At 45.4% G+C, this 57,671-nt stretch carries 47 protein-coding genes (2 of these 47 running past the window's edge); 20 read left to right on the top strand and 27 right to left on the bottom strand.

The window, feature by feature from the left end; translation table 11 throughout:
• Both lpdA and IEW69_RS11710 read right to left on the bottom strand, forming a co-directional pair.
• Nucleotides 1-260: the beginning of a dihydrolipoyl dehydrogenase gene (gene lpdA, locus IEW69_RS11715; protein WP_188627042.1), read on the bottom strand. It extends 1,147 nt beyond the left edge of the window; only the first 260 of its 1,407 coding nucleotides appear in the window; the start codon lies at nt 258-260; the stop codon falls past the left edge of the window.
• A 134-nt stretch (nt 261-394) separates the two neighbouring features.
• On the bottom strand, nt 395-829 hold the full coding sequence (locus tag IEW69_RS11710; protein ID WP_188627041.1) for a GtrA family protein: 435 nt from the start codon (nt 827-829) through the stop codon (nt 395-397).
• A gap of 145 nt (nt 830-974) precedes the next feature.
• Here IEW69_RS11710 and IEW69_RS11705 point away from each other — a divergent pair, with 145 nt between their 5' ends.
• Together IEW69_RS11705 and IEW69_RS11700 are read left to right on the top strand one after the other, a co-directional pair.
• Nucleotides 975-2,840, top strand: coding sequence for a CocE/NonD family hydrolase (locus tag IEW69_RS11705; RefSeq protein WP_188627040.1), 1,866 nt, complete (start codon nt 975-977; stop codon nt 2,838-2,840).
• Between the two features lie 136 nt (nt 2,841-2,976).
• Nucleotides 2,977-4,656, top strand: a complete 1,680-nt coding sequence (locus IEW69_RS11700) for a M1 family metallopeptidase (RefSeq protein WP_229663605.1) — start codon at nt 2,977-2,979, stop codon at nt 4,654-4,656.
• 71 nt (nt 4,657-4,727) lie between these two features.
• On the opposite strand, the gene odhB is transcribed toward IEW69_RS11700, so the two are convergent.
• From odhB to IEW69_RS11680, 4 genes are all read right to left on the bottom strand, one after another.
• Complete coding sequence (gene odhB / locus IEW69_RS11695) at nt 4,728-5,957, bottom strand: 2-oxoglutarate dehydrogenase complex dihydrolipoyllysine-residue succinyltransferase (RefSeq protein ID WP_188627039.1); 1,230 nt, start codon at nt 5,955-5,957, stop codon at nt 4,728-4,730.
• A gap of 17 nt (nt 5,958-5,974) precedes the next feature.
• A complete protein-coding gene (locus IEW69_RS11690) occupies nt 5,975-8,770 on the bottom strand; it encodes a 2-oxoglutarate dehydrogenase E1 component (protein ID WP_188627038.1) in 2,796 nt (931 codons plus the stop codon).
• Nucleotides 8,771-8,833: 63 nt separating this feature from the next.
• Nucleotides 8,834-9,712, bottom strand: coding sequence for a MerR family transcriptional regulator (locus tag IEW69_RS11685; RefSeq protein WP_229663604.1), 879 nt, complete (start codon nt 9,710-9,712; stop codon nt 8,834-8,836).
• Nucleotides 9,713-9,828: 116 nt separating this feature from the next.
• Nucleotides 9,829-11,085 carry a DASH family cryptochrome gene (locus IEW69_RS11680; protein ID WP_188627037.1) on the bottom strand — a complete coding sequence of 419 codons (1,257 nt, stop codon included), beginning with the start codon at nt 11,083-11,085 and terminating at the stop codon, nt 9,829-9,831.
• A 166-nt stretch (nt 11,086-11,251) separates the two neighbouring features.
• Between IEW69_RS11680 and IEW69_RS11675 the strand changes: the two genes are divergently transcribed.
• A complete protein-coding gene (locus tag IEW69_RS11675; protein WP_188627036.1) occupies nt 11,252-12,154 on the top strand; it encodes a TIGR01777 family oxidoreductase in 903 nt (300 codons plus the stop codon).
• Entirely contained in the window at nt 12,151-13,461 is a 1,311-nt protein-coding gene (locus tag IEW69_RS11670) for a cryptochrome/photolyase family protein (RefSeq protein WP_188627035.1), read from the top strand. The genes IEW69_RS11675 and IEW69_RS11670 overlap by 4 nt, the downstream gene beginning before the upstream one ends.
• Here the strand turns inward: IEW69_RS11670 and IEW69_RS11665 are convergent.
• The 6 genes from IEW69_RS11665 to IEW69_RS11640 form a co-directional block, all read right to left on the bottom strand.
• Nucleotides 13,458-14,357 (bottom strand): FKBP-type peptidyl-prolyl cis-trans isomerase, encoded by a 900-nt coding sequence (locus IEW69_RS11665; RefSeq protein WP_188627034.1) that lies wholly within the window; start codon nt 14,355-14,357, stop codon nt 13,458-13,460. The genes IEW69_RS11670 and IEW69_RS11665 overlap by 4 nt on opposite strands.
• Before the next feature lie 17 nt (nt 14,358-14,374).
• Entirely contained in the window at nt 14,375-14,938 is a 564-nt protein-coding gene (locus IEW69_RS11660; RefSeq protein WP_188627033.1) for an FKBP-type peptidyl-prolyl cis-trans isomerase, read from the bottom strand.
• Between the two features lie 117 nt (nt 14,939-15,055).
• Complete coding sequence (locus IEW69_RS11655; protein ID WP_188627032.1) at nt 15,056-16,846, bottom strand: acyl-CoA dehydrogenase FadE; 1,791 nt, start codon at nt 16,844-16,846, stop codon at nt 15,056-15,058.
• A 42-nt stretch (nt 16,847-16,888) separates the two neighbouring features.
• Nucleotides 16,889-18,064 (bottom strand): acetyl-CoA C-acyltransferase, encoded by a 1,176-nt coding sequence (locus IEW69_RS11650; RefSeq protein WP_188627031.1) that lies wholly within the window; start codon nt 18,062-18,064, stop codon nt 16,889-16,891.
• A 27-nt stretch (nt 18,065-18,091) separates the two neighbouring features.
• On the bottom strand, nt 18,092-20,452 hold the full coding sequence (locus IEW69_RS11645; protein WP_188627145.1) for a 3-hydroxyacyl-CoA dehydrogenase/enoyl-CoA hydratase family protein: 2,361 nt from the start codon (nt 20,450-20,452) through the stop codon (nt 18,092-18,094).
• Nucleotides 20,433-20,891 (bottom strand): MarR family winged helix-turn-helix transcriptional regulator, encoded by a 459-nt coding sequence (locus IEW69_RS11640; protein WP_188627030.1) that lies wholly within the window; start codon nt 20,889-20,891, stop codon nt 20,433-20,435. Before IEW69_RS11640 ends, IEW69_RS11645 begins: the two co-directional genes overlap by 20 nt.
• A gap of 276 nt (nt 20,892-21,167) precedes the next feature.
• Here IEW69_RS11640 and IEW69_RS11635 point away from each other — a divergent pair, with 276 nt between their 5' ends.
• On the top strand, nt 21,168-22,112 hold the full coding sequence (locus tag IEW69_RS11635) for a manganese catalase family protein (RefSeq protein ID WP_188627029.1): 945 nt from the start codon (nt 21,168-21,170) through the stop codon (nt 22,110-22,112).
• 76 nt (nt 22,113-22,188) lie between these two features.
• On the opposite strand, the gene ggt is transcribed toward IEW69_RS11635, so the two are convergent.
• Nucleotides 22,189-23,928, bottom strand: a complete 1,740-nt coding sequence (ggt, locus tag IEW69_RS11630; RefSeq protein ID WP_229663603.1) for a gamma-glutamyltransferase — start codon at nt 23,926-23,928, stop codon at nt 22,189-22,191.
• Entirely contained in the window at nt 23,906-25,678 is a 1,773-nt protein-coding gene (locus IEW69_RS11625; protein WP_188627028.1) for an AMP-dependent synthetase/ligase, read from the bottom strand. Before IEW69_RS11625 ends, ggt begins: the two co-directional genes overlap by 23 nt.
• A gap of 221 nt (nt 25,679-25,899) precedes the next feature.
• Between IEW69_RS11625 and IEW69_RS11620 the strand changes: the two genes are divergently transcribed.
• Nucleotides 25,900-26,379, top strand: a complete 480-nt coding sequence (locus IEW69_RS11620; RefSeq protein WP_188627027.1) for a hypothetical protein — start codon at nt 25,900-25,902, stop codon at nt 26,377-26,379.
• A 69-nt stretch (nt 26,380-26,448) separates the two neighbouring features.
• Here the strand turns inward: IEW69_RS11620 and IEW69_RS11615 are convergent, their stop codons facing one another.
• Nucleotides 26,449-28,242, bottom strand: coding sequence for a M61 family metallopeptidase (locus IEW69_RS11615; protein WP_188627026.1), 1,794 nt, complete (start codon nt 28,240-28,242; stop codon nt 26,449-26,451).
• Nucleotides 28,243-28,386: 144 nt separating this feature from the next.
• On the opposite strand from IEW69_RS11615, the gene IEW69_RS11610 reads away from it, so the two are divergent.
• The 4 genes from IEW69_RS11610 to IEW69_RS11595 are packed head-to-tail and all read left to right on the top strand — an operon-like array spanning nt 28,387 to nt 34,822.
• Nucleotides 28,387-29,460 (top strand): efflux RND transporter periplasmic adaptor subunit, encoded by a 1,074-nt coding sequence (locus IEW69_RS11610; protein WP_188627025.1) that lies wholly within the window; start codon nt 28,387-28,389, stop codon nt 29,458-29,460.
• A gap of 10 nt (nt 29,461-29,470) precedes the next feature.
• On the top strand, nt 29,471-32,587 hold the full coding sequence (locus IEW69_RS11605) for an efflux RND transporter permease subunit (RefSeq protein WP_188627024.1): 3,117 nt from the start codon (nt 29,471-29,473) through the stop codon (nt 32,585-32,587).
• Between the two features lie 6 nt (nt 32,588-32,593).
• On the top strand, nt 32,594-33,940 hold the full coding sequence (locus IEW69_RS11600) for a TolC family protein (RefSeq protein WP_188627023.1): 1,347 nt from the start codon (nt 32,594-32,596) through the stop codon (nt 33,938-33,940).
• 18 nt (nt 33,941-33,958) lie between these two features.
• Nucleotides 33,959-34,822, top strand: coding sequence for an N-acetylglucosamine kinase (locus tag IEW69_RS11595; protein ID WP_188627022.1), 864 nt, complete (start codon nt 33,959-33,961; stop codon nt 34,820-34,822).
• On the opposite strand, the gene IEW69_RS11590 is transcribed toward IEW69_RS11595, so the two are convergent.
• Together IEW69_RS11590 and IEW69_RS11585 are read right to left on the bottom strand one after the other, a co-directional pair.
• Nucleotides 34,808-34,996 carry a PID-CTERM protein-sorting domain-containing protein gene (locus IEW69_RS11590; protein ID WP_188627021.1) on the bottom strand — a complete coding sequence of 63 codons (189 nt, stop codon included), beginning with the start codon at nt 34,994-34,996 and terminating at the stop codon, nt 34,808-34,810. The genes IEW69_RS11595 and IEW69_RS11590 overlap by 15 nt on opposite strands.
• Before the next feature lie 42 nt (nt 34,997-35,038).
• Nucleotides 35,039-38,281, bottom strand: coding sequence for a DUF8693 domain-containing protein (locus tag IEW69_RS11585; protein WP_188627020.1), 3,243 nt, complete (start codon nt 38,279-38,281; stop codon nt 35,039-35,041).
• 147 nt (nt 38,282-38,428) lie between these two features.
• Between IEW69_RS11585 and IEW69_RS11580 the strand changes: the two genes are divergently transcribed.
• On the top strand, nt 38,429-38,614 hold the full coding sequence (locus IEW69_RS11580) for a hypothetical protein (RefSeq protein ID WP_188627019.1): 186 nt from the start codon (nt 38,429-38,431) through the stop codon (nt 38,612-38,614).
• A gap of 67 nt (nt 38,615-38,681) precedes the next feature.
• On the opposite strand, the gene IEW69_RS11575 is transcribed toward IEW69_RS11580, so the two are convergent.
• From IEW69_RS11575 to IEW69_RS11560, 4 genes are all read right to left on the bottom strand, one after another.
• A complete protein-coding gene (locus tag IEW69_RS11575; protein WP_188627018.1) occupies nt 38,682-40,265 on the bottom strand; it encodes a S8 family peptidase in 1,584 nt (527 codons plus the stop codon).
• Nucleotides 40,266-40,610: 345 nt separating this feature from the next.
• Nucleotides 40,611-41,876 (bottom strand): alkaline phosphatase family protein, encoded by a 1,266-nt coding sequence (locus tag IEW69_RS11570; RefSeq protein WP_188627017.1) that lies wholly within the window; start codon nt 41,874-41,876, stop codon nt 40,611-40,613.
• A 9-nt stretch (nt 41,877-41,885) separates the two neighbouring features.
• A complete protein-coding gene (locus IEW69_RS11565) occupies nt 41,886-42,575 on the bottom strand; it encodes a pseudouridine synthase (protein WP_188627016.1) in 690 nt (229 codons plus the stop codon).
• A gap of 45 nt (nt 42,576-42,620) precedes the next feature.
• Nucleotides 42,621-44,270: a carboxylesterase/lipase family protein gene (locus tag IEW69_RS11560; RefSeq protein WP_188627015.1), complete on the bottom strand. Its 1,650-nt coding sequence runs from the start codon at nt 44,268-44,270 to the stop codon at nt 42,621-42,623.
• 160 nt (nt 44,271-44,430) lie between these two features.
• Between IEW69_RS11560 and IEW69_RS11555 the strand changes: the two genes are divergently transcribed.
• Entirely contained in the window at nt 44,431-44,805 is a 375-nt protein-coding gene (locus IEW69_RS11555) for a hypothetical protein (protein ID WP_188627014.1), read from the top strand.
• A 111-nt stretch (nt 44,806-44,916) separates the two neighbouring features.
• On the opposite strand, the gene IEW69_RS11550 is transcribed toward IEW69_RS11555, so the two are convergent.
• The 3 genes from IEW69_RS11550 to IEW69_RS11540 form a co-directional block, all read right to left on the bottom strand.
• Nucleotides 44,917-46,233: a PepSY-associated TM helix domain-containing protein gene (locus tag IEW69_RS11550; protein WP_188627013.1), complete on the bottom strand. Its 1,317-nt coding sequence runs from the start codon at nt 46,231-46,233 to the stop codon at nt 44,917-44,919.
• A gap of 149 nt (nt 46,234-46,382) precedes the next feature.
• On the bottom strand, nt 46,383-48,806 hold the full coding sequence (locus tag IEW69_RS11545; protein ID WP_188627012.1) for a TonB-dependent receptor: 2,424 nt from the start codon (nt 48,804-48,806) through the stop codon (nt 46,383-46,385).
• Nucleotides 48,807-49,006: 200 nt separating this feature from the next.
• The gene (locus IEW69_RS11540) at nt 49,007-49,381 is read right to left on the bottom strand and encodes a hypothetical protein (protein WP_188627011.1); all 375 of its coding nucleotides are present in this window, start codon (nt 49,379-49,381) and stop codon (nt 49,007-49,009) included.
• A 582-nt stretch (nt 49,382-49,963) separates the two neighbouring features.
• Here IEW69_RS11540 and IEW69_RS11535 point away from each other — a divergent pair.
• Nucleotides 49,964-50,596, top strand: a complete 633-nt coding sequence (locus tag IEW69_RS11535; RefSeq protein WP_188627010.1) for a DUF6266 family protein — start codon at nt 49,964-49,966, stop codon at nt 50,594-50,596.
• Here the strand turns inward: IEW69_RS11535 and IEW69_RS11530 are convergent.
• Nucleotides 50,589-51,146: an arylesterase gene (locus tag IEW69_RS11530; protein WP_188627009.1), complete on the bottom strand. Its 558-nt coding sequence runs from the start codon at nt 51,144-51,146 to the stop codon at nt 50,589-50,591. The genes IEW69_RS11535 and IEW69_RS11530 overlap by 8 nt on opposite strands.
• 128 nt (nt 51,147-51,274) lie before the next feature.
• Between IEW69_RS11530 and IEW69_RS11525 the strand changes: the two genes are divergently transcribed.
• The 4 genes from IEW69_RS11525 to IEW69_RS11510 all read left to right on the top strand — a co-directional run bounded on the left by IEW69_RS11525 (nt 51,275) and on the right by IEW69_RS11510 (nt 53,970).
• On the top strand, nt 51,275-51,466 hold the full coding sequence (locus IEW69_RS11525) for a type II toxin-antitoxin system HicA family toxin (RefSeq protein ID WP_188627008.1): 192 nt from the start codon (nt 51,275-51,277) through the stop codon (nt 51,464-51,466).
• 95 nt (nt 51,467-51,561) lie between these two features.
• A complete protein-coding gene (locus tag IEW69_RS11520) occupies nt 51,562-51,957 on the top strand; it encodes a hypothetical protein (RefSeq protein ID WP_229663602.1) in 396 nt (131 codons plus the stop codon).
• A gap of 97 nt (nt 51,958-52,054) precedes the next feature.
• Nucleotides 52,055-52,576 (top strand): GNAT family N-acetyltransferase, encoded by a 522-nt coding sequence (locus IEW69_RS11515; protein ID WP_229663601.1) that lies wholly within the window; start codon nt 52,055-52,057, stop codon nt 52,574-52,576.
• 131 nt (nt 52,577-52,707) lie between these two features.
• Nucleotides 52,708-53,970 (top strand): MFS transporter, encoded by a 1,263-nt coding sequence (locus IEW69_RS11510; protein ID WP_188627007.1) that lies wholly within the window; start codon nt 52,708-52,710, stop codon nt 53,968-53,970.
• Nucleotides 53,971-53,985: 15 nt separating this feature from the next.
• Here the strand turns inward: IEW69_RS11510 and IEW69_RS11505 are convergent, their stop codons facing one another.
• Nucleotides 53,986-54,168: a hypothetical protein gene (locus IEW69_RS11505; RefSeq protein ID WP_188627006.1), complete on the bottom strand. Its 183-nt coding sequence runs from the start codon at nt 54,166-54,168 to the stop codon at nt 53,986-53,988.
• Between the two features lie 97 nt (nt 54,169-54,265).
• A complete protein-coding gene (locus IEW69_RS11500; RefSeq protein ID WP_188627005.1) occupies nt 54,266-55,636 on the bottom strand; it encodes a TlpA family protein disulfide reductase in 1,371 nt (456 codons plus the stop codon).
• A 231-nt stretch (nt 55,637-55,867) separates the two neighbouring features.
• Here IEW69_RS11500 and IEW69_RS11495 point away from each other — a divergent pair, with 231 nt between their 5' ends.
• The 3 genes from IEW69_RS11495 to IEW69_RS11485 form a co-directional block, all read left to right on the top strand.
• Nucleotides 55,868-56,530 (top strand): hypothetical protein, encoded by a 663-nt coding sequence (locus IEW69_RS11495; protein ID WP_188627004.1) that lies wholly within the window; start codon nt 55,868-55,870, stop codon nt 56,528-56,530.
• Nucleotides 56,531-56,617: 87 nt separating this feature from the next.
• Complete coding sequence (locus tag IEW69_RS11490; RefSeq protein WP_188627003.1) at nt 56,618-57,589, top strand: aldo/keto reductase; 972 nt, start codon at nt 56,618-56,620, stop codon at nt 57,587-57,589.
• Nucleotides 57,590-57,671 carry the start of a helix-turn-helix domain-containing protein gene (locus IEW69_RS11485; protein ID WP_188627002.1) on the top strand. Its footprint extends 728 nt past the window's final position, so 82 of the gene's 810 nt are visible here — the first part of the coding sequence; it begins with the start codon at nt 57,590-57,592; its stop codon lies off the right edge, out of view. It begins immediately after the preceding gene.

The following is a 57,671-nucleotide window of genomic DNA, read 5'->3' as shown; positions in this document are numbered from 1 at the left end:
TTTCTGGCGATCATCTGTGGCATGTTCACCACAAGATCTTTCAGTTCAATGCCATGCGTAGTGAATGTATGCGCAGCATTGTGAAAATGCTCCGAAGAGTCTAACAACGCTTTCGACGGAATGCAGCCTACGTTTAAGCAGGTTCCACCAAAAGTATTATATTTTTCTATTACGGCTGTTTTTAAGCCTAACTGAGCACATCTTATGGCACTTACATAACCACCAGGACCAGAACCTATAACTACTACGTCGTATTGCATAATCAATTTTTTTATGCCCCAAAGTTAAGAAACCTGAAAAGAAATTCGGCATTAGCAAGGCCTTAATTGGCACCGCAATGTAAAAGCAATGGACGTTTCCTGGACGTGGCGATTTGATTTCGCCTTTGGCGGCGCTACTTTATAGATTTGAAAACAAAAAAGTAGTTGGCGCTGAAGTTCCAGAAGAACACCAGGAGGATCGCAATGGCTTTACTCAGGTAGAAATTTAGCGCAAGATGTTCATGGAAAAGATAGAGAAAACCGGAATTGAGCACCAGGCCGATTAGCGATACCATCAGGAAAGAAGCGAACTGCTTGCTTACTTTCGTTTTTTCGCGTTCGCTGAAGGTCCAAAGCCTGTTAATCACGTAGTTGCTGATCACTGCCGCAGTAAAGCCCGCAGCATTTGCAAGAAATTTGTTCAAATGCAGTTCATCTTTCAGGAGCCAGGTGACCGAGAAATCGATGACCAGGCCCGACATACCCGTGAAACCAAACTTTACCAGTGACAGGAACCGGAAAGGCAGCAGGGATTCGAGGTAAGACAGACTCCATTTGTTTTTATGCATAGCGCTATGTAGGCTTCAAAGTTACGATTTTACTTTTTTATGCCTGTTGCAGATCACAAAAGTATGACAATGGGCTAATAAGCACCTTTTTTTGTAAGTTTAACCTAAGAATATTGGCAAAACCATATCCCGAAAACCAACAAACATGAAAATAACCAGACTACTACTGACTTTACTGATCCTTTGTATCGGATCGGTGCTGTTTGCACAGACAGATTCTGCCTTTGTGCGGGAGCATTACACGAAGATCGAACGGATGGTCCCGATGCGGGACGGCGTGAAGCTTTTCACATCGATCTACATTCCAAAAGCAAAAGGCAAGTACCCCTTTATGATTAACCGAACCCCTTATACGGTGCGTCCGTATGGTGAAAACGATTATAAAACCAGCCTAGGTCCTTCTTCCCTCTTCCTTAAAGAGCGGTTCATATTCGTGTATCAGGATGTACGTGGTAAATGGATGAGTGAAGGCGAGTTTGTGGATGTTAGACCGCATTTGGCAAACAAAAAAGGAAAGACCCAGATTGATGAGAGTTCTGATACTTACGACACCATAGATTGGTTGATTAAAAATATTGATGGAAACAATGGCAAGGCCGGTATTTACGGGATCTCCTATCCAGGATTTTACTCTACAGCGTCTTTACCAGGCGCGCATCCGGGATTAAAAGCGGTTTCACCTCAGGCACCGGTTACGGACTGGTTTATGGGTGATGACTTCCACCATAATGGTGCATTCTTCTTAACAGATGCTTTTAACTTTTATTCAAGCTTCGGGGTGCCAAGGCCGAAGCCGATTACGCCGGACAAAGGTCCACAGCCATTTAAATTCCCAATTGAGGACAACTACCGTTTTTACCTAAGCATAGGTGCGCTGAAAAACGTTAAAGAGAAATATTTTGGCGACAGCATCAAGTTCTGGAATGATTTGATGGCGAATGGCACTTACAATGATTTTTGGAAAGCACGTAACATTCGTACCCATTTGAAGAACATTAAACCGGCAGTTTTAGTCGTAGGTGGCTTCTTCGATGCAGAGGATACCTTTGGCGCTTTAGCAACCTATCAGGCCATTGAGCAACAAGATGCAAAAGCGAATAACAGGCTGGTTATGGGACCATGGTTCCATGGTGGTTGGGCAAGAGGAACCGGTGAGCGTTTTAACGACATCGACTTCGGGCAGCCGACCAGCACCTGGTACCAGAACAATGTAGAGTTCCCTTTCTTTATGCATTACCTGAAGGCTGCACCTGCGGCGGACATTCCGGAGGCGACGATCTTCCTGACCGGTAGCAATGAATGGAAGAAGTTTGCAAGCTGGCCGCCGAAAGATGTGGAGAACAAGACCTTATACTTCCATGCCAATGGCAAACTGAGCTTTGAGGCACCTGCTGCGCAGGACAGCTTTGACGAGTATGTTAGTGACCCGAACAAGCCGGTGCCTTACCAGGACGGTGTGCAACCAAGAAGAACCCGTGAATACATGATCGATGATCAGCGTTTTGCGGCAAGACGACCGGATGTGCAGGTTTACCAGTCTGATGTGCTTACGGAAGACATTACCTTAACAGGTCCCTTAATGGCAAAACTGAAGGTTTCGACTACCGGAACAGATGCCGACTATGTTGTTAAATTGATTGATGTTTATCCTGAGGATGCAGCAGCACCACAGCCGAACAGCAATAATGTTCTGATGGGCGGTTACCAGATGCTGGTGCGCGGAGAAGTTATGCGTGGTAAATTCCGCAACAGCTTTGAAAAGGCGGAAGCCTTTGTGCCGGGGCAAATCACAGATGTAAATTACACGCTGCCAGATGTTGGTCATACCTTCAAGAAAGGTCACAGGATCATGATTCAGGTGCAGAACTCCTGGTTCCCATTGGTGGATCGAAATCCACAGAAGTTCGTGGACATCTACAATGCGCAGGATTCTGATTTCCAGAAGGCAACGCACCGCATTTACCATGATGCAAAGAACCCATCATCGTTAGTTGTCACTGTTTTAAAGTAGTTTTAACTGTTTTGATGTTGTTTTAACTATTTTCGAAGTGGCTGTAACTGTTTTAATTAGTTTAACGGCAGGTATGCGCCTAAAGCGCAAATTGGAAACTGCATAAAGAATTAGTACCGATAGAAATTAATACCGAATGAGAATGAATGTTATGTTCAAGAGAACTTTAAGCGCATTGGCGCTCGCCTGTTTGATTCAGGCTTCCACTTGCGCGCAAACGCTGCATAAGGGCGAAGAAAACACCCGCGCAGATACGCTTAGAGGCATGCTTACCCCCCTAAGAACCTGCTACGACATCAACTACTACCACCTGGATGTGAAGATTGATATTGATGAGCGATCCGTATCCGGCAGTAACAAGTTTGTATTTACCGCCGCTGAGAACTTCAGCAAGCTCCAGTTTGACCTGTTTGCCAACCTGAAGGTGGAACGCGTGGTTTATAAGAACAAGGAGCTTCCCTTTACCCGGGAATTCAATGCAGTGTTTGTGACTTTCCCCGCGCCGATTAAGAAGGGCAGCAAGGGTGAGTTTACCGTTTACTATTCCGGAAAACCACAGGTGGCCAACAGACCACCATGGGACGGTGGCTTCATTTTTAGAAAAGATTCCGCCGGTGACCCTTTTGTTTCCGTGGCTTGTCAAGGTCTTGGTGCCAGCAGCTGGTGGCCAAATAAGGACCATCAAAGTGATGAGGTGGATAGCATGATGATCAGCATTTCCGCACCGCGTGACTTGCAGGAAATCTCCAATGGCCGCCTGAGAAGTCGCGTGGAGAAGCCTGATGGCTATATGCAGCACAATTGGTTTGTTGCAAACCCCATCAACAACTACGACGTGAGTTTTTACATCGGGAAATATTCGCATTGGACAGATACTTATCAGGGTGAAGAAGGTCCTTTAACGATCGACTACTGGGCGCTTAAACAGGATAGCGTTAAGGCGCGTGCGCACTGGGATGCGGATGTGAAACCCATGCTGAAGAGCTTTGAACATTGGTTCGGACCGTACCCATGGTACAAAGACGGCTACAAGCTGGTGCAGGCACCCCACCTGGGTATGGAACACCAAAGTGCAGTTGCTTACGGTAATCAGTTCAAGAAAGGATACCTGGGGCGCGACCTTTCTGGCACCGGCTGGGGCATGAAGTTCGACTTTATCATTGTGCATGAAAGTGGTCACGAGTGGTTCGGAAACAACATTACCGCGAAGGATATTGCGGATATGTGGATCCATGAAAGCTTCACCAACTACTCGGAAACGCTCTTCACGGAAAGCTTGTACGGCAAAGCCGCGGGTGACCAGTACGTTCAGGGCATCAGACAGGGTATTGCTAATGACATTCCAATCATCGGACAATACAACGTGAATAAGGAAGGTTCTGGAGATATGTATCCTAAAGGCGCCAATATGATCCACATCATCCGGCAACTGATTAACGATGACGCAAAGTTCAGGAACATTCTGCGTGGGTTGAACAAAACGTTCTACCACAAAACGGTAAACACGGCAGAAATAGAAGATTACATTGCGAAGCAGAGTGGTTTAAATCTGTCTAAGATCTTCGATCAGTATTTGCGACACAAGGATATTCCGACATTCGAGTACAAGATCAGCGGCAACAAGCTTGCTTATCAATGGAAAGCAGATGTTAAAGATTTCAACATGCCTTTGAAAGTTACGTTGAAGGGTGATGGTTCTTATACCTTAATACAACCGACAACGGTTTGGAAGGAAATTTCGATAGACAGCACGGTAGATAAGGATTCGTTTAAAACGGACCCGAATTTCTATGTCAACATCAAGCAGATGAACTAGAGAAAAACGGCTTTAAACAAAAGCGGCGCACCTGATTGGGTGCGCCGCTTTTGTTTATGGATGATAAAGATCTAGATGCCTAACAATAGACGTGCAGGATCTTCTAACAGTTGTTTTACGCGAACAAGGAATCCCACAGACTCACGTCCGTCAATGATTCTATGATCGTAAGATAAAGCGATGTACATCATCGGACGGATGACAACTTCGCCTTTCTCCGCAATTGGACGCTCGATGATGTTGTGCATACCAAGGATTGCAGATTGTGGTGCGTTGATGATTGGTGTAGACATCATGGAACCGAAAACACCACCGTTAGTGATGGTAAAGGTACCGCCAGTCATTTCCTCGATAGACAATTTGTTATCACGTGCTTTCAACGCAAGTTCAAGTACAGATTTCTCGATCTGTGCAAGGCTCATGCTTTCTGCATTTCTGATTACCGGAACTACCAATCCTTTAGGAGCGGAAACTGCGATAGAAACGTCTACGAAGTCGTTATAAACGATCTCTTCACCGTCGATACGTGCGTTTACTGCTGTAAACTCTTTTAAAGCTTCACAAACTGCTTTGGTGAAGAAGCTCATGAAACCAAGACCTACACCATGTTTCTCTTTGAACTGCTCTTTATACTTTCCTCTAAGGTCCATGATCGGTTTCATGTTCACTTCGTTGAAAGTTGTTAGCATTGCTGTTTCGTTTTTAACGGTCACAAGGCGTTTAGCAACAGTCTTACGCAAAGGCGTCATTTTCTGTCTTCTTTCGCTTCTTGATCCCGGTGCAGCAGCAACAGCGGGTTGTGCTTTATCAGCAGGTTTCGCCGCAGGCTTTTCAGCTGCTTTTTCTGCTTTCATTGCATCTTCCTTGGTGATTCTGCCATCAACACCGCTACCTTTAACAGCAGCTGCATCAACGCCTTTTTCAGCAAGGATTTTACCTGCACTTGGTGAAGGGGTACCGGTTGCATAACTTGAACCATTACCAGTGGCAGTTGGTTCAGCGGTTTTTTGTGTTTCAGCTGGTTGCGCCTCAGCAGCAGCAGGAGCCGCTTTAGGGGCAGCTGCACCACCTTCTTCAATTGTACATACAACAGCACCAATTGCCAGTGTATCGCCTTCGTTTGCTACGGTTTTTAAAGTTCCAGCCTGCTCTGCAGTAAGTTCAAAGGTTGCTTTATCTGATTCCAGCTCAGCAATAACTTCGTCCATTTCAACTACATCACCATCGTTTTTCAACCATTGTGATAAAACTACTTCAGTGATCGATTCACCTACTGGTGGAACTTTTATTTCTAAACTCATAATTGATGTATTATATCTTAATCTACATTAAAAACTTTACTCTCTGATTTATCTGCAATGTCGCGCACGTTCTGCGTTACAGGAACCTCCAGTGCTTTCGCAATGATGTATGCCTGTTGATCAGCATGCTGTTTTGCAAATCCAGTAGCGGTACTGCTGCTTTCTTTTCTTGAAATCACTTCGATGTCTTTGAAGAAAGTCTTTCTGGTTTTGCGCGACAAGAATGGCCAAGGACCCATATTCTCAGGTTCTTCCTGAACCCAGATAGCCTCTGTAGCATTTTCATACGTCTTGTAAACAGCTTCCATCTGTGCCAATGGCAATGGATATAACTGCTCTACACGCACGATGGCTACATGGTTAAGCTGGTCGTTCTGTTGTTTCTCTAACAATTCGTAATAGATTTTACCAGAGCAGAACAACACGCGGTTTACCTGTGCAGCGTCTACGTTTACATCATTGATAACTTCCTGGAATTTATTTTCTGTGAAATCTGCCAATGGCGATACACATTTAGGATGACGCAATAAGCTTTTCGGCGTAAATACCACCAATGGCTTCCTGAAGTCGCGTTTGAATTGTCTTCTAAGCGCGTGGAAGAAGTTTGCTGGTGTGGTACAGTTGATCACTTGCATGTTGTAATCCGCACAAAGCTCCATGAAACGCTCTATCCTTGCAGATGAGTGCTCCGGACCCTGGCCTTCATAACCATGAGGCAATAACATAACCATGCCGTTTTCACGTTGCCATTTGGTTTCTGCACTTGCAAGATACTGGTCAATAATGATTTGAGCACCGTTGTTGAAATCTCCAAACTGTGCTTCCCAGATGGTTAATGCATTAGGGTTAGCCATTGCATAACCGTATTCAAAGCCAAGTACACCGTACTCAGATAAGTGTGAGTTATAAATATCAAATGTCGCCTGACCTTCGCCAAGGTTCGCCAATGGTACATATTCCTGTTCAGAATCTTCAAGGGTTAGTACCGCATGACGGTGAGAGAATGTTCCTCTTTCCACATCCTGACCACTTACACGTACACGTTTGCCTTCCATCAATAAGCTGCCGTAAGCAAGTTGTTCGGCCATTGCCCAATCAAAGATGTGGGTATTGGTTGCCATATTGCTTCTCTCGGCAAATAGCTTTTCAATTTTCTTGAAGAACTTCTTGTCTGATGGTAATGAGCTGATGCGCTTCGCAATGTCTAAAAGCGTTTCTTCTTTAACTGCAGTATTTGGAGAAGTTTCAAAGTCGTTCGGGTTGGCAATACGCATTTCTGACCATGCACCGCCAAACTTTACATCCTGGTATGTAGACACCAATGCTTTGGCTTCATCTAAACGTTGTTGAAGTACCGCACGGAATTCTTTCTCGATTTCTTTCTCCTGAGATGGCTTTAAGTTGCCTTCTTTGATCAATTGCTGAATATAGATGTCTCTTGGATTCGCATGTTTCTCGATAATTTTGTACAGCATAGGCTGCGTGAATTTCGGTTCATCCGATTCGTTGTGACCGAATCTTCTGTAGCAAAGGATATCAATGAAAACATCATTCTTATAGCGTTGACGATATTCCATTGCAAGGTTGATAGCATATACCAAAGCCTCCGGATCATCACCATTAACATGGAAAACCGGTGATAAGGTTACTTTGGCGATATCTGTACAGTATGTACTGGTACGCGCATCTTTATAGTTTGTGGTGAAACCAATCTGGTTGTTGATCACCAGGTGAATTGTTCCCCCGGTTTTGTATCCTTCAAGGCCAGCCATCTGGATAACTTCATAAACGATACCCTGTCCTGCGATAGAAGCATCTCCATGAATTAAGATTGGTGCAATTCTGGAATTGTCACCATCATATTTGAAGTCAATTTTCGACCGTGTGATCCCTTCAACCACTGGATTCACGGTTTCCAGGTGAGATGGGTTCGGGCACAAGCTCAGGTGTACACTCTTGCCGCTGTTGGTGGTTACATCCGTAGAGTAACCTAGGTGATACTTCACATCACCGCCAAATGGCGACTCTGCGCTGTAACCTTTGCCTTCAAATTCAGCAAAAATGTCTTTATATGTTTTCTGCATGATATTGGCAAGCACGTTCAGACGGCCACGGTGGGCCATACCAATCACGAACTCTTCAATACCAAGGTTGGAACCTTTTTCAATTACGGAGTCAAGTGCAGGAATTAATGCCTCTGCACCTTCAAGCGAGAAACGCTTTTGCCCCAGGAACTTTGTGCCTAAGAAATTCTCGAAACTAACCGCTTGGTTTAGCTTGGTCAGGATACGCATCTTCTCCTCTACAGAGAAGCTCGGTGTATTGCGTACACTTTCCATTTTCTTTTCAATCCAGGAAAGTACTTCAGGGGTACGAACGAACTTATATTCCGCACCGATGGATCCGCAATAGGTTTGTTCCAGAAAGGCAATGATATCAGACAGCTTTGCTGCGCCAATTCCGATTTGAACACCGGAATTAAATACGGTATCAAGATCCGCATCACTTAAACCAAAATTCTCTAACGCTAAGGTTGGCAAGTGCTTACGACGCTCTCTAACCGGGTTTGTTTTGGTAAATAAATGGCCCCTTTGGCGGTATCCATTTATCAGGTTCAAGACATTAACCTCTTTTAAAAATTGCTCAGGTGCGACTTCATTTCCTGAAGTTCCTGATGCTTCTCTTCCAAAATCAAATCCTTCAAAAAACTTCTGCCAGCCAAATTCTACTGACTGTGGATCTTGTTTGTAAAGTTGGTACTGCGAGTCAATATATTCGGCGTTTTCACCGCTGAGATAAGACAAATTATCCATGTGTTTCAATTGCTATAAGTCATGCAAAATTAGGATTTTACCATTAAGAACGGGTAAAATACTTCATATTTCTTCCAGAAACGCCACTAAATCACATACATTCTTAAGTGGCTTTAATTGATCATTAACAACAATATCAAATTCAGAGATCAAACTTCCAGCTACGATCAAAGGAACGTCTAGATTTTCAATTACTTTTCCTAATATTTTATTGATGTCTTTGCCAAGATTTAGAGAGGTAAGTACGGTTAAAGCATAATCTGGTTTATAGCTTTCTATAACTTTTTTAAGGTCGCTGTAAGGGATCTGCTGCCCGAGATAAAGGGTTTCGTGACCGCAGCTCTTCAACAGGTACCTTGCAAAGAGCAGGCCGGTTTCGTGAAGCTCTGCTCCAGGAAGGAAAAGCAGGAAACGGCGTTGGTCGTTTGACTTTGGTTTATGGACCTTGTCGATTTCAACAATCAACCGATCGCGGATGAGGTTTGCGGCAAAGTGCTCATGTGAGGGATCAATTGCACCGATCTGCCATAACATGCCAACCTTCTTCATAAAAGGAAAAAGGACCTGGTCCATCGTCTTCGTTAAGCCCAACTCGGCGATGCAACTCGCCAGGATCTTTGAAAAGGAGGCTTCATCATATTTAATGGTTGCATTGGAAAGGTTGATGAGCTGCACAGACTCGTTGCTCCAGTCGGTTTTCAATTGCAGGACGAGGTCTGCAATCTTCTTTTTATTCATCTGTGCAATCTTGCTGATCTTGTACCCATTTTCATTAAGCGCAACGATGTTCAGCAACATTTTCAGATCTTCCTCATCATAGTACCGGATGTTGGTTGCTGTGCGCTTGGGAGGAACCAGATTATACCTGATTTCCCAGGCACGTATGGTATGGGCCTTAATACCAATTAGTCCTTCTATATCGCTTATTGAATATTTCCTCACGTGCAAACAACAACTGAAAATCAGGTTTGTTTATGCGCATAAACATTCAGCGAGCTTTTAATCAGCCGATTAAGGATACCGGACTGTGAATCACTACGGTGAAGTAAACCGTCAGATTAGGCTACCGCGGGAATATTCAAGATTTTAAGATACTTGTCTACATCGAAGCCATTTTTGCTTTTCATGCCTGAAACGCTATCAGCGATGAATTTCCAATTGCCCCAGTTACTGGATGCGGTATAGTCTACAAGCTGTGCTTCAAAATACGCAGCACCTTTCATCCAGTCGGTCTTGATCACGTGCACCAGAAATGTTGCCGCGAGCACCCGGCCATAGCTCGGGAGATAACCGGTATCAGCAAGAAGCTTCATGTAAGCATCTACCTGCACGTTTCCGGTTTCACCACGCTTCCACTGCTCGAAGCTGGAATCCGGTGTTGTATCTTCTTTTGACACGGTATTTTCAAGGTAAGATGCGCCATGCTTCTTGAACATAAAGCGGAAGTAATCGCGTTTGAACAGCCCTAACAAAAGATTGGTGAAGTTTGGATTATTGCCATAGCGTTCTTCGGCCGCTTTGATGGTCCAATAAACCATTCTTGGCGATAAGCATCCGAGGGAAAGCCAAGGCGACAACTCTGAGATATATCCAGAAGGATCTGAGTTGCGGGTTGAAACTTTGATGTAAATGCTGGAGTCGGGTCTTAGGAGATCAGCCAGGTGCTGAAGTCCCTCCTGCTCGCCACCGCGTAATCTTACGGCACCATCCTCAATAACCGGGCATTGCCCTGCGTAAAGATCCGCCAGGCTTGGCAGCTGTCCCCATTCCACATCTGGCACGAAGGATATCGCTTCCGGAGCATCAAAGCAGCTCTTCACGATGGCATCGCGCTCTGTCTTTTTACGAAATTGCGTAAACACATCCGGAATATCCTTGATTGGAAAAGGTAAATCTTCCTTATTGTACAGCGTGTGCCCTATAAAGTGCTTTAGGTTAACTTCTATCTTCCACAATCTGTCTTCCACATTGGCAGACACCCTGGTCTCCGCAGGTGCAACCTCACGGTGATGGTAAACTTCAGAGATAGAATATTGTTCCACCAGATCGGCGATATGATCTTCTGGCAAGCCATGGATGATCAGCAGATCGCCGCCAAGCTTCTGAAACGACTGGCGCAATTGCGCTACACTTTCCAGGAGAAAGTTCGTGCGCAGCACACTGGATTGATGGAAACTTAACTGATCGAAGTGTCTTGGGTCGAAGAAGTAAACCGGCAGAATAGATTCCGACTTAGCAATAGCTTCAACCAGCATCTCATTATCGTGCAATCGAAGATCATTTCTAAACCAAACTATAATGCGTTTTGACTTCATCAAGGGGAAGGGAATTGTGTGTTATACAAAAATATACGATATTTTAGCTTAGCAGAAATGGATAGGCGAATAATTACACAATCGAAACAAATCAGCTGAATTTGCGAGCATTATCCACTAAAATGCCTCAAATAAAACCAATTAAGGTCAAAATAGTTATGACATTATGGAAAAGCAGGTATTAATTACGGGTGCAACAGGTATGATTGGCCAATCGCTGGTACCTGCGCTAATCAGCAAAGGTTATAAGGTTTCCATCTTAAGCAGGCGTGCCCGGCCCCTGCCAGGCACCCGGGTGTTCCTTTGGAATGTTGAAGATCAAACCATAGATACGGCCTGTTTTGAGGGCGTGTCTGCCATCATTCACCTTGCCGGTGAGAATATTGCGGGCGCGCGATGGAGCGAGAAGCGTAAACAGCAAATCGTAGAAAGTCGCGTAAACTCCACCAAGCTATTGCTTAAAGGTCTTTCCAGCAGCAAACACGACGTCAAAACCATCATTTCCGCATCTGCAACGGGCTATTATGGCAATCGGGGCGACGAGCTACTGACCGAAGAAAGCACTGTTGGTAATAATTTTCTTGCAACCTGCTGTGCACAGTGGGAGGCTGCAGTTGATGAATTTGCCATCGAGCACTTACGCATCGTTAAGCTCCGCACTGGTTTTATTCTGGACAAGCAAAAAGGCGGACTGCCACTGATGGCTTTACCTGTTAAATTATTCCTGGGCGCAGCCTTGGGCACAGGTAAACAATGGGTGCCCTGGATCCACCTGGATGATATGGTGAACATGTACATCCATGCACTTGAACAACCCATTGATGGGATTTTTAATGCAACTGCACCAACCCCGGTTATCAACAAAACATTCACGCAGACGCTGGCAGAAGCTATGGGCCGGCCCGTATGGCCAATTAACGTCCCGGCACCTTTAATACAAACCATCATGGGTGAGATGAGCATTGTGGCGCTGACCAGCACAAATACCTCTGCGCAAAAAGTGCTCGATACTGGATTCAAGTTTAAATATAACCTGCTACAGGACGCAGTTGCAGACCTATACGCATGAGAAAAGAAATTAGCATTTGCTGGCTCCGCCGCGACATCAGACTAGAAGATAATGCGGCATTGCATGCCGCGCTAAAATCAGGATACCCGGTGTTGCCCCTGTTCATATTTGACAAAGCCATCCTTGATCCACTACCCAAAGCTGACAGACGCGTAGTCTTTATCCATCGGCGCATACAAGATGTGAAGCAACAACTGGAGAATCTAGGCAGCTCAATGCTGGTTAAGTATGGTCTTCCGCAAGACAGCTTCCAGGAAGTACTTAGCGAATGTGATGTTAAAGGGGTGTACTGCAACCATGACTATGAACCTTATGCAAAAGAAAGGGACACTAAAATCAGTGCGCTACTGCACGCGCAAGGAATTCCATTTTTAACCTATAAGGATCAGGTGATCTTCGAGAAAGCAGAGGTTATAAAAGCAGACGGCACCCCGTACACGGTGTTTACACCATACGCCAAGCAATGGAAAATTAAGCTGAACGACTTCTATGTTAAGGCCTATCCCACGGAAAAGTACTTCGGGATGTTCTTTAAAACCGACGCCTTTGCAATGCCCAGCTTGCAGGAAATGGGCTTCGAAAACATGGACATAACATTTCCGGGTGTTGACTTTTCCGGTAAATTGGCAAGCTATGAGCTCCGGAGAGACTATCCTGCAGATGATGCTACCAGTTACATGGGCCTACACCTGCGATTCGGGACGATAAGCATCCGCGAAGCGGCACGAACGGCGCTGACCAATCTCGCGGAAAAATGGCTGTCTGAGCTCATCTGGCGCGACTTCTACATGATGATATTGTATCACTTCCCGCAGGTGCGCAACCATGCTTTTAAGCCGGCTTACGACAGGATCCAATGGCGCAATAACGAACAAGAATTTGAGGCCTGGTGCCAGGGCAGAACAGGATACCCCATTGTGGATGCTGGCATGCAGCAGCTGAACCAGACCGGGTTCATGCACAATCGTGTGCGCATGGTGGTCGCGAGCTTTCTAACGAAACACCTGCTGATCGACTGGCGCTGGGGAGAGGCTTACTTCGCCGAAAAGTTGCTGGACTATGAACTGGCAAGTAATGTTGGTGGCTGGCAATGGGCCTGCGGAAGTGGAAACGACGCTGCACCTTTCTTTCGGGTGTTTAATCCGGAATTGCAAGCAAAGAAGTTTGATCCTAAGAACGTCTACATCTACAAATGGGCGCCGCAGTATAAACAAGAAAAGCATGACCCACCTATTGTAGATCATGCTTTTGCCAGAGACAGAATGCTCCGGGTTTACAAGGCTGCGCTAAACGACAGCCCCATTTAGTTTTTTACTTTCCAGATTTCAACATCAAAGTCAAGAATGGAGTTCATCTTAATCACGGTGCTGTTACCGCTACCAGCAGAACCATAAGCTAGTCCTGAAGGGACAATCATCCTCATCTTGCCACCTTCTTTGATATTTGGTAAAACGCGTTGCCATCCTGGAATAGTTCCCCTAAAAGCCAGGGTTGCAGAAGTATCCTTACTGGTCTGAAATTCTGCACCATCCAGTACACGGCCGGTGTAAAATGGGTACAATGTAGATGCGGCATTAATCTCCTGACCGTTACCTGCTTTTTCAATTACATAATATACGCCCGAGCCATCACGTGTAGCATTCAGATTATTCCGCTGCACGAATGCTTTGATTAAATTCTCATCACGTACTGCCTGAGATGTTTCCGGAAGCGTTTTTACCTCAATTAATAACGACTCATTTGACGGAACATTCAACTTAGTCTCTCCATTCTTACCGAAGGCAAGGTATGAAGGCACCAACACGTTGGCTGTGCCACCAGGTTTCAAAGCCATGATGGATGTTCTGATGCCGGGAATTGATTTGCTTAGAATGATTTTATCAGAAAAACCGACCACTGTTGCAATGTTGGCTGCATCCATGGTTGTGTTATAATAGCTTTTGCCGTCTAGAGACTTAATTTCAAAGTTGTATAAAACGGAGTCCAGGCGGTCGTAGGTTTTTTCGCCCACACCAGGATTTACGATTTCGTAGTAAAAACCAGAAGGGTCTTTTGTAACCTGCAGATTTTTACTGGTAATGTATTGCGTAAGCTTAGCGTCGTCGATGCTTTCGATTGGTTCATATTCTTTCTCACATGAACTCAGTATGGTAATCGCGCCAACTATGGCAACAGCGTATAGAGATAACTTTTTTAACATCATTTATTTAAATTGTATTTTTAGTAGTCAGGTTCAAGCGTTACACCACCGCCATCATTGGTTGCAGGATCACCATCCGGGTCATTAGGCATCGTGCCGGGCAATAATTGGCCTTTACGGTAAATCGCTCTCAGTACAATCACATAGTCCAGGTTTGAGTTTGGTGGAATTAAGCCAACTTGTTTATCGGTATAAGCCAGCGCTGAAGGAATCAGCAGTCTGATCGAACCACCTGGCTTAATCATAGGCAGCCCTACTCTCCAACCTTCAATCATTCCGGAATACTTCAACTTCACAGAGTCGCCCCGTTCAACAATTACGCCGTTAAGCATTTTGCCCGTGTAGTTTACCAGGATGTCATCGTCTGCTTCAATTTCATAATCCCCTCCTCCAGCTTGTAAAATCTGGCTGTACAAACCAGTTCGGTGCCTGGTAAAAGTGAGGTTGTTTTTACTGATGAAGCGATCAATGGAATCCACGTCCACCTCAAGTTGCATCTTTTGGTTATATTCTACCACATCACCGCATGACGACATCACTACGCATAGGACGGCACAAGCAAGAAAAAGGGCATTTCTGAACATATCAGCAAAAATAGTCTTTTATATGCGAGAGAACAATTTTTAACCTTTTTTAACAACAAACAAAAAACCGCCCTGCAAATTCATGCAGGACGGCGGAGCGTATGCCTTTATCGCTGATTAGTAGCAGTATTTGTTTGCTGCAATGAGTTCTTGCGCAACTGCTTGTCTTGCCGCTTTCACGTTAAATGGTTCCATTTTCGTAAATCTGCGTAAGCCTACAAGCATCATGCGTAGCTCATCACCTTCACCAAAGGCCCATAGTGCTTCTTTACCAGCCTTTGCAACAGCTTCCACTGCTTCTACAAAGTATATGCGCATCATGTTCAACTGGCCTTCGCAAGCTGCTTCACCACGCAGGCTCACCAACTTCTCGGTTCTCAACATGGCCGATTCTGCTACATATACGTAACTGGCCATGTCGGCAATGTTCATTAAAATCTCCTGCTCTTTGGAAAGGCTCATCATCAGTTTCTGAACTGCAGATCCAGCGACCATCAGGGTTGCTTTTTTAAGATTTTCAATGATCTTCTTCTCCGCAGCGAACAAGGTATCATCTGGCTCACCGAAATCCGGGATAGACATCAGTTCAGATGCGACTGCCGTTGCAGGCGTCATCAGGTCTAACTCCCCTTTCATCGCACGCTTCAACATCATATCGACAGTAAGCAGGCGGTTAATTTCGTTTGTACCCTCGAAAATCCGATTGATACGGGCATCGCGGTAGGCACGGTCCATCGGTGCATCGGCTGAAAAGCCCATACCGCCATAAACCTGCACACCTTCATCCACCACATAGTCCAATGCTTCAGAACCCCAAACTTTCAAGATTGCGCATTCTACAGCAAACTGCTCCGTGGACTTCAATTTTGCTTTACTTGCATCCATACCGCCGGCAACTAGTGCATCGTAGGCATCATCAATATTCTGCCCCGCACGGTAAGCTGCACTTTCCACAGCGTAAACCTTTGTTGCCATTTCAGCAAGTTTATGTCTGATTGCACCGTATTTCGATATCACACGTTCAAACTGTACACGTTCATTGGAGTAGTTGATCGCATGATCAATCACCTTTTTTGAAGCGCCAATAGCAGCAGCGGCAAGTTTGATACGGCCAATATTCAGAATGTTTACAGCTATCTTAAATCCATTTTCACGATCGGAAAGCATGTTTTCAACTGGCACATGGCAATCGTTAAAGAACACCTGGCGGGTTGAAGAACCTTTAATACCCATTTTGTGTTCTTCCGGATTCATGGTGATGCCACCGAAATCACGTTCTACAATAAAGGCCGTTAAGTTCTTGTCATCATCAATTTTCGCAAACACGATGAAGATATCAGCGAAACCACCGTTGGTGATCCACATCTTCTGCCCGTTGATGATGTAGTGTTTTCCATCTTCAGAAAGTTTGGCTTTTGTACGGCCGGAGTTTGCATCAGATCCCGCATTCGGTTCTGTTAAGCAATAAGAAGCTTTCCATTCACCCGTTCCTAATTTCGGAATGTATTTCGCCTTTTGCGCTTCATTTCCATAGTACAGGATCGGCAGGGTACCAATTCCAGTATGGGCAGACAAAGCCACAGCAAACGAATGCCCCGCGCCGATAATGTCGGCAACCAGCATGGAGGTATTGAAGTTTTTACCAAAGCCGCCGAATTCTTCGGGGATGGAAACACCTAAAATACCCAACTCACCTGCTTTTTCCAAAAGCGACTGCATCAAACCCTCTTCCTGCGCATCAATGCGGTCCAGATTCGGGAATACCTCTGCCGTCAGGAAATCACGGCAAGTCTGCGCAATCATCACCTGTTCTTCATCAAACTCCTCTGGGATAAATACATCCTGATAAGTCGTTTCGGAAATTAAGAATTCGCCTCCTTTTATTGTTTTTTTGTCTGTAGTGTCCATACTTGTAATATTTAATTGAGCAAGCTCATCTGTTTTTTAAGATTATAACATTTCGAAGATTCCCGCTGCACCCTGGCCTGTGCCCACGCACATGGTTACCATACCATATTTCTCATCTCTTCTTTTCAGTTCATTGAACAGCTGCACGGACAGTTTAGCGCCCGAACAACCCAGTGGGTGCCCTAAAGCAATAGCACCACCATTCACATTTAAAATATCGGTGTTGATGCCCAGCTCACGAACAATCGCCAGTGACTGTGAAGCGAAAGCCTCGTTCAACTCGATCAGGTTCATTTGATCCAGCTTCATTCCAGCCATCTTCAGTGCTTTCGGAATTGCCGCAATCGGACCAATACCCATCACCCTCGGTGGCACACCTGCAACGCTGTAACTTACCAGTCTGGCAATCGGCTCCACACCAAGTTCCTTCATTTTCTTTTCAGAAACAACCAGCACGAATGCCGCACCATCTGAAGTTTGCGAGGAGTTTCCCGCCGTTACCGAGCCATCCGCAGCAAACACAGGCTTTAGCTTAGCCAGCTTCTCAATGGTTGTATCTGCCCTCGGCCCCTCATCGGTATCCACGACATAACTTCTGGTTTGCTTTTTCATGTGCTCATCCAGATAGTTCTCGTTAACCGTAATCGGCAACACACCAGCCTGCAGGTGACCGTTTTTGATGGCTTCTACTGCACGCATATTCGACTGGTAGGCAAAAGCATCCTGGTCCTCGCGGCTAATCTTGTATTCACTTGCTACCGCTTCCGCAGTAAGGCCCATCCCCCAGTACCAATCCGGGTTCTTTTTCGCAACCTCGGGATTTGGCACCAGCTTCCATCCGCCGAAAGGCATACCAGACATCACCTCAACACCACCTGCAACGATACAGTCGGCCATACCGCTTTTGATCTTTGCGACAGCCATCGCTATGGTTTCCAATCCTGATGCACAGTAACGGTTTACCGTAACACCCGGAACTTTCTCCGTATCCAGTCCCATCAGCGAAATCATACGGCCGATGTTCAGGCCCTGTTCCGCTTCCGGCGTGGCATTACCCACAATAACATCATCAATCTGTTCTTTATCTAAATTTGGCACTGATGCCACTAATGCCCTTACAACGTCTGCAGCCAGGTCATCTGCCCTGGTGAAGCGAAACACACCACGAGGTGCTTTCCCTACTGCAGTCCGGTATCCGGCTATGATATATGCTTCCATGTTTGCTCTTTTAATGTTTTAGAATAGTTAATTTCGAAGTGGCTTACCCTTGGTTACAATACTTTGAATACGTTCCAACGTTTTTCGTTCCCCGCATAAAGACAGGAAAGCTTCTCTTTCCAGATCAAGCAAGTACTGCTCAGTAACTTCGGTAGGTGCCGACAGATCGCCGCCACATAAAACGTAACCCAGCTTCTCTGAAATTTTCTTATCGTGTTCTGAGATGTATTTACCGGAATACATGCTGTTCGCACCCGCATATACGATCCCAAGACCCTGCTTACCAAGCACCTTAATATCTTTTCTTTTCACAGGCATGGTGTACCCAGCCTCTGCAAGTTCAATCGCTTTCGCTTTTGCGTCGGCAATAAGACGGCTCCGGTTCATAGAAATCGAATATTTGTCTTGCTGCAGGTAACCTAAGTCAAATGCTTCTTCCGCCGAAGTAGAAACCTTCGCCATTCCGATCGTTAGGAATCTTTCTTTAAGTACATTTTGCGCAATCTGCTCGCTCTTAAACTCATCTGAAGCACGTAGGGCGAATTCTTTGGTACCACCCCCACCGGGGATCACGCCAACGCCAAATTCAACCAGTCCCATGTAAGTCTCTGCGTTCAGCTGAACATGATCTGCATGGAGACTGAATTCGCAGCCGCCGCCCAGCGTTAGATTATGCGGCGCAACAACTACCGGAATTGAAGAATAACGGATGCGCATAGAGGTGTTCTGGAACATCCGGATCGCCATATTCAACTCGTCCCACTCCTGCTCTACGGCCATCATGAAGATCATACCGACATTCGCACCAGCAGAAAAGTTCGCACCATCATTGCCGATCACCAAACCACGATAATCTTTTTCCGCCATGTCAATAGCTTTATTTATGGCCTGAAGTGTATCTCCGCCAATCGTGTTCATCTTCGAATGAAACTCTACGTTCAGAATGCCATCGCCAAGATCTATAATCGATGCGCCCGCATTCTTCCATAGTGTCTGCTTAGCACGTAGATTATCCAGCACAATGAAGGCTTCCGCTCCTGGAACAGGAACATAACTTTTCGATGGAATATCGTAGTACAGCTTAATACCTTCTGCTACCTTATAGAATGAGGTGTGCCCAGCAGCAAGCATTTCATGTACCCATGGTGCCGCGACGTGGCCATACTTGCGCATGCCCTCAACAGCTTCGGTAATGCCTACAGCATCCCAAACCTCAAACGGCCCGAGCTCCCATCCAAAACCTGCACGCATGGCATCATCAATGCGGTACAGCTCATTCGAAATCTCTGGTATGCGGTCTGACACATACTCAAACAAACCGAAGAATGAAGCCCTGAACAATTCACCGGCTTTATCACGGCCTGCCGCGAAGACTTTCATTCTTTCGCGCACATTATCAATAGATTTGGTCATGTCGAGCGTGGCCGACTTCACCTTCACCTGGGGTTTGTATGTTAAGGTCTTCAGATCCAAAGCAAGGATCTCAGTTTTACCCTCCGGTGTTTTAGTCTTCTTATAAAAACCCTGACTGGTTTTATCTCCTAGCCAGTTGTTTTGCTCCATCTTTGCCACGTACTCCGGCAATTTGAAAAGCTCGTGTGCTTTATCTTCCGGGCAGTTGTCGTAAAGACCTTTTGCCACTTTAATCATGGTATCCAAACCAACTACATCCGTCGTACGGAAAGTTGCTGATTTCGGTCTGCCCAATGCTGGACCAGTATATTTATCTACCTCCTCAACGGTCAGGTCCATTTTTTCTACCAGATGCAGTAACGCCATAATGGAATATACCCCAACACGGTTGGCAATGAACGCAGGTGTATCCTTGCAAAGCACGGTCGTCTTGCCCAGGAATTTATCACCATAATGCATCAGGAAATCGACCAGCTCAGGATTGGTATATGGCGTTGGAATAATTTCCAGCAAGCGTAGATAACGTGGTGGATTAAAAAAGTGCGTGCCGCAGAAATTAGCTTTGAAGTCTTCAGATCTGCCTTCAGCCATCATGTGAATCGGAATACCCGAGGTGTTAGACGAGATGATGCTGCCAGGTTTACGGTGTTGTTCCACCTGCTCAAACACCTGCTTTTTAATATCCAGATTCTCAACAACCACCTCAATTACCCAGTCGTACGCGGAAATCTTCTTCATGTCATCCTCAAAGTTTCCAGTCGTGATTTTGTTGACAACAGACTTCGTGTAAACCGGTGAAGGATTGGTTTTCACCGCAGTTTCAAGTGCTTTGTTTACAATGCCGTTCTTGTCACCCTCCTTTGCAGGGATGTCCAGCAATAAAACTTCAACCCCGATATTCGCAAAATGGCAGGCAATACGAGAGCCCATAATGCCAGAGCCTAGCACGGCGACCTTATTTATTCTTTTGTTCATCATTTTCTATCGTACTTGTATATGCTAATGTGAGTTTGTTCAACTTCTCCAGCGTTTTAATCAGATTATTCTTTTCCTGTACACTGAGGTTTTGCCCCAGGTACTCATTGAAATTTATCACAACCTCCTTGGCAAGCTTTCGCTTCTCGCGACCAAAATCCGTCAGGTAAACCTTCACTGAGCGCTTGTCACATTCGGATGCTTCCCGGTAAATCAGACCAAGCTCTTCCATGTTATTCAACATCCTGGAGAGGCTGGTTGCCTTCACCGCAAGCAATGCTGCCAACTGTGAAACGGCCGTCCCTTCCTTATCAATGTTAATCAACATGTAACCAATAGATTGCGTAATCCCAAAACCTGAAGCAATTTGGTTGTAAACGTTTGAAACGTTCTGCCAAACGACCTTTAAAAAATAATCTACTGTTTCCTGCTGTTTCATTAATTACTATGCTTGCATAACAAAGCTAACGAATAAAAGATTGTAAACAAACAACAAAAAATAAAATTTCAGGTATTTTGTTAAAGCGCCGCAGACACGCAAATTCCACAACTTGCAAAGTTATAGCCACAGCATTCAGGTAGTTAACCTATTCAATATCAATTAACTCACTCTTTATAATCATTATAGATAAAGACAAACCGAAACTAATCCAGCGTTTAAACGGTTTTAGAAAATACAATACCTATTTAACACATCAACCTAAAGCGAAAAACTATGTTTCATCATTCAAAAGACCTCCAATTTAATGCACGCGTTTCTAAACCAGATCCAGCGTTTGCAAATATCCTATTAGAACAATTCGGTGGCGAGAACGGCGAGCTTGCCGCAGCCATGCAGTACTTTACTCAGGCATTTGGTGCCAAGCAGCCGCATCCAGACAAGTACGACATGCTAATGGACATTGCGACTGAAGAATTTTCTCACCTGGAGATCGTTGGTGCGACCATCCAGATGTTACTTAAAGGCGTTAACGGCGAACTAAAAGATGCTGCTGATCAAAGTGAGATCATGCAGGTATTGGATGGTAAAGCGGCTAAAGAGAACATCATTCACGCAGCACTTCATGCCAACCCACAGTTCCCGATCATCACTGGCGGTGGGCCTACACTAAGAAACAGTCAGGGTATTCCATGGTGTGCTTCCTACATTCACTCTAACGGTGATCTTACCGTAGATTTAAGAAGTAACCTTGCTTCTGAGTCAAGAGCAAAACTGGTATATGAGCACCTGATGAAATTCACAGATGACCCGTATGTAAAAGATACTTTATCCTTCCTGATGACCCGTGAGGTAGCCCACTATAAAATGTTCGAGGCGGCATTATCGACAATCCAGCCAAACTTCCCTCCAGGTGTTTTACAGGCAGATCCACGCTTTACACAGCAATACTTTAACCTTTCACCAGAGAAGAGCCCTCGTGGCCCATGGAACGAAGGTGAAATGCCGAATATGGGCTTGCAGTGGGATTACGTAGCAGATCCGGTTGCACATGTTAAGGAAACAAAAGGACTTACAGAAACCGGCGACAACAAGAAATCAGAACTTTCGCAAACAGAAAAGCTAAACAAACAACTTAGTGAAGAGCGAAGCACTGAAGTTAAAAGCGCTGAGCCAAAAGGCACTGCACAATGGAGCGACTATAGCGAACCCGCTAAATAACCTTCCTAAATAAATAACAAAAAGGGCATCCATGAAAATGAATGCCCTTTTTGTTTATACTAAACCTTCGATGAATCTAGAAACCCATCGCTTTATCATCACCTCTGGGATCCGCACCGCCCTGGTAACCTGACTTTACTTTCAAGATTGCATCAACACGTCCGATTGGGCCCCGCGGGACCATCTTGTACCCTTTAGCTTTGAGCTTTTCAACAGTAACACTGTCGATCGCCTCTGCCTCAAACGCAACTTCATCCGGCAGCCATTGGTGGTGGAATTTCTTTGCATCTACCGCCGCCTGCATGTCCTGATCAAACTCTACAACATTCAGTATGGTCTGAAAAACAGAAGTAATGATGGTTGAGCCACCTGGGGTACCTACAACCATATATAACTTGCCATCTTTCTCCAGAATGGTTGGCGTCATGGAACTTAACATGCGTTTGTTTGGCGCAATAGAATTCGCTTCACCACCCACTAAGCCGTACATATTTGGAGAACCTGGTTTCACGGAAAAATCATCCATCTCGTTGTTCAACAGAAAGCCCGCACCCTTTACAACAACCACCGCACCATAAGACCCGTTGAGCGTCGTCGTACTCGAAACGGCATTTCCTTCCGCATCAACAATGGAAAAGTGTGTCGTCTCTTCGTGCTCCGCAGGACTGATCGCTCCAGCTGACACGGCACTACTCGGGGTTGCGCGGTTCCAGTTGAAGTCAGCCATACGTTTCTTCACATAGGCATCCGACATTAACGTCCGTGTCGGGACCTTATAAAAATCCGGGTCACCCAAATGTGCAGCACGATCAGCATAAACCCTGCGTTCTGCTTCCACCATCACCTGTACGGTTGAATCCTTATTAAAACCCCAGCGCTTCAAGGCAAAAGGCTCCACCGACTTCAGTAGCTGAATCAAAGCAATACCGCCACTTGATGGTGGTGGCATGGTAATAATCTTAAAGTCTTTATAAGTACCGGTGATGGCATCACGCCAAACCGCCTGATAGTTTTTTAAATCTTCTTTGGAGATGATACCACCATCACGGTTCATCTGCGTAACAATAGCATCAGCCACCGGACCTTCGTAGAAGCCGGCACGGCCTTTATCGCGAATCTGCTCCATGGTAAAGGCCAGTTCTGGCTGGATCAGCAGATCTCCCGCTGTCCATTGTTCTTTAATCAAAGCCGTACCAAGTGTATTCAGCTTTTTCAATTGTGCCTGTAAACCGTTCAGTTCACGGGCTTGTCTTGCGGAAATCTTAAATCCATTCTTCGCAAGCTGCACTGCGGGTTCCACAAGGTCTGCCCACTTCATTTTTCCATATTTCTGGTGTGCCTCAACCATGCCGGCAACCGAACCCGGTACACCAGAAGCAAGACTGCCATACAAACTTTTTTCTACGATGGCGTTACCTGCTTCGTCTAAATACATATTCCGACTAGCCTTTGAAGCAGCCTTCTCCCGGTAATCCAGCGTACTGGTCGCGCCAGATGCCGCACGGTACACCATAAATCCGCCGCCGCCAATATTACCGGCATTTGGGTAAACCACAGCCAGGGCAAACTGCACAGCAACCGTTGCATCAACGGCATTACCACCTTTTTTCAAGACCTCCAGACCAACCTGAGAGGCATATTCACTTGCCGTAACCACCATCCCCTTTCGGGCTTCAACAGCACCGGTGGATTGCACGGTGGCAGCACCAGTACCAATGGCCGACTTCTGGCCTGAGCAGCCCAATTGCAATACTGCGGGCAAGAGCATGGCCGATACTACCCACGCTGTGATTCTAAATCTTGTAACTTTCTGCATTTCTATATAGTTCTTCAATCGCATCCTTGTTCTTTTCGAGGATGACTTTTCTCTTCAAGCTTAACTTAGGTGTAAGCTCTCCCCCTTCAATGGTCCACTCTTTAATGAGCAACTGGAAACGTTTAACCTGCTCCCATTTACCAAAGTCCTTACAACTGTCCTGAACAATTTGTACGAACTTCTCCAGCACCTGCGGCTCCTTAATGATCTGTTGGTTCGACTGGAAGGTAATGCCCTTATCGGCAGCCCATGTTTTTAGTGCAGTAAAGTTAGGAACAATAAGCGCAGCAGGAAACTTTCTGTTCTCACCAAGTACTAAAACCTGCTCCACAAGCAATGCTTCTTTGAATTTATTTTCTAAAACCTGCGGTGCAACATACTTGCCCCCAGCAGTTTTAAACATCTCTTTCTTCCGGTCGGTGATCTTCAAATACTTTTGATCTACCAGCTCACCAATGTCACCAGTATGGAACCAGCCCTCGGCATCTATGGTCTCTGCCGTGAGGTCCGGCCGGTTGTAATACCCTTTCATCACATTGTGTCCCCTGGTCAGCACTTCACCGTCCTCTGCGATTTTAACTTCCACACCATCAATTGCCGGGCCCACACTGCCGAACATGGTATGCTCAAAGTGATTTACCGTAATTACCGGTGAAGTTTCCGTAAGTCCATAGCCTTCAAACACCGGCATACCTGCAGCCCAGAAAATCCTTGCAAGCCTAGGATTTAGTGCAGCACCGCCGGAAACGATCACCACGATCTCACCGCCCAAGGCTTCCTGCCATTTTTTAAAAACCAGTTTCCGGGCAATATTTAATTTCAGGTTATAAAACCAGCCATTGTTAAACTCGAACAGCTCCGCTTCCGCCACAGCCCATGCAAAAATCTTTTTCTTGATGCCTGTGAGTGCCTTGCCCTTCTCCATAATCTTGTCGTACACCTTCTCCAGCAACCTAGGGACGGTTGAGAAACCATGGGGCTTCACATGTTGGATATCCGCCACAATGGTGTCCATACTCTCCGCATAATAAACGGCAGCATCGGTGTAGAAGTAAACGTAAACGATCATACGTTCAAAAATGTGCGACAAAGGCAGGAAGCTCAAAACGCGACGAACGTTGGAAGGGAAGATCTTCGCGCACTTTTTAAAATTCTGCACTAGATTGTTATGTGTCAGCATTACGCCCTTCGGGGTGCCGGTGGTTCCTGAAGTATAGATTAACGTCAGAATATCATCGGGCTGCACAGCTTGTCTGTAAGGTTCCAGATCAATCTCCGGCGCCGCCGCTCCTGCACGTTGCAGCTCCATCCAATGGCTTGCGCCTTCAATCTCGTCGAAGCTGTAAATGCGGATCGGCAAATCTAAGCCGTCGATCACAGCTTTCACTTTTTCATGCAATGCCGCATCGGCCACGAATATAAAATCAACCTCGGCATTCTTTATTATAAAGCTAATGTCCTGAGCAGCAAGGGTCGGGTACAAAGGAATCTGGTATGCACCCAGTTGCATAATGGCAAAATCGGATATGTTCCACTCGGGCCGGTTGGGCGACATCACTGCAATCCTCGACCCTTTCCCAAGCCCCAGCGTAACCAATCCCCTGCTCAGCTGATCCACTGTTTCACAAAAATCTTTGGTGCTGTAGGACTTCCATGTGCCGTTAATTTTTCCACTTACAAAATCCGCTTTAGGAAATTGCTCGATGTTATACTTTAATATATCAAAAACCCGTGTCACTGTTGTTCCCATGAAATTTGCTTAAATATTTGGTGTATCTCAAATCTAACAAAATATTCAATGTATTAAAATCAACTGTATGGAGGTACCTTCACCGCGATGAAATAGCTGCAGCCGAAATGAGCCGTCTATTTAATTATGCCTTCTGCCCCTGCTATTGTACATTTGCAGCTGTTGGAATTAACTGGCACAAGAGTTGAAACCACCAGATTTATTGTTTAATTAAAAAAATTATGAAAAAACTTTTTACGATGATGTGTTTAACTGTAATTGCTACAATTGGCATTTACAGTACCGCCAATGCCCAGGATTACAGAAATGCAATCGGTGGACGATTTGGAACGGCAAATGGTGTGACTTTCAAAACGACCTTAGGCGGCAACAAAATGCTTGACCTTATTGCAAACTTTAGGTCAAACGATGGTTATTCATACTTCAGGGTAACCGGTTTATATGAAATCTACAACCCTATTCAAGGTGCTGACGGATTAAACTGGTACTACGGTCTGGGTGGATCTGTTGGGTCAAGAAAATGGAAATATAACGACACTAACAAAGCATACATCTCCGTAGATGGTGTTCTTGGTTTAGACTATAAATTCGCTGAAGCGCCGCTTAACCTTTCATTAGACTGGAAACCAGCAATTGAACTTGCGCCTGGTACAGAGTTCGATTCTTCAGGTTTAGGTCTGTCCATCAGATTTACTTTCTAAGGAAATCTTACCACATAAAAAAAGCGGCTGATCCTATGATCAGCCGCTTTTTTTATGTGCTGGTTGGTATTAAATACCTGTCCATCTTTTCAACACTGCCTTCTGCGCAGGTGTTGCATTTTCATCGATCTTTGCAACCAGTCTGATGCTTGGATTCGCTTTCAAGGTAACAGCGAAGTCTACAACCTTTCCATCACGACCAACTTTGATGTTTACCACATCACCAACTTTCTTGCTGGTAAGTTCCGGCATACGCTCAATCGCTGCCTCTATAGGCACACCATTAATGCTAAGCAGTTCATCGTTAACATTTAATCCCGATGTCCATGCTGCTGAATTTCTGGAAACAGCGGTAATGAACATACGACCTTCTGTCTTACGTGAGGCTACACCCAGGTACGGCGTGCTTTTGCCTTCATTATCATCCTTAACGGTAACGCCCGCATAAGCGAAATAAGTTTTATAGTCCACAGGTTCTGTACCGGTCACATATTTATCCCAAAAACTGGTAAAACTGATACCACTCACCTTCTCCACCATAGCTTTGAACTCTGCATCTGTATAACCTCTACCTTGCGTTTTACCTTGCAGGTACATGGCCTTCATCACATCATCAAGGCTCTTCGCGCCCTTTGTTGCATTTGCAATGGCAAGATCCATCAGCAAACCAATAACCTCACCCTTACTGTAATAAGAAATTGAGTTATTACTCGAGTTCTCATCCGGACGGTACTGCTTAATCCAGGCATCGTAGCTGGCCATAGCGGCCGACTGCACTTTTGCACCTGGTGTATTTTCTACCGCAGCAACTGCACCGGCAAGCTTATTTACAAAAGCATTCTGATCGTTAAAACCTGCACGCAGTGTAAGTTTATTCTCGTAGTAAGCGGTAAAGCCTTCTGCAATCCACAAATTGGTTGTATACACCTCATTGTCGTAGTCGAATGGGCCTAAGGCAACTGGTCTAAGGCGTTTAACATTCCACAAGTGGTAGTATTCGTGCGCAACAAGGTCAAGAAAACCATTATAACCTCTTTCGTTATTGTACTGATTACGTGATGCACCAAGTACCGTCGAGTTTAAGTGCTCTAATCCGCCGCCGCCACGCTCATAGTTGTGAACGATAAAGGTGTAATGCTTGTTCGGGTTCTCGCCGTAGATTGCAGTTCCTTGCTCAACGATTTTCGCCATGTCTACTTTCAGACGTTCCTTATCGTAGTTTCCACCACCGTACATGGCAACTTCATGCTTAACACCTGAAGCCATGAACTCGAATACATCCTGGTTCCCCACTTCAATAGGGCTATCAAAAAGAATATCGAAGTCTTTTGCTGTATATGTAAATTGTTGTCCGGCAACAGGCTCAAGTCCTGTTGAAACCTTAGACCATCCCTGGTAAGGCACAACTTTCACCGTGCTTGGTGATTTAAGATGTCCTTCAGGATACATAAAGATGCCTGTTGAAGAAAGGAAGGCATGGGAAGCGTCTACAAATGAAGTACGCACGGAAACTTCAAAGGCGTAAACGCGGTAATTGATTTTTAACTGGTTGGCTTTAGCACCATAAATACGCCAGATGTTCTTTCTTACTTTTTCAAATTTTACGGGTTTACCCGCTGCACTGGCTTTAAATCCTTCTACATTCTTAGAAAATTCCCTTACCAGGTAAGAGCCCGGTGCCCAAACTGGCATTTTAACATCGACATAGTCCTTGTTAATGCCTGAGATATTCATTTCCACTTCTGCATAGTGCGCCTGTGGTTCTGTAAAACTTACTTCAAAACCAATCTTAACCTGTGATTTTGCAGTAAGTCCCAGGGAAAGTAATATAACTACCCCGAATAATGATTTTTTTTTAAACATACTTAAAGCTTTTGGGCAAAAATAGAACTTCTCTTGTTTCTACCTTAATGATTTGAATTTAGGGGTGTAACATACTTAATACAACACAAACCTGCTAACTTATTTAGATATTTTTGTTTGTTAATCCAACTACAATTCTCCACAATGAAGATCAGATACATCATCTATGCCGTTCTGGCGCTGGCACTTGCTTACTTTATTTATTATCGAATTACTGCAAACAAAGCAGTCTCCGAATCTGGCAAGGGTGGTGGCGGCCGCGGTGGTTCTGGTGCCACAATGGTTGTCAATGGTATTGTGGTTGAAGCCGCGGCCTTCGAAAACGAGCTGGAAGTGACGGGTTCCATTGAAGCCAATGAAGCTGTAAACCTGCAGAGTGAGATCTCCGGACTGGTTACCAGCATCAACTTCACTGAAGGCAGTAATGTAAAAAAGGGTACTGTGCTGGTTAGAATTAACGATCGCGACATACAGGCGCAACTGCAACAAGTGTTAACCGGACAGAAACTCTCGCAGTCAAATGAAAACCGTGCGAAGCAATTGCTTGCTAAAGGCGCGATCAGTCAGGAGGAGTACGACACTTCCCTTGCAGAACTTCAGTCTTTGAACGCGCAGGCACAACTGGTACGTGCACAACTTGCAAAGGCCATCATCAGAGCACCTTTTGATGGTAAAATTGGGCTCCGCAACATTTCTATGGGTGAATATCTTACGCCGAATAAAATCATCGCCAGCCTTTCGGCGGTTAATCCGGTTAAAATCAGCTTCTCTGTTCCGGAGAAATATTCAGGTCAGATTAAAGTGAATTCCGAGGTCGACTTCAATACTGACGGCTTAAACCAGACTTACAAAGGAAAGGTATATGCGATTGAACCAGGCATCAACGCACAAACCAGAACATTATCGATTAAAGCGCTGGCGCAGAATCCTAAGAATGATTTGCTGCCCGGCTCTTTTGCAAAGATCAGACTTACATTAAATACGATGGACAACGCCTTATTAATTCCTAATGAAGCCATCATTCCAGTATTAAAAGGTAAGACTGTTTTCATCTCTGAAAATGGCAAAGCGAAGCAGGTTCCTGTAGAATCCGGGACCAGAACTGCAGACCGGATTGTAATCACATCAGGACTTAAAGCTGGCGATACGGTACTCACCACCGGAGCCATGGCATTAAAAAATGATGCAGCTGTTAAAGTTACCGTGGTAAACAACTAATTCAAACAACATGAGTATTTCAACCACCAGTATAAAAAGGCCGGTTCTTGCCATCGTGATGAACCTTATGATTCTGCTTTTTGGAATCATCGGCTACACTTTCCTGGGCGTACGAGAGTTTCCGGATATTGATCCAACGGTTGTTTCTGTTCGTACATCCTACCCGGGTGCAAACGCAGACATCATTGAATCCCAGATCACGGAACCGCTGGAAAAATCCATCAACGGTATTGATGGTATCCGTAACATCTCCTCTTCCAGTAACCAGGGTTCGAGTAACATCACCATTGAGTTTAACCTAGATAAGAACATCGACGACGCGGCGAATGATGTCCGTGATAAAGTATCTCAGGCGGCCAGAAGTTTACCTAAAGACATTGATGGTAATCCAACCGTAAGTAAGGCGGATGCGAATTCCCAGGCCGTAATCACCATGACCATACAAAGCGATAAACGTGATGTTATGGAACTTAGTGACTACGCCGAAAACGTTATTTCAGAAAGGCTGCAGACCATCTCTGGCGTCAGTAGCGTGCAGATCCAAGGCCAGCGCAAGTATGCCATGCGTATCCGCATTGATCCAGGTAAACTTGCTGCTTATGGGCTGACTTCAGCCGATCTTGTGGATGCCCTAAACCGTGAAAACGTTGAGCTTCCTTCTGGGAAAATCACCGGTGCCAACACGGAGCTTATTGTAAAGACCCTAGGAAAACTGACCAATGCAGAAGAGTTTAACAGCCTGATCATTGCTACTGATTCCAACAACGTGGTTCGCCTGCAGGATGTGGGTTATGCAATGCTTGGTTCCGAAAACGAAGAAACGGTACTACGTGAGTCTGGAAAACCCATGGTTGCCGTTGGCCTGGTACCGCAGCCCGGCGCCAATTACCTGGACATCTCTAAGGAGTTCTATAAACGTTTCGATCAACTTAAAAAAGATGTACCCGAAGATATTAAGCTGGAAGTATCCCTGGACACGACGGAATTCATCAAGATGTCCATTACGGAGGTTACCGAAACCATTATCCTGTCGCTCATCCTGGTAATCCTTATCATTTACCTGTTTTTCAGGGATTGGGCAATCGCCTTCCGTCCTTTGATCGATATACCAGTATCACTGATTTTCACCTTCTTCATCATGTACATCTTTGGCTTTTCCATCAATGTACTATCCCTGCTGGCCATTGTACTTGCAACCGGACTGGTGGTCGATGATGGTATCGTGGTCACGGAAAACATCTTCAAGAAGGTTGAAGAGGGCTACTCTCCTTTTGAGGCGGCCATCAAAGGTTCTAATGAGATCTTCTTCGCTGTTATTTCCATTTCCGTCACCCTTGCTGCAGTATTCTTACCCGTAATTTTCCTTGAAGGATTTGTCGGGCGACTCTTCCGGGAGTTCGGTATCGTAATCGGAGCGGCAGTACTCATCTCGGCATTCGTGTCCCTGACGCTAACGCCGATGCTTAACGCATACCTGATGAAGAAAACCGGGCACAAGAAGTCAAAGTTCTATGTCATGACGGAGCCTTACTTTCAAAAGCTGAACGATTCGTATGAAGAAAACCTAAACAAGTTCCTTGGTCGCCGGTGGTTAGCAATCCCAATCATCCTGTTCTGCGTGGGCCTGATCGCATTATTCTGGAACATCATTCCAAAAGAAACGGCACCTTATGATGACCGCAGTGCCATAAACATGAACGTGAGTACGCCTGAGGGTGCTTCATTTGCTTATACAGATAAGTTCATGAACAAGATCAGCACAATGATCGGTGATTCGGTTCCGGAAACGAATGTCAACATCAGCATTACATCTCCAGGCTTCGGAGGCGGATCTACCAACGGTGGATTCTTCCGTATGGGTCTCGTGAAACCATCTGACCGTGAACGTTCACAGGCAGAAATCGCCACCAAATTAACGAGCATCACGCGCAAGTATTCTGAGGGGAAAGTCGTTGTCACACAACAACCAACCATTTCCGTGGGCCGCCGTGGTGGTCTGCCAATCAACTACATCATACAGGCCCAGAACTTTGAAAAACTCCGGGAGAAAGTGCCATTGTTTATGGATGCTGTAGCAAACGACCCAAGTTTCACGACATCAGATGTGAACCTGAAGTTCAACAAACCAGAAATCAACCTCACAATCAACAGAGACAAAGCAAAAAACCTGGGTGTTTCTGCCCAGGACATCGGTACGGCACTGCAACTCGGTTTGAGTGGTCAACGTTTCTCCTATTTCTTCATGAATGGTAAACAATACCAGGTTATCGGACAGTTTGAAGTAGCAGATCGTAAAGATCCACTGGATTTAAGTTCTGTGTATGTTCGTAATAACAAGGGACAGCTTATTCAGTTGGATAATGTTGTAGACGCTAAAGAAGAGAGCAGCCCACCACAGCTATACCGTAACAACAGGTTTACTGCTGCCACGGTATCCGCGGGCCTTGCGCCTGGGGTGAGTATCGGGGAAGGCTTAGATGCAATGGACAGGATCGCCGCGAAAATTCTTGATGACACCTTCTCTACTGATCTTGGTGGCGAATCCAGGGATTACCGCGAAAGTTCCTCAAATACGCTATTTGCCTTTGGCCTGGCCCTGCTCCTGGTGTATTTGATTCTATCTGCGCAGTTTGAAAGTTTTAAAGACCCAATCATCATCATTTTAACGGTGCCAATGGCGGTAGCCGGTGCTTTCCTTTCACTCTGGTTGTTCGGCCAGACCTGGAACATCTTCAGCCAGATTGGTACCATCATGCTTATCGGACTGGTAACGAAGAATGGTATTCTAATCGTGGAATTTGCCAACCAGCTTAAAGAACAAGGTAAGTCTGTTCAGGAAGCCATCCGTGAAGCATCTGTGGCAAGGTTAAGACCAATTCTCATGACCAGTCTTGCCATCGCTATCGGCGCACTTCCAATTGCAATGGCACTCGGTGCCGCGGCAAAGAGTCGTATGGGTATGGGTATCGTGATTGTTGGGGGAACAACCTTCTCCCTGGTATTAACCCTATTTGTGATCCCGGCAATTTATTCTTACTGGTCTAAAGAACACAAGGAAAATAAGGAGCTTACCCGCTCTTTAGAAGCTGCTTTGGAGCAAGAAAAATTAGAAACTGTTACAATATAATCCTGCATGAAATTCAGCATAAATCTGTTTATCCTGGGCCTGGTCTTTTTAGGCTTTACGCCATATACTTACGGACAAAATATCCTTCATAAGAATACCGATAGCCTGCCCCGCTTTACCTTACGGGAAGCGATAGACACGGCATTGAAAAACAACTACGACATCAAGCTCATCAACAATGATCTCTTAATTGCAAAGAACAATGTGAATGTTGGAAACGCCGGCTTCCTGCCAGCATTGGTAGGTAGCCTTGCCAATAACGGGAGCAATCAACATACCGTCCGCACACCAGCTTCAGGTCCCGAGCAGGAACTATCCGGCGTAAAAAACACCAACCTTAACTACGGTGTGGCGCTGGACTGGACCGTCTTCGACGGCTTTCAGATGTTTGCGAATTACGACCGCTTGAAAGCATTACAGCAGCAAGGGGAAGTAAATAGCAAAGCTGTAATCCTGACCACCATCGCAGATGTGGTAAATGCTTATTATGGTATGGTGCGCCAGCAGCAGCTTGTAGTGGCTAAAGACAGTGCCATGGAAATATCGAGGTTAAGGCGTCGAATTGCAGAAAACAAACTACAGATCGGCCGTGGCTCTAAACTCGATGTACTTGCCGCCATCGTAGATTTCAATACCGACACTTCTTCTTACCTTCAGGAGAAGAACCTGCTTAAAACCTCCATGGTTACCCTGAACCAGATCATGGCGCGGAACCTGAACATCGAGTTTAAGGTGGATGAAGAAATGAACATCCAGAATAACCTAAACCTTCAGGAGCTTGCAGAGAAAACGCAGCAGTTGAATCCAAATCTTCAAAATGCCTTTATCAATACGCGGATTGCAGCGCTCAACCTTAAACAGATCAAAGGGCAGCGATATCCGGTCATTGCGGTAAACAGTGGTTATCAGGTATCGAAAAGTACCAGCCCCACAGGCTTTAACCAGAAGATCCAGTCCAACGGACTTACATACGGACTTTCCGCCAGCATAAACATCTTCAATGGTTTCCTGCAAAGACAGAATGAGCGTAACGCAAAGGTGACCATCAACTCTTCAGAACTTGATTTAGAACGCACCAGACAAGCCATTAATGCGCAGTTGATTTCCTCATATCAGAACTACATGACCAACCTTGATCTGCTTAAAGTGGAATCCGGAAACGTGCAGGTGGCAGACCAGAATCTGGAAATTACATTGGAGAAATACCGCTTGGGTAGCATCTCACCCCTCGAACTTCGGGAAGCCCAACGTAATTCCATAAACGCCATCACCCGTCTGTTGGATGCAGAATACCAGGCTAAAATCACAGAGATTAGCCTGAAAGAAATCAGCGGCACGCTGAATGTTCAATAAGATTCTTATTTTTAACGCATGATTTTAGTAGCTGACAGCGGTTCATCGAAAACAGACTGGATGGGTTATGATAATGGAGCGATTATCACCTTCAATACCAAAGGCATCAATCCATATTTCTTAAATGAACAGGAGATCTACAAGTTGCTTTCCAAAAACGAGGACCTCATCAGTCACGCGGCTAAGGTGCAGGAAATTTACTTCTTCGGCGCTGGCAGTTCTTCCCCTGATAAACATGAGGTGGTATCTAATGGGCTCTCCCTGTTCTTCAAGAATGCTTTCATTAGTGTAGATAATGATCTTGTGGGCTCGGCCTATGCAACCTGCGGGCATGAGAAAGGGCTATCCTGCATTTTAGGTACTGGTTCAAACATCTCCTACTTTGATGGAAAAAATGTACATGACAGCACCCATGGTCTGGGCTACGTGCTTGGTGATGAAGGCTCCGGAACATACTTCGGCCGCAAGCTTGTTACCGCCTACCTCTACGGCAATATGCCGGCAGCGCTTGGAAAGTTGTTCGCGGAGAAGTACGACATCAACAAAGAACAAGTGATTACCAATGTTTACCAAAGGCCATTCCCGAACATCTATCTCGCTTCGCTAAGCAGGTTTATGATCGAGCACATTGATCATCCTTTCATTGTTGAACTCCTGCGCAAAGGCTTCCAGGAATTTGTAGACACTAACATTAAGGATTATGCTGATTATAAAAGCATGAAATGCCACTTTATAGGCTCCATCGCCTACTTCTATCAGGATAGCCTGAAGTCGGTTTGTGAAGCCAATGATATCCAGGTCGGCAACATCTACCAGAAACCGATCCACGGGATATTTAACTACATCCTGCATAAAGAAGGGATCCAGCTAACGGCAGACTAAATCCCTGCGGAGCCGCCACATGCCGTACACGATTGCAATAAGGATCAGCACATAAACACCGGAGTCCAATGGTGTCTCTGGTAACTCTGGAGGCAGATCAGGATCTCCACCCGGCATTCCGGGATCACCTGGTCCGGGACCTTGGAATAGCATAAACAGGTGTAACTGCATCATAAGCAATCTGGGTAGCATAGGCATCATCATTTAGCATTATGGTTATCGCTTTACTAATTTCAACATCTTCATGGTTTGCCCGGTGTCGCGGTTAATTAACTCCATCAGGTAAATACCGCTGCCCAAAGCACTGGTATCCACCTCCGGCAGCTGCGTACCGTCCTGCAAACCCAAGTCCTTCCGCAGCATCATCTTACCAACCAAATCATAAAGCCGCAGTTCCATCCAGCAGCGCTTAACAGCGGGCATGCTTAGCTTAAAGCCATTTACAAATGGATTTGGGTAAGCCACAACATCAGCCCCGTCCAACGACACCGGTGTATTCGCTGGCAACCTGTCTGCCTTCGCTTTAAGCCGCAAAGCAAGCCGATGTTCACCAAAACTTTCCGGCACACCGGTATTCATTTCAAACGTATACACCTGATTTCCCTGCAGCACTTTGGTGGTATTTAAATAGGCATCTACCAGTTCGAGTGCTGTTCCGGCTTCCAGACTTTCGATCCCGGAGATGTGCAGCTCGTATGTGCCAGTCTGGTAACCCTTCACATATAAGGGCACTTCCAGCGTACGATGGCCAGGTTGTCGCCGGGTGTCCACGGAAAGCATTGTCCCAGCTGCCGCAATGCTGGAAAGACCAACATAACCGCTGCCCATTGCCATTGCATCCAGATCATCGACTTCATCCTGTCCCGCCGGACTAAGCACCAGGTTGAACGTCTGTGCAAAAACGGTGCGTACAAGTGTCAGCGTAAGCTTACTAACACCTTTCCCCGTTTGTGCAGGCGCAGCAACGCGCGTCTGCGCCACAACTTTAGTATTGGAATTACTGGAAACCATTCCGTTCAACAGCATTGCCGGGGTTGAACCTGAGCGTTTCGCGGCTTCAGTAAATCGCAAGCTACCGCTGCTGTGACCGCTTAAAACTTTGACGAAGAAACCCTCTCCAGCAGCGATGGAGGTGTTTGGATCATTTGAAACATCGTAGGCATTGTTCAGTGGATTAAACTTCCATACATATGGGCTCAGATTTTCTTTCTGCAGCGCAGCCCAGCTGATGGTCGCGGCATACGGATTACCCAGTAAATTGAAGCCATCGCCAGCTTCACCCATATTCCGGTTCTGCAACTGCAGCTGTAAATCGCCCTGAAATAATAACCCTTTATGGAGAATGATGTAAGACTCTGGATTCTGAAAGGGCGCACGAAGGAGCTGTTTCGTCAATGCATCCGGTGCCTGCCGCCCGCCGCGGGAGAATACATAAATGCCGCGGCCGACATCAACGGTCGACTGCATCGCCGTAACACCAGTATATTTCTGTGCAAGCGCGCCAACAACCGACTGGTTGTGCGTGTAAATGGTATGTCCGTTCTGCGGGGAATCATCAAAGCCGTTGTTCGCACCGCCCGGTCCGGTGACAAACATCGCGGCCTTCAAGTCATACAAGTGATAGTACGCGTTTGCACCGGAGCCATGATATACGGGCGTACTCAGCAGCCGCCAGTTCCTTGCTGTTGCCGGTGCAGGAAAGGCGCCGGTTACATACTGCTCTACTGTCACCTCCCCCACAACAGTACCTTCAGCGACATTGGGAATTGGCCACACATAAGCCTGTTTTTCAGCACCCGACTGCTTCAAGGCCAGGTACCCATTTGAATGTAGCTTGCCCATTATCGTCTGCACATAGCCATAAACATTCACCGGTTGCTGAAGCTGCAATGTTGCGGTTGTGCTGGGTTTATCCAGCACCAGGTACGCTACGGCAATCCGGCCTAGGCCGGTGACTTGCTGTGCTGGTAAAGCACCGGAAAAAACAAGACTGCCATCCATTGCCACTCCTGCACCAACGAGTCCATCGTTAAGCAAATGTCCATCCAGCTGTAAGCGCTGGCCAGTACCAATGCCGAGCTCCGCGCCTGTTTCTACCTCCGTGTCGCAAAGCACCTCTATGTTCTTTTGTATAGACAGCTTGGCGTTTGTACGCAGGGCGAGTTTGTTTAAGCTGAGTTCCGTTGGGCCATTGTAAGCGGTTAGCGCTCCTGCTTCAATGACCACCTGTTCAAATTGACCAGGTACCTCATGACTGTTCCAGTTCGCAGGCTCCAGCCAGTCCTGATTCACAACATTCCGGAACAGCATCCCCGTCGCCGTAATCACGCTATTTCGCTCCTCCGCAGCAACGACATAAAAAGCAGCGGGATCCCGTTGATTATTGTACGCCGTCTTCAACCACTCCACACTAGGATTAATGGTCTGAATGCGGAGTTCGTCAATCATGCCGCTGAAATGCAGTCCCTGTTGTTTGTTAGCGCCTACGATCAATGAACCTCCCATTCGCAGTGCAGAATTCCCAAGACCACTACTATAACTTGTGCCATCAATGATAAACTCCCGCCGCCCCTGAATGGACTGACTCACCACATGGTACCAGCGATTGGGACTGATAACCAGGGATGCCTTTCTGGAAGTGATGATGGTACTGCTGCGTGTCTCCTGCACCAGCCGTCCATCAACGTCCAACTTCAGGGTATAACCGCCGAAGTTCGTACTGTCTGTACTCAGGATCACCTGCTCCCGGTTGGTGACGTTGAACTTAATCCAGCAGGAGATCGTAAAATTATCACTATTGATCTTAGCTGAAGTTAAATATTGACTGCTACCGTTTAATGTTAATGCATTCCCAATCTTACCCGGTACGATATTACCTGCATTCATTGTTGTGGCAGGAAACAGCCGCTCTTCAGGGATGCCACTGGCCGCATTTGCCAGGGGTGTTCCGGCGACATGCGGATTCATGTGCCAGATGCGATCCTGAGCGCCGTACCAGGTTTGCTGCGCAGCCGCCGATGCCGGAAAATGAATGGTATTGGAACCATAATAGAGGTAAATCTGGGTCGCAGCAGTACTACTACCAGCAGCAGCAAGGGAATTCAGGCGGAGCCAGCTGACCAGACGGCCGGTCTCCGGTACATATTCATCCAGTTGAAAACTTAAAGGTGTTTGCGGCGCAGCGACCGTTGTGAAGGCGAAGTCTCGCCCCTTTGTGCCGGAAATCTTATTACCGGAACAGGCACCGGCTACATATTTCAGGTCCGCATGTTCCAGGGCAACCAGCAGCTGGAAATTTTGAAGATCCGCATTTCCATCCACCAAGGCCTTGTTGATGGTGATCTTTTTCCGATAATTATAACCCGGTAGCCAGGACTGTGCATGCACTTGCAATCCACACAGCAGGGACAAGAAATTCAAAAAAGCGGTAAGCACCAAAGCCCTGGAAAGTTCTGACATCGCTACAAGTAATATTCAATAGTAGCGATTTCAAGGGGAGCGGGCAGAAGAAAGATTCGGAACTTAAAATATCAGATATACGCCACGCTAATTTTGAAATATTCGTTAGTAATTTCATTATATCAGCCGGTACATTTACCTTTAAACATGCATACAGAAGAGCAAATTAAAAACATCGCAGATGCCCTGTTATCCAGCTTTCTGCCCAAAGACGCCAACGAAACGGAACTTACCTTCCATTTTACCATTCCGCCAAACCAGAGTTATAAGGTATGGTACAAGCGGAAGAAGGCAATTTGGTCTTTCGAGAAATTCGAAGCGGATAAAAAATAAAATCCCCTGCATCATCGATAGCGATCTGACACAGGGGATTTAAATGGATCTTATTGGATCCCTATTGTTATTTGTAGGTTGCAGCCAATTTTAGTGCGTTGTAAGCGTTTACAATACCACCTGTAACACAAAGGTCTGAGAATGGCATGGAAACTGGCTCCTCGTTAACCGTTACTGTTACCGGGTGATCCACTTTTACAACGGACTTCATAATGATTTCTTTAACCTGTAAAGCCGTTAATTTCGGGTAGTAAGAGCGGATGGTTGCTGCTAAACCTGCAACAACTGGCGCTGCCATACTGGTACCATCATATTTCGCGTAAGCATTTCCATCAGGAATGGTTGAGTTGATCTGACGACCTGGTGCAAATACATCAACGCTGGTTTTACCATAGTTGGAGAAGCTTGCTTTTAGGGTTTCATCATCATCCCAGCTTGAAGCACCCACAGAGATGTAAGCACCAGCGGTGCCACCATCCTCGTAATTACGGTTTGGATAGTTTTTCTCTACATCCGTGTTCTTGTTGTCATTTCCTGCGGCATGTACCAGCAATACGTCTTTAGACATCGCATATTTTACAGCATCATCTACAAGTTTTTTGTCCCATGAGTATGCTTTACCAAAGCTCATGTTGATGACCTTAGCGCCATTGTCAACCGCATAACGGATCGAATTTGCAACGTCTTTATCGCGCTCATCTCCACCAGGTACCGCACGCACACCCATGATTAACGCCTTATCGGCAACACCTTTAATACCAATGTTGTTGGTTCTGTTCGCGCCAACAATACCTGCAACGTGGGTACCGTGACTAGCGTCAGGACCTTTAACGTCATTGTTCCCGTAAGACTTCTCCGAACCATTTGCATAGTCGTCGCCAACCAGTTCTGGTCTTGGATCATATTCAAGGTTCAGGTTGTATTTCAACATTTCCTCATAATGATCTACACCTTTCTGGATTTGATTCTTGTAGAAATCCTTAAAAGTATCATCTTTAAGCGCACCAACCATGATGGTTTTCAGACGCGTCTCCATTGCATCAGCAGCTTTGTACTGTTCGAAGTCTGCAGCAGTAGGTTCTGCTTTACCCAGCTTCGTTACAATACGATCCAGTACAGCTTTAAAGCCCTGAATACCGGCAAGACTTTCTTTAGCCTCATCAACTTGTTTGTCGAAATCAGCCTTCATGGTTCTGAATTGTGCATATGCAGCCTCATCTTCCCTGGCCATATCCGTAACGTTCGCAAATTTCTTCATGTCACGTCTGATCAGACGTGTAAGCTCCAACGCTTCAAATTCTACAGAACCCTTTTCATTACCTAGAAAGTTCCATCCATTCACATCGTCCTTGTAACCGTTTTTGTCATCATCAATACCGTTACCAGCTTTTTCTTTTTTGTTCACCCAAAGCACGCTTTTAAGGTCTTCATGGGTGATATCTACACCACCATCCAGAACACCAACGATCACCGGGGTTGCTTTTTTGCCTTTCAGCAATTCTTTGTACGCACGTTCTGTGCTGATCCCAAATACAGAATCCGTCTTTAAATCTAAATTCTGCCAGTTTGCTTTCTGAGCAAACGAAAATAATGGCGCGCATGCAAGGACAACAATAAGCCTCACTCGTCCTGAAAAAAATCTGTTGATCATAGTTTTAATAAATTGTTTTATCGTACGCTGCCGCTAAGACCAAAGCACGTTTTCTAAAAAACAGCGTTACTGCTCTCCTTAACGCAACAACATAATTTCAAATATAGCCGACTTAAAAATTAAAATAGTCAGGAGACAAACACCTTTCCGTAAAAAGGCCGGAACACTCCTGCTCCGGCCCTACCTAACCTAACCTATCAACCTGCTCATGTCAAACCGTACGCGTAGTGTAACAAACTTCGCTCCTGATCATACAGGGTCTGTTCCGTTTGTTTGAAGATAGGACTATGTCGAATCAAAAAAGTCTAAGCTCCGATATGTTAAAAAATGTTAAACCGATCGCGCTTACTTCAGCACATGGTGAAGCACCTTCTTTTTCCCGTCAATCTTTTCCGTGTATTCCAGTCCCAAAATCTCGGTGATTAAAGGATAGACATTCACGTTTTCGAAAGCAGGAATTTTGAGCCCTGACTTAAACGCTGGGCCCCATGCAAAAAATGTGGCATGCATGTCTTTAACTTTTGAAGGATCGAAACCATGCTGGCCAGGGCTCGGCGTCCGACTTGAGAATACGCGTGGCCATTCCGGGATTAACAAAATATCCCCGATGCGGTTAAACTTGTCATCCTTAGCCCCATAGTGGAACTTCCGGGGCATTTTTGTTTTCAGGTAAACTTTATAGTCTACAGCTTCTTTTCTAAGTTGCTTGTAAAGCGGTTTAATGTCCACCTTATTCTTCGCATGGATGCTTACGGTCGTACCGGATGTGGGTACAACAAATTTCTCTGGATCTATGCTTTTCGGCACCGTCAATGGACGTTCACGGTCAACACTGGTCATGCCATGATCGGCAAGAAAAATGAAGTTCACGGGCAATCCGGTAGCTTTAACGACTTCCGTTAATTCCAGGATTGCCTCATCTACCATTTTCACTGCCTTTGCTGCCTGTTCAGATTCCGGACCATGATCGTGACCGGAGTGGTCAGGTTCAGAAATGTAAAAGGTAATCAGGTGTGGTCTTTTTTCCTCCGGAAGATTCAACCAGTCTTTAACCACCTGAATACGATCTGCCATCGGGAACTTTTCTGTGAAATCATAACTGTAAGTCGGCCGCACCCCTTTCACATCAGCTTCCGAACCTACCCAAAATAAACTTGCAGAGACCATCTGTTGCTGCTCGGCAAGCACCCAAAGCGGCGTGCCACCATACCAGGTACCATCCTGCACCTTAGTTTTTGCCGACATGCTGTACCGGTCGTTACGGCCCCGGTCGTAAAAGGTATTGTTCACCAAACCATGATGTGCCGGATATAAGCCAGTCACCAGTGTATAATGGTTCGGAAAAGTAAGTGTCGGGTAACTTGGAATCAGGCTTTCCGCCTGAACCCCTGCAGCACTAAGTCTAAGCAGGTTTTCTGCCTGATACTTCTTCGCATAATCATGACGAAAGCCATCCGCAGAAATCAGGATGACATAAGGTTTTTGTTGTTGTGCAACTGAGTTTTTGCGGTCGGAAACGATACGCTGTGGAAACTCAGCTTGAGCAAATAAGCATTCGGGCGCTGCAATCGTGGCGATTAGCAGCATACATTTAACTAATTTAGAAATCATATGTTAAGATCATTCGTGTTCATTCCAGCCCATAAGCGACATTACCCGGGTAAATTCAGGATGGTAGCCTGCTTGAAGGTTTAATTGTTCCCCGGTAACCGGGTGTATAAAATCCAGTGATGAGGCATGTAGTAGCATAGTGGTCATATCCCACTGCTCCTTGAAGAAACGGTTCTGTTTATTGCAGCCATGCTTGCGATCGCCAATTATCGGGTAGCAGATGTGCGCGAAGTGCTTGCGTAACTGGTGCATCCGGCCGGTTGTTGGCGTTGCTTCCACGAGAGAATAGCGGGAGGTCGGATGCTTTCCCAATGGAATATCCAGCTCAGCTCTTTTAACCGTAACAAAGGAGGTAAAAGCATCCTGTATGGCGCCATTCTCCTTCACCAAGGGATAGTCGATGTCCATGCTGTCCGGTGCATAGCCACGCAATATGGCCATGTATTTCTTACGGACGGCACTTTCCTGAAACTGTTTATGCAGCGCCACTTCCACCTCTTTCTCGAAGGCGAAAAGCAAAAGTCCGGAGGTCTTCCGGTCCAGTCGGTGTACCGGACTCACACGCCGGTTCACCTGATCACGCAGCATTTGTAACGCAAATTCTTTTGCATCATTGGCAATGAAAGAGCGATGAACCAGCAATCCATGCGGCTTATTTATGGCAATCAGGTGTTCATCCTGATAGATAATTTCGAGCATTATAACTTTTTTGCAAAGATAATACCCCGGACGGTATTATCCCGCCTATTTCGAATATAGCTGATCCAGGAAGCGGTACCTTTCCAGATCCGTCGCTTTTTCGGAAGCCGTTTTCAGACCGATGTTCATAAAGCTGGCCTGTTCAGAACCACCAATTGGCGCCCATTTGGGTAGACCTCCACCGTTAGGGTTACCAGTTTTGATGAAGTTTGAGAAATAGGTTAACATGGTTTTTGAGATCTGATGATCTTCTGCTGTCCAGGCATAAACCGGATTCTTATCGAGGTTGCCCATGGCATATTCAATTTCAAAGGCGTGCGGTGCACCTTCAGATACGGGTTGTGCTGGCGCCGGAGCAGCAGCTTTCTGATCTGTGGCTTTCGTAACGCCGCCGGCCAATCCGGTAGTCGCATTTGCAAACTCCTTGGTCATTGGCGGTTTAGACTTAGAAAAAAGGTAGCGGTAGGTAGGCTTGGCGCTGGACTTTGCATGCAGATCGAGCCACTTCCAGGTGCTGTAAGCGATAAAGCGATCACTGGCTAACGAGGTGGCCGATTTCACAACTTCAGCAGTTGTGTTACCTGGATATAGCTTAAGTACTTGTTCTGCCTGCTCCGGAAAATCTTGCTTTACGCGTTTGGCATAGCCCTCTGGTGTTGGCGGTTCCGCCCGCATGAAACCTTGGTATGGCGTTTCCGCAGAGTTCCAGCCGGCAAGTAATGGCACTTTAGCCTGTTCGCCTGCAGCGAAGATCTCATCTACTGTTTTTGGAAGAAAATAGCCGTCGATTGTCGCAGCAGTACGGAAACCATTCTGCCCTGACGCAGCTTTCAGCAAATCTGCCGCTGGTATTGCACGCAGTGCCGCTAACGATCCTGCCTGTACTTTCTCGGCGAATGCCAGTCCGTTCTTCTCTGCTTCTGCAAGTGGTAAAGGTGCAAGCGTCGGTTTAATCATCGCACCACTTTCTCCAATAGCACCAGCAATCAGGTTTTTTGAAAGTGGGGAAGCCATTTGCGCAGAGACGGAGATGGAGCCCGCAGACTCACCAGCGATGGTCACGCGGTTTGGATCGCCACCAAAAGCCGCAATATTCTCACGTACCCACTTCAAAGCGGCATACTGATCCAGCAAACCATAATTACCAGAACCTTTATAGCTTGTTTCTTTTGAAAGTTCCGGATGAGCCATAAAGCCAAAAACCCCTAACCTGTAGTTTACAGTTAAACTAACGATACCGGTTTTTGCCATTGCTTCACCGTCATAACGACCTTCCGAGCCGTCCCCGGCAACATAACCTCCGCCGTAAAAGTAAACCAGTACCGGCAGTTTTTCTTTCATTGTTTTGGCAGGGGTCCATACATTCAGGTAAAGGCAGTCTTCACTGGTACCGCCAGAGCGGAACATCATGTCTCCGAAAATGCGTGCCTGCATGGGGCTCTTTGCAAATTGATCAGCTTTTTTAACCCCTGACCAGTTTTCTGCAGGTTGCGGTGCCTTCCAGCGCAGATCGCCCACCGGTGGTTTTGCAAAAGGTACACCTTTAAAACTTTTGACACCGGATGTTTCGGTCGTGCCTTCTAATAAGCCATTGGCAACTTTCGTTTGTACAGACGTTGTAGATTGTGCATTTACATAAGCCAGCGGAAGGAGCATCGCAAACTGGATCAGCACGAACATATTGATCAATTTCATAATGGTTTATATCGGTTGTAAAGCCTTGATCGGCAATGCCTGAAGTTAAAGATTTTATTGAAAACTTGGAAGGCCATGCCTGGCTTTCTCACAAAGCGCACAATTATGTTGTTTTTTGTGAAGCAAACATTTTGTAAATTAAGCTATTAATCAGCCAGTTATGAAAAAGCTATTTTTGTTTATGGTATGCCTGGTGTGCGGAACCATAACACAGGCACAAATTGCAAACACCAAATGGGCAGGCAAATTAGCCGTTCCAGAGCTTCTTCCCGTTACGCTAAGCTTTAAGGCTGACGTTTTCGAGATCTACCTAACGGAGAACATGGAGTTGCTGGAAAGCATGAGCTACAAGATCAGCGGTGATACGCTGACCGTAACGAAAACCGCTGGCGGCAGCCCCTGCCCCGATGGTTCCAGCTTTAAGCTGAAACATGCCATGAAAGCTGGGCAGCTGGTGTTAACGTTGATATCCGACGACTGTGCTGAACGTGCATCAGCGTGGACGCAAGAACCCTTTACCAAAATAAAGGAGTAAGATCTTTTTTAAGGTTACCTTAATCCGGCTTCAAGAATACCCCAGAAGCCGGATTTTTTTTTTAATATCAACCGTTCGACAACTTACGTGCTCCAACGGCGTCGGCTCGTATTATGAGGTTACTGGCTGATGCTGCTGCAAGCGTTGGATTTTGCGCCTGTTCGAACTCTTCTGCTTATTCTTCTTGCGCAGCTTATTGATCCAGATGATCGTTCCCGTTACGGGTAAACTGGTTGCAAAAAGGCAGGCAAGAAAGTAAATGATTTTAGAAAATGTCCCGAAAATATCACCCAGGTGCAAGGAACGTACCGACCCTGCAAGTTGCTGGTTAAATGGCTTATCACTAAATTTTTCCGTTTTCAGCACCGCACCGGTATATTGTTCAAATTGAATCTTATCCGCAGCAGTTAAGGCGAAAAATCCGGTACGACTCTTATTAATGACATAGGAACCGGCAGAATCTGCCGGGAAACGCAACCGGTAATTACCTTCATAAGGGAAGCTTTGATCTGCAGTAGCGATCAGGGCAGCCAGCATTGGCTTTTCTGCAGTCCCAGCATTTAAAGGATCTGAAGCCATAGGCTTCTCTTTCCTTTGTTTAAAAACTTCATCACCCAGCACATCACTCAAACCTTTTTTGTACCATTCGAAGGACCAGCAAAGCCCTGTTAAAGCCATTACCAGCAAGACCAGGAAAGAATAGAAACCCAGGGTATTGTGCAGGTCGTGATTGATCCGTTTCCAGTTTCCGGAAAACTTGATCTGTAAACCCTGCTTCCAGTTTCTAAGCTTAATTGGCCACCACAACACAATTCCGGAAAGCACTAAAAATACGAAGATGATGGTTGCCGCACCCACGATGATCTTACCACCGCTGTCCTGCATTAATAACCAGCGGTGCAAGCCCATCATGGTCGAGAAGAATTCCGCAGTCGCACTTTTCGTTGTACCGGTAATGTCGCCGTTATATGGATTTACCAGATAAGTTTTTCCACCGCCGCCGCCGCCTTTACCACCCTTGGCGCCCTTGGCATCAGGACCACCTTCAGGCTTTCCTTTCCCCTCGCCGGGAGCTTTGGCTTTTTCAGCACCGCCGCTTCCGCCTTTTTCAGCTTTGTCGCCCTTTGGGCCTTTTTCCTGCACAGTAAAGCGGTAAACCGCATTCGGATTCGCCGGAATTTCTATGCCCGTAACCTTACCTTTCAGGCCAGCTTCAGTCTTGGTGACAAGCTGGTCGATCGGAATAGCTGCAGCACCTGCGGGTGCCTCAACGCGGTATCGGTCTGCGTCAGCCCATTCAACAATTTCTTTTTCAAAGGTCAGGATGGTTCCGGTAAGGCATACCACGAACAGCACCAGACCACTGGCGATCCCTAACCATAAGTGGATGTCATTTGAAAACTTCCGAAAGCTGTACTTCTTCTTCATGTGATTTATTTTATGCGTTGTGTGACTAACGTGATCAATTTTCTCCTTCAATTAGCGGTGAATTCCGCTGCTAATTCGCTATTTCCTTTCATGCGAAAAGATATCCCCTTTGCAGAGGATATCCTTTCTTCAATGCTTTGCGTACCTACTTAAAATTTGTAGCTCAACACACCTGAAATATTCCTTGGTGCAATTCTGTCTATAAAGTTTGAACGGTAAGCATCGTAACCTACATTGTCAAATATGTTGTTCACTAGTGCTCTAAGCATGATATTCTTTGTCACCGGATAACCAACCTGAACGTTTACAAGCGTATAAGCTTTGTTAAACCATGGTGCGGTATTTGGATCAATGGCATGGTATTGCACACCAGCCTGGGTCCAGTCGTTATAAGGGCGCTCACCCAGGTAATAAACACCTGCACCTATATTCAAACCTTTCAGCTTGCTGCTGCGGTCGAAGGTGTAGTTTGCATAAGCATTAAAAGTATGCTTTGGTGTGTTATTCGGCGCAGAGCCCGGAACGAAGGTGGTGTGGTCTTTGAACTGTGCATTGATATAAGCATAGCCGGTGACCACTTCCAGATTCGGAAGAATCTTTCCTGTTAATTCAACCTCGATACCTTTACGCTCATCATTTCCGCCTTTGATGTAGTAACCCGCAGGTTGTACAATACCATTGGCGTCAAGATTGAATGCTTCCAGGTTCATGTCTTTATTGTTGATTTTGTAGAAGGTCAGGTTAAAACGAAGACGGTCATTGAACCACTCCGATTTAATACCAGCTTCCAGCTGATCGATGCGTTCTGCACCTAGCGGGTCTCCATTGATATCAACTACTGAAGCCGATCTCGGATTGGTACTGTTGGTATAAGATCCGAATACGTTGAACCCAGGTTTAAGGGTGAACATCACACCTGCCAATGGATTCCAGAAGCTTGACGTTGAACTGGAAGCACCATTATCACGAGTCTTATTGGTACTGTAACGAACACCACCGTATGCTCTTGCCCAGTCGGTAACCTGAATGACATCCTGAATGGTTACACCAAAACGGTAGTCGTACGATTGGACCTCAGTGGTTAACTGGAATGCTGGATTGATGCCTGAGGGCAGTTGGTTTGTAACGGTTGACGGATCCAATACGTTGATTTGGTCTACCGCGATACTATTATAAGTTGGCTGATATAGATCTAAGTATCTGAAATCACCACCAACTTGGAAGGTATGGGAAATGCCACCTGTTTTAACTTTCTGGCCAATTAAATCCAATTGCAAAACGGTGTTCTTATCTTCTCTGGCGTTGTTGTGTGCAATAGAACGATTGTAGATGTTCACCTGATCTAGGTTGATGCCATTACCTCTTGCCGCAGCAAGTCCGGTTTTGATCGCGTCGCTGTCATAGTTTGAATAGAACATTGCCGCACGCAGGTATAGTTTATCAGATAAATCACGCTTTAATCTTGCAGTGTACGTGCTGTGTTTGGTATCCGTTTTATCAGATTCAAATCCTAAGAAGCGGTTTGAAGGCAAGTCATAGATCTGGTTCGTTTTATTTCCAAGAGAGAGGTTTACCGTACCTGCATCAACAGCCTGTTTCTCGTTAAAATAATCCATCTCCAGGGTCAGGCTGGTTTTCGCATCCGGGCGCCATTCCAGGGAAGGATTGATGTAAAACGACTCATTGCCCATGTGATCACGGAACTTTCCGCCGTTTTCATATGCACCATTTAAACGTACCGCCAGGGTGTTGGACTTATTAACCACGCGCTGCACATCAAAGGTCGGACGAACAAGATCCCAACTACCTGCACGGACGGAAATATTGCCGGAGTTCTCAAATTTTGGGGTTTTGGTTACCACGTTCACGATACCACCCGGGCCACCAAGATCGGTTGCAGCACCCATGGTAATGGAACTTGCACCCTTGATTACCTGGATGCTTTCTACGCCCTGCATGTCAGAAGAGAAACCCATACCACGGAAATCACTCATTACGCGGACACCGTTCTTTAAAGTTGGAATCCCTCTGAAGCCACGTGAAGAAATACTTTCTCTTACACCGCCGTAAGTCGCATAAGTATATACACCAGGAACGTTACGCACCCCTTCGATTACACTAAGTGCACCTTGTTGCTCAATTAATTTATTTGAAATTACAGATATGCTTTGAATCTGATCACTTGCTTTTAAAGGTAAGCGGGTGATCGCATCAAGCTTTGCCTGTTGCTTATTGCTGGTTCCAAAAACTTCAACCTCTGAAAGGTCGTTTTTAGCATCCTTTAGGGTGAAGTTGATCTGCGTGCCGCCTGCTGGAATCTCCACAGTGGTGGTTTGCGCTGCATAACCCATAAGTTTCACTTTAAAAGTGTACTTACCGGCAGGAATTTTCATTTCGTAATTACCGTATTCGTCTGTACGGGTGTTAGCATTGGATTTTTCAACCGTGATGTTTACATGTTGCAAAGCAACACCCTCTTCATTTTGCACTTTTCCTTTTACGGTTGTGTTCTGGGCAAATAGTGCGTTTACAAACAGAAAATTTAGTAGTAATAACGTGTATAGATTCTTCATTCCTTTATTTAGATCAATTCTAAGTGCCACAAAAATAGAAATGACTTTACGATTTCCAAACCTTATTTAGAATTTATTTAAATAACTGATGTGAGTGGACCGGGTTGGACCGGTCAGTTCTTGAAGAATTTTTGGCAGAAGCGTGTGTTATCTTAGATGATAATCTGGTTTACGAATTGGAGATAAGGCTTTAGCGTTACTTAGTTAATTGGTGCAGGAAAGAGTTGTACTTTGATTTCGACCATTTTATTTTTAACCTTCTCTATCGGTATGACTACTTTATACGAGCCTATATAATAGACCTCTATGTATTTCACCCGTTCATCCCATATTAGCATCGTCGCTTGGCCATGATTTCCTAGGATTACCCCGTTAATCGGTTTATCATTTTGATCATGTAAAAATATCATTCCGTCGTCCGGCAGATTAACCTGGTTAACGATGCTAAATATCAGATGAGTGACTTTCATGTCCTTTCTGATGACTTTTAAGGAATAATTAGAAGAGTCTCCTTCAAATGCATTCTCAGTTAAAATATGACTCCCCCGCTCCGATTCAGAAGCTATGGTCTGCATCGTAATTGTTTGGAAAAACAAGACAATTGTAAATAGAAGGAGGTTTCGGATCATTGTATATTGTTTGTATAACTACGATCTAATATATAAATAAACCCCACATACTAATCGCGCCCGATTCGCTGTTGAACATCTTCAAGTTAAAGTTCAACCAATAAGCGCCAGGAAAGCGCTCTGTCAAATGAAAACAGTCATGCTTCGATACGACGGTTCATAGTTGTTACAGACATAGCGAATTCCTATCTTAAAACTAGAAAGCAACGCCGGGACAAATACAGCGCTGACAAGGCCTCAACAGGGTCCCGACAGGGCCCCCACAGGGGGTTAACAGGGCCCCGGCCTAGTAGACCCCTAGTCCAGACTTTGTTGCCCGCTTTTCGACGATTTTTCATCCCCGTCTACAGCCCTGAAACGGCATGGTTTATTTCCATTAATGTAGGCGTTAAAAAAAATATATTTTTTTTGGGCGAAAATCCGCCTTTAAAGCACAATTAAGGCTGTGGCAGAAATGTGGCGACAAATCTGCCACATCGGAGTCAAAAGCTTTGACTTAGCTTGCAAATTCAATAAAAACATAAAATTATGGGAATTGCAAAAAATGGAATACTCGGGCCGGCCAGCGGAAAAGTTGGCCCTGCCGTTTGGTACTTTGATGGTGTCAGAAATGTAGTACGCTCGAAGAGCAAACGTGACGCACCGCCTACTATGGCTGAGCTTAAAAACAGGTTAAAGATGAAAACGCTCATGGATCTATTCAGCACATTAAAACCATACCTGCGCGCAGGTTTCAGCGTAGAAGCAAATGGTTCGGGTTTAAATTATCACAATGTGGCAACGGCCTGTAATCGCCTGCGCATTTCCGAATTGGAAGGTGGTTTAGAGCAGTTGGATTATGAAAACCTGCAGCTGAGCAAGGGTACTGCTACGATGGCGGAAGCGCCGCTGGTAACTGCGGAAGCAAATGGCTTGCGCTTCAGCTGGATGTGGCAACCGGATGATTTTGAGTCGGCCGAAGATCAGGTAATGATGATGGCCTACCTGCCTGAGCAGAACACTTCCCTATTTGAAACAGCGGGTGCGAAAAGAAGTCATTTACAGGATTTCCTCCCACTTCCAAATGCTTATCTGCAAGCGCGAATAGAGGTTTATATCTCTTTCACGGCTAAAGACAGGACTCGTGTTTCAGATAGTTTGTACCTGGGTAGAATCAACTGATAAGCCGTTGTAAGACCGGCCAGACTTTGTCGGCAACAATTCGGTAACCCGCAGCCGTTGGATGGATGCCATCATGCAGGTTCAGGTGCCGCACGCCCGCGACGCCGTCGAGCATAAATGGAACCAATGCCATATCATTGTGCTGTGCCACCTGTCGGAAGATGCGTCTGAAATCCGCAACCAGCGTACCCGGAATCCATGCAGGCAGCTCCATGCCGAGCAGCAGCATTTTGGCTTCCGGGTAGCGCTTTTTCACCTTATCTACAATCCCCTGGAGGTTAGCAGCGGTATGTTGTGGGGAGATGCCCCTGAGGATATCATTAGCGCCAAGTTCCAATACAAACACGTCGATCTGCTGACTTAAGAGCAGGTCAATCCGGGTGAGGCCTCCGGCAGATGTCTCGCCGCTCACGCCCGCGTTGATTACTTTATATTCCAGTCCCGCAGTATTGATTTTTTCCTGCAGTAATGCGGGCAGAGATTCGACCGAGACGTTTGCTAGGCCATAACCCGCAGTAAGACTGTCGCCAAAAAATAGGATGTTATGCATGCCGCATAAACTTTGGTAACGCAGTTTATGTTTGGAGGAAGGCAAAATTTGCGGGGGATTTGGTTAAACATCTATTTACTTTTTGTGTTAAGGTATAATATTGTTTACCTTTATGTAAATCAATATTTATGAAGTGGAATGAGCTTACAAAGAAGCTATCTAAAGCCGGATGGATATTTTTAAGGAATGCAAAAGGTAGCCATGAGATATGGCACCATCCAGAAATCAAAGGCAGTGAAATTGTTATAGCTAACCATCCCAGCAAAGAGGTTGGTACTGGTTTGGCCAGTAAGATCTTGAAGAAAGCCGGATTACAATAATTTATAATATGGTGCTCCTGAACCTTATCGGGCGTTCTCCCATGCGTAAAGAGGGTAAAAGCCCAAAGTGGTTTGATTTACTAGAAACTGTAAAAATGAAAAAGATCGTATTCATTGTTGAGAAAACCGACACTGGTTTTTCAGCGTTCGCCGAAGATTTTGATAACATCCCGGCAGCAACCACAGGAGAAACAATAACTGAGTTAAGGGAGAACATTCTGAATGCTTATAACTCGGTTGCTGAATTAAACAACTTTCCACTGCTAGATAACGTAGAGGATATAACCATCCAACTAGACTTGCCCCAGTTCTTTCAGTATTACAAGATTATAAATGCTAGCGTATTAAGCTCAAGGATCGGAATGGACAAAACCCTATTGTCTCAGTACGTCAATGGACATAAGAAAGCCAGTCCTAAACAGGTGAAAAAGATACTTGGAGGGATAAAGCAACTAGGGAGCGAACTAGCTTCACTGGAGCTTTCGTTTTAAGCTAAATATATCCATATAACTGTGTATCTAGTTCTGCAGATATATGGATACACATATGATGGCATGCATAACAGTTTTCTCACCATTGCTAGTAAACATGAACATACAACCAACGCTGGAAACAGAACACATCAAGCTTGCGCCATTGGAAAAGGGAGACTTCGAAACCTTGTATGCTGTGGCCTCAGATCCAGCAATCTGGGATCAACATCCAAACAAAGACCGCTGGCAAAAGGCCATTTTTGAGAACTTCTTTGAAGGCGCCATGCAGAGCAAAGGGGCATTTAAAATAGTAGACAAAGCGAACGGTGAAATTTTGGGAAGTACCCGATTTTATGACCATGACGAACAGGCCAGCAGCATTTTGATCGGCTACACTTTCTACGCGGTAAAATGCTGGGGCAAAGGGATCAATCATGCCGTAAAATCACTTATGCTAGATTATGCATTCCAGTTTGTTACGAAAGTTTACTTTCATATTGGCGCCAGCAACATACGTTCTCAGATTTCCATTGAACGCCTGGGTGCAAGGAAAGTTGGGGAGCAGGTTGTGACGTACTTCGGCGAAAGCCCTAAGCTGAACTATGTTTATGAAATTACAAAAAGCTTTGGGGGGTAATGAAGTATTAAAAGACTACCTTACAGGACACCATACCGGATAGCAGTTCTTGCGCTTCGGAATCACCGTTTTCTTATGTTCAATTTCAATCCATCAATTTCAGGTCCAGAATTACCAGATCAGATTACATCATGAGCACCGCTCAGATACCAGTTACCGGTATAAATGTTAAAAGAGGATTTATCATATCCTGGGCTTTAGGCTGTATTTTCTACTTATTACAATACGCCATACGCTCCTCCCCTGCAGTGATGATGGCTGAACTTTCCGATGCCTTTGGCATGTCGGCATTCGACATCAGCGCAATTGTTGGATCTTACTACTACACTTACGCCATTGCGAGTCTTTTGGCAGGTGTGGCTTATGACCGGTATGGTGCAAAATACCCGATTGCCATCGGTGCCGCTATATTATGCCTGGGCTGTTTACTATTTTCTGGTGCTGAGATGATGAGTGGCTATGCAGGAAGGCTGCTGCAAGGTGCTGGCAGTGCATTTTCTTTTACCGGTTGCGTTTATCTTGCTGCACATGGTTTTTCGGCCAAATATATCGCCACGGCAATTGGGTTTACGCAATGTATGGGTATGCTGGGTGGCTCCTCTGGGCAGTTCATCACAGGACCATTGATTGAACAAGGGCTCACGGTACATCTTTTCTGGATTGTGATTGGCGCAGCATGTGGTATTATCGCCCTTGTCTTGTACTTCACTACCCCTAAAGAAGAAATCCATACAGATCGTAAAAAGCTTGCCGGCAGTATTGTTGCGCCGTATAAGATCGTTTTCAGCAATCCACAATCTTATTTCAGCGGCATCATTTCTGGATTGTTGTTTGTACCCACAACGGTCTTTGCGATGACCTGGGGCATCACTTTCCTGATGGCCGACCGTGGAATGGATAAGCACCTCGCGGTGCTGGTCAGCGCCATGGTTCCTATGGGATGGGTAATTGGTTGCCCTTTGATGGGCTATATTTCTGATGAGCTTGGTCGCAGGAAACCAGTAATCGTTGGCGGTTGCGTGCTGATGCTTCTGAGCTTTTGCCAGCTTATTTTCTTTTCCGAATTGTTACCTGCTTTATTGACGATGGGCGTATTTGGAATTGCATCTGGAGCGGCAATGATTCCATACACGATTATTAAAGAAGCAAACCCGGATGAAGTAAAAGGAAGTGCAACTGGTGCCATCAATTTCATCACTTTTGGCGTCACTTCAGCTTTGGGACCACTCTTTGCTAAATTCTACGGTCGTTCGGAATTTACGACAACAAGCGGCGAAGCGCACTTTCGGGGCGCCGGAATGTTCATGGTAGCGGCAATTACGTTGGCATTATTGCTCACTTATTTCATCAAAGAAACCGGACTTAAAAGTAAAGCGCCCATAGCAGTTAAGTAAACAGGTTACTTGCCATCATTTGCTAACGGCATCTACTTGGCCACTCGCTATTGCAGGATGATTGTATTTGAGGAAGGCCCATGTTTTGAAGAAATAGAACCTTTTAAGGTTAGCAGAAGCATCCTGCGCATGCAGCAGCTTAGTGGAACCGAAAAGTAGAATAACGAGGAAGAATGCTAGGGTTTTGTATCTGAACATAATTTGAAGGGCAGCAGCTACAATTTACTTTTTGATGAATTCTCTGGCTAAAAATGTTGATTGTGATGAGTTATGTCTAAATCTTCGAGTGACGCCTTCATAAGAGTTGATCCAGTTTTTTCAACAGCTTTGGATCACTTGGTCTTAGCTCGTCCGAATGAATTACCTTGCCATCTTTCCCAATTAAGATATAGCGGGGAATTGAGCTTATCTTGAAACGACTCGCCAATTTAGAAGAAAAGGCTGTGGGCACCAAGTAACTCTGGTCTTGATTGATGCTCAGGCGCTTCAAAGCAGACTCCCAAAGGTTTCTATTCTTGTCCAGAGAAATATAGATGAAGACTATATCTTTGGTTGCATACTTTTTAGCAAGCGAAGTTGATGAAGGGAATTCATCTATACAGGGACTACACCAACTTGCCCAAAAGTCAATGTAAATTAGTTTTCCAGTGTTGTTTCTGATTAAATCCGCAAAAGAAAACGCTTCTCCATTTAAGTTGTAGATTTCTAAATCCTTTGCCAACAAACCACTTTCATCATCTTTAATTAGATTGGAGACATACTTTTTATATGCTTCATCTTTTACCAGGTCGTAAAAAATATTGATGTTCGCTTTAAAGAACTTTGGATTTGAGCTAGCATTATTACTAAGTAACCGAAACAGCATAAAGTTCTTGGTCTTGCCAGTGAAAGCGCTATTGATGTAAGTGATTTGACTATCCAGGGGAACGATGGAGGTTATGTAATCCAGATAGTAGGATGCAAGTCTACGATAGGGATAGCTATCCAGCGCAGCATCAGAGGTCAATGCTTCATTTAATTTGATTAAAGAAAGTTTATAGTCGGATGAGATTTGATTATTTACAAATGCTTTGCCCAATAGGTGCTTCGCCCTTTCCATAAGTAGGTTATACTTTAGGTGGTGATAAACAAAGGCAATAACATCTGGATCCAGCTTCCGCTGTGAAGAATAAGCTTCAAGGCATTTACGATCAATCTCGTATGCTTCCGTTAATAAGGAATCGCGGGCCGGAGGAACGGACAACATATGGTCGTAGATCCTGGTCACGGGGCCTAAGCGCTTGCCTAAGACTTCGATCAGGTTACGATCAAGTGCCATTAACAGGTTTGCAGTCGCTGCAGATTGCTTGTTGTTGGAGTTAAAATAATGTCTACCGTTGTCGTAGGCCAGCTCCAGTACATCCTCATCGTATAAAATATAGGATGTTTTTTCTTGATTTGCCGCATACAAGATTAATGGAATCTCCGATGTGATCCATTGGGTGCCGCGAACAGGAATCGTTAACGATACCAGGTCATTGAATTTATCGAAATAATAAAAGTAACCGACCTTGTCACTGGTGTTCTTAATTGTAATCGTCTTTTCTGATGGGATCGTAGCCGAAGAAACTTGAAGTGGACTTGTAAGAAACGTGAGCAGTAAGGAGACTATGAAAAGAGCGTTCATGAAGATTGAGATATATTTAACGAGGATGCTCTAATTTACATATCTAATTATAAATATCGGCCCTAAAAGGTTTCTCAATTTCGCAGTATGCCCCGCATGGAATCGTTTGAATATGCCTAACCCCTGGTTGTAGACGATAACTAAATTTATTGTAATAGCTTAAATAATATCCTTAGGTTTACTTATCATACTTAATTAACCTCAAGTATCTACAATTTAGAAATTCAAATTTTGGAACAAGCAATTAAGACGCTCATCTACGTTCATGCATTTTTTGGCGGCATTGGTTTAATAACCGGAATCATCAGCATTCTGGTAAGAAAGGGTGGCATAAAACACAAGAATACAGGCAAGATCTTTTCATACGCCATGATCATCAGTTCGCTGGTCTCGCTCTTCATCGCAAGAATGCCTGCACATGAAAACCTTTTCTTATTTCTGATTGGAATCTTCACGATATATCTGGTTTTGGCTGGGAACCGCGCCTTAACCTTAAAAGATAAAACAAAGACGGAAGCAGACCTGCTTGATAAATCCATCTCTGGAACCATGCTTCTTGCATCCATCATCATGTTGGTCATTGGCGTGATCGGTCAATTTCAACACCATACCAATAGCATTTTATTTACATTTTTTGGCGCGATAGGTATATTCATGACGCTGAAAGATTTTCAAACCTTCAGGACTTTCACGCAAAAGAAAAATGCTTGGCTAATCAGCCATTTGGGTAGAATGATCGGCGGTTTAATTGCTTCTTTCACGGCCTTTCTTGTTGCCGGACTTCATCTATCTACACTGATCATCTGGATTATGCCAACTGTGATTGGCACGGCTTACATCATCTATTGGAACAGGAAGTTCAGGAGCAACCCGAATTCCGCTGCCAGCGCGTAAGTATCCGACCATAAGCTGAGCCGTATAGGCAAATCCTTTGAGCCGTATAGGCAACCGCCCTCCTTCTGATAACCTGATCTTTAGGTTATGAAAAAGATCGAGAAAATACAATTGGGTCAGGACGGACCTTCAGTATCTAAACTAGGTTTAGGTTGTATGCGTATGTCTTCAATTTGGGGAAGCCCGACACCGGATGAAAAAGAGAGCATTGCGACCATACAGGAAGCTTTGGACAGTGGCATTAACTTCCTGAACACGGGCGACTTTTACGGTGCGGGCCACAACGAGATGCTCATTGGCAAAGCCATTAAGGGAAGACGTGACGACGCTTTCATCAGCGTTAAGTTTGGCGCCATCTTTCACAATGGTGCCTGGATCGGTATGGATCTGCGACCCATGGCAATTAAGAATTTCGTCAACTATTCACTCACCCGGTTGGGTATAGAAAGCATTGACCTTTACCAGCCGAGCCGAATAGATAACAGTGTGCCAGTGGAAGATATTATCGGAACCATCGCAGATTTAGTTAAAGAAGGTAAAGTACGTCACATCGGGGTGTCGGAAATTACAGCTGTGCAACTTCGCCAGGCAAATGCTGTTCACCCAATCAGTGCGTTGGAGTTCGGCTATTCGCTGGCGGACCGACAAATAGAAGAAGATTTGCTGCCTGCTGCAAAGGAATTGGGCATTGCTGTAGTGGCGTTCGCGAACACGGCAGAAGGTCTGCTGTCTGGTGATCTGAAGGCGCCACTTGGAGCCAAAGATTACCGCATGCACTTTTCACGTTTTCGGGGGGAGAACCTGGTAAAGAACCTGGAGAAAGTGGAAGTATTGAAGCAACTTGCCGCTGACAAAGGCTATACGCCAACACAGCTGGCCATTGCATGGGTAAAGGAACAGGGTGAGCACATTATGCCGTTGGTGAGCATGAGCCGCAGGTCAAGGCTGGGCGAAAACTTAGCAGCGATGGATATCGTATTTACAGCAGAAGAAATGAAGATGTTAAATACTACTTTTGCTAAAGGTGCGATTCTTGGTGGCACTTACTTACAGCGTTAAATGACTAGTCCCGAAGAAATCCTACCTGGCGTAATCTTCTATTCTTACCATTCTGTGGAGCGGCGGGAAAAAGTATGTTTGT

It is taken from the genome of Pedobacter quisquiliarum, from assembly GCF_014642175.1.
GTDB classification, from domain to species: domain Bacteria; phylum Bacteroidota; class Bacteroidia; order Sphingobacteriales; family Sphingobacteriaceae; genus Pedobacter; species Pedobacter quisquiliarum.
Note: the sequence above shows the minus strand (reverse complement) of the source record. Positions and strands in the feature narration are given on the sequence as shown.

Excerpts from the sequence above, each read along its gene's own strand:
- IEW69_RS11710 (WP_188627041.1), bottom strand. The coding sequence starts at position 829 with ATGCATAAAAACAAATGGAGTCTGTCTTACCTCGAATCCCTGCTGCCT.
- IEW69_RS11550 (WP_188627013.1), bottom strand. The coding sequence starts at position 46,233 with ATGAAGAAGAAGTACAGCTTTCGGAAGTTTTCAAATGACATCCACTTA.
- IEW69_RS11535 (WP_188627010.1), top strand. The coding sequence starts at position 49,964 with ATGGGAATTGCAAAAAATGGAATACTCGGGCCGGCCAGCGGAAAAGTT.
- IEW69_RS11555 (WP_188627014.1), top strand. The coding sequence starts at position 44,431 with ATGAAAAAGCTATTTTTGTTTATGGTATGCCTGGTGTGCGGAACCATA.
- IEW69_RS11600 (WP_188627023.1), top strand. The coding sequence starts at position 32,594 with ATGAAATTCAGCATAAATCTGTTTATCCTGGGCCTGGTCTTTTTAGGC.
- IEW69_RS11660 (WP_188627033.1), bottom strand. The coding sequence starts at position 14,938 with ATGTTCAGAAATGCCCTTTTTCTTGCTTGTGCCGTCCTATGCGTAGTG.
- IEW69_RS11665 (WP_188627034.1), bottom strand. The coding sequence starts at position 14,357 with ATGATGTTAAAAAAGTTATCTCTATACGCTGTTGCCATAGTTGGCGCG.
- IEW69_RS11560 (WP_188627015.1), bottom strand. The coding sequence starts at position 44,270 with ATGAAATTGATCAATATGTTCGTGCTGATCCAGTTTGCGATGCTCCTT.
- IEW69_RS11635 (WP_188627029.1), top strand. The coding sequence starts at position 21,168 with ATGTTTCATCATTCAAAAGACCTCCAATTTAATGCACGCGTTTCTAAA.
- IEW69_RS11570 (WP_188627017.1), bottom strand. The coding sequence starts at position 41,876 with ATGATTTCTAAATTAGTTAAATGTATGCTGCTAATCGCCACGATTGCA.
- IEW69_RS11680 (WP_188627037.1), bottom strand. The coding sequence starts at position 11,085 with ATGAAGTCAAAACGCATTATAGTTTGGTTTAGAAATGATCTTCGATTG.
- IEW69_RS11580 (WP_188627019.1), top strand. The coding sequence starts at position 38,429 with ATGCATACAGAAGAGCAAATTAAAAACATCGCAGATGCCCTGTTATCC.
- ggt (WP_229663603.1), bottom strand. The coding sequence starts at position 23,928 with ATGCAGAAAGTTACAAGATTTAGAATCACAGCGTGGGTAGTATCGGCC.
- IEW69_RS11605 (WP_188627024.1), top strand. The coding sequence starts at position 29,471 with ATGAGTATTTCAACCACCAGTATAAAAAGGCCGGTTCTTGCCATCGTG.
- IEW69_RS11590 (WP_188627021.1), bottom strand. The coding sequence starts at position 34,996 with ATGATGCAGTTACACCTGTTTATGCTATTCCAAGGTCCCGGACCAGGT.
- IEW69_RS11525 (WP_188627008.1), top strand. The coding sequence starts at position 51,275 with ATGAAGTGGAATGAGCTTACAAAGAAGCTATCTAAAGCCGGATGGATA.
- IEW69_RS11705 (WP_188627040.1), top strand. The coding sequence starts at position 975 with ATGAAAATAACCAGACTACTACTGACTTTACTGATCCTTTGTATCGGA.
- IEW69_RS11625 (WP_188627028.1), bottom strand. The coding sequence starts at position 25,678 with ATGGGAACAACAGTGACACGGGTTTTTGATATATTAAAGTATAACATC.
- IEW69_RS11700 (WP_229663605.1), top strand. The coding sequence starts at position 2,977 with ATGAGAATGAATGTTATGTTCAAGAGAACTTTAAGCGCATTGGCGCTC.
- IEW69_RS11610 (WP_188627025.1), top strand. The coding sequence starts at position 28,387 with ATGAAGATCAGATACATCATCTATGCCGTTCTGGCGCTGGCACTTGCT.
- IEW69_RS11620 (WP_188627027.1), top strand. The coding sequence starts at position 25,900 with ATGAAAAAACTTTTTACGATGATGTGTTTAACTGTAATTGCTACAATT.
- IEW69_RS11585 (WP_188627020.1), bottom strand. The coding sequence starts at position 38,281 with ATGTCAGAACTTTCCAGGGCTTTGGTGCTTACCGCTTTTTTGAATTTC.
- IEW69_RS11510 (WP_188627007.1), top strand. The coding sequence starts at position 52,708 with ATGAGCACCGCTCAGATACCAGTTACCGGTATAAATGTTAAAAGAGGA.
- IEW69_RS11675 (WP_188627036.1), top strand. The coding sequence starts at position 11,252 with ATGGAAAAGCAGGTATTAATTACGGGTGCAACAGGTATGATTGGCCAA.
- IEW69_RS11545 (WP_188627012.1), bottom strand. The coding sequence starts at position 48,806 with ATGAAGAATCTATACACGTTATTACTACTAAATTTTCTGTTTGTAAAC.
- IEW69_RS11500 (WP_188627005.1), bottom strand. The coding sequence starts at position 55,636 with ATGAACGCTCTTTTCATAGTCTCCTTACTGCTCACGTTTCTTACAAGT.
- IEW69_RS11690 (WP_188627038.1), bottom strand. The coding sequence starts at position 8,770 with ATGGATAATTTGTCTTATCTCAGCGGTGAAAACGCCGAATATATTGAC.
- IEW69_RS11490 (WP_188627003.1), top strand. The coding sequence starts at position 56,618 with ATGAAAAAGATCGAGAAAATACAATTGGGTCAGGACGGACCTTCAGTA.
- IEW69_RS11530 (WP_188627009.1), bottom strand. The coding sequence starts at position 51,146 with ATGCATAACATCCTATTTTTTGGCGACAGTCTTACTGCGGGTTATGGC.
- IEW69_RS11615 (WP_188627026.1), bottom strand. The coding sequence starts at position 28,242 with ATGTTTAAAAAAAAATCATTATTCGGGGTAGTTATATTACTTTCCCTG.
- IEW69_RS11575 (WP_188627018.1), bottom strand. The coding sequence starts at position 40,265 with ATGATCAACAGATTTTTTTCAGGACGAGTGAGGCTTATTGTTGTCCTT.
- IEW69_RS11520 (WP_229663602.1), top strand. The coding sequence starts at position 51,562 with ATGAAAAAGATCGTATTCATTGTTGAGAAAACCGACACTGGTTTTTCA.
- IEW69_RS11650 (WP_188627031.1), bottom strand. The coding sequence starts at position 18,064 with ATGGAAGCATATATCATAGCCGGATACCGGACTGCAGTAGGGAAAGCA.
- IEW69_RS11640 (WP_188627030.1), bottom strand. The coding sequence starts at position 20,891 with ATGAAACAGCAGGAAACAGTAGATTATTTTTTAAAGGTCGTTTGGCAG.
- IEW69_RS11595 (WP_188627022.1), top strand. The coding sequence starts at position 33,959 with ATGATTTTAGTAGCTGACAGCGGTTCATCGAAAACAGACTGGATGGGT.
- IEW69_RS11655 (WP_188627032.1), bottom strand. The coding sequence starts at position 16,846 with ATGGACACTACAGACAAAAAAACAATAAAAGGAGGCGAATTCTTAATT.
- IEW69_RS11645 (WP_188627145.1), bottom strand. The coding sequence starts at position 20,452 with ATGAACAAAAGAATAAATAAGGTCGCCGTGCTAGGCTCTGGCATTATG.
- IEW69_RS11540 (WP_188627011.1), bottom strand. The coding sequence starts at position 49,381 with ATGCAGACCATAGCTTCTGAATCGGAGCGGGGGAGTCATATTTTAACT.
- IEW69_RS11565 (WP_188627016.1), bottom strand. The coding sequence starts at position 42,575 with ATGCTCGAAATTATCTATCAGGATGAACACCTGATTGCCATAAATAAG.
- IEW69_RS11670 (WP_188627035.1), top strand. The coding sequence starts at position 12,151 with ATGAGAAAAGAAATTAGCATTTGCTGGCTCCGCCGCGACATCAGACTA.
- IEW69_RS11505 (WP_188627006.1), bottom strand. The coding sequence starts at position 54,168 with ATGTTCAGATACAAAACCCTAGCATTCTTCCTCGTTATTCTACTTTTC.
- odhB (WP_188627039.1), bottom strand. The coding sequence starts at position 5,957 with ATGAGTTTAGAAATAAAAGTTCCACCAGTAGGTGAATCGATCACTGAA.
- IEW69_RS11515 (WP_229663601.1), top strand. The coding sequence starts at position 52,055 with ATGAACATACAACCAACGCTGGAAACAGAACACATCAAGCTTGCGCCA.